The organism is Eubacterium sp. An11, from assembly GCF_002161065.1.
GTDB classification, from domain to species: domain Bacteria; phylum Bacillota; class Clostridia; order Lachnospirales; family Lachnospiraceae; genus Anaerobutyricum; species Anaerobutyricum faecale.
Genome location: NZ_NFLV01000029.1, coordinates 1 through 40,490, shown reverse-complemented (window position 1 = coordinate 40,490; position 40,490 = coordinate 1). Strand labels below are relative to the sequence as shown.

Sequence of the window (40,490 nt, the reverse complement as noted above, 5' to 3'; positions counted from 1 at the left end):
TTCTTCCCGTCAATGGGGCATTTTCTTTTCTCGAGAGGATTTCCTGCCTCAAATACTGCCACTTTCAGCTCCGGCGCCTTCTGCATCAGCTCATACGCCGCAAATATCCCGCCAGGTCCCGCTCCGATTATGATCACATCAAATCTATCCATACTGACTCTTTCCTTCCTTATACTTTAGCAAATGTAACAGACTCTGAAAAAGAATTGAATCTGCCTCTTTTGTTGAAAATGAGTGATTCAACTTCTTATTATATACAGGTACTTCTACCCTTAACCATAATATAGCATACCTGTAAATCTTTTTCGACGTTTCTTGCAACCCAGATCACATATTTGGTTCTCGCAATTGGTATCTTTTTTTATTGCATCAATTTTACTTTTTCTGGACATAAAATACCCCCAAGTAGGTTTTCTGTTTTTGTATCCTACTTGAGGGTATCATATCAAAACGGGGAATTCAAACTGTAGACACCTATGTATACAGATGTCTTAGCATATATAAATACTTGTATCATGTTTTTCGATATTGGGTAATATCTTTCCAATTTTCTGGAAATCCCATAAATTTCAATACTTCCTTTTCTGTGAAGCAGGAGGTCTTTTTTATGTAATGTTCGATTACCTTTATCAGTTCTTTTTTAAACATCAAAAACCAGTCATTCGGCAGCAAATATCTCATAGAAATCACCACGATTAACTGCTGTTCATAATTCAGAAAAATCTTTTTCACAAAACGCAACACCCTTTTATATAGTAAAATGGGGAGACCCTCGAAGGTTTCTCCCCAGGTTGCAGGCCCCGCAAGCATCTGCAACGCGATCACTGATACCAGCATAACCGACACCTTCAAAAATGTCAATCTGTTTTCAGTGACAATTTCATTTTATTCCGGACGTTTCTTATCTATACTAAGTATCCTGAAAGATAATCAAACCCTATAACTATCCTCCACTGCAAAGAGACAGGCACCAATACATTTACGCATCTGTAGATTCCGATTTAAGATCCGTGCATTTTGAGTTGCTCAGAAGGCACACACTCTCCACATGACAGCTGTGCCCGAACTGGTCCACCACTGCTACCCGTTCTATCTCATATCCTTCCTCGCAGAGGATGCGGCAGTCTCTGGCCAGGGTACCGGGATCGCAGCTCACGTAAACGATGCGCGACGGCGCCATGGTAGTCATAGTGTGGAGCAGGGTCTCGTCGCAGCCTTTCCGCGGCGGGTCCACGACGATGACGTCCGGGCGGATGCCGGTGCGCTGATACTCAGCCGGTACGATTTCTTCGGCCTTACCCACGTAGAAAGTGACGTTGTCCATCTGGTTGAGGGCGGCGTTGCGGCGGGCGTCATCGATGGCTTCTTTGACGATTTCCACGCCGTAAACCTGCTTGGCTTTCTGCGCCAGGAAGAGGGAGATCGTTCCAATGCCGCAGTAAAGATCCCAGACGATTTCCTCTCCTTTCAGGCCGGCGTACTCGAGAGCCTTGGAATAGAGAACTTTCGTCTGCACCGGGTTCACCTGGAAGAAGGAGAGCGGTCCGATCTGATAACGGACGTCTCCGATGTAGTCTTCGATATAATCTCTGCCCCAGAGGGTTTCACAGGACGCGCCGAGGATGCGGTTGGTCTTTTCTTTGTTGGTGTTGACCATGATGCTGGTCATGCCCGGAATCTGTCTCAGCTGTTCCACCAGAGCGGCGCTGTTTTTCAGCTGTTCCTTTTTGCCGTTTAAGACGAGACAGACCATGATCTCGCCGGTGACAAATCCCACCCGGGTGAGCACGTGACGGACCAGACCGGTGTGGCTCTTCTCGTCATAAGGGCGGATGTGGTTTTTGCGCAGATAACGCAGGATGATCTCCAGGATGTCTTTGTTGACCTCCGCCTGGATGAGGCAGTCGGTATTCGGCACGATGGTGTGGGTGCGCCCGGCGTAAAATCCGGCGATAATGCTGCCGTCCTTATCCAGCCCGATGGGATACTGAGCCTTGTTGCGGTAACGCCACGGATGTTCCATGCCGTAGATGGGCTCCATTTTTGCCTCGATGCCGTCAAAGCCTCCGATGCGTTTCAGGCAGTTTGCCACCTGATTCCACTTAAATTCTTTCTGCTTCTCGTAGGAAAGCTGCTGGATCTTGCAGCCGCCGCACTGCCTTGCCACAGGGCAGGGCGGAGTCACCCGGTCAGGTGATGGTTCCAGGATTTCCACCAGGCGGGCGTAGCCGTAATTTTTCTTTAGTTTCGTGACGGAGACCTTCGCTTTATCGCCAATGACCGTATCTTTAACGAACAAAGGAAAGCCCTGATATTTACCAAGGCCTTCCCCTTCTCTCGTGAAGTCTTCGATTGTCAGCAGAATCTCCTGATTCTTCTTTAACTCCATACTATGCTCCTTTATTTCACCATAGGGCCGCTGGTACTGCGGATGTTGCTTTCAAATAATTTATTATAGCCGCGCCACTCGCCGCTCTGGCGGTTTTCCTCAGCCAGGGCCTCAATGAAGGACTCCATCTTGGCGTCGGTATTGTCGGCAAAGTTCAGAGCCAGGGCTTCGATAAGCGCCGGTTTCTTCGGTGAACCGTACTCCAGCTCTCCGTGATGGGCGAGGATGCAGTGCTTAAGCTCATTGGCCAGCTTCACCGGAAATCCCTGAATACCCCGGATCTTCTCATCGACCATCAGGGTTCCCATGACGATGTGCCCGATGAGCTGCCCCTCGTCGGTGTAGTCATTTTCCGGGAAATCAGACAGCTCATTGACCTTTCCGATATCATGGCAGAGGGCTGCGGTGATCAGCAGATCCCGGTTCAGGATCGGATACTGGCTGCAGTAATAATCACAGAGCTTTGTCACATTCAAAGTGTGCTCCAGCAGGCCGCCCAGGAATCCGTGATGTACCCGCTTCGCCGCAGAATGTTCTTTGAACTTTTTGGCGAATTCCTTATCACCGAAAAATGCCACCAGCAGCTGGCGAAGGTATATGTTCTGGATGTGATTCACATAGCCCACCAGCTCTTTGTACATTTCATTCACATCCCTGGCGGAACACGGAATGTAATCCTGCGGCATATATTCGCCTTCTTTGACCCTGCGGAGACGGCGGACATTGAGCTGCAGGCTGCCCTGGAAGCTGGTGACTGTTCCCTCGACGCGGACATAGTCCATCTGCTCAAAAGTATCGATTCCATTGTTGAGTTCCCAGATCTTTGTGTCAATGACACCGGTTTTATCCTGAAGAATCAGGGAATAATACGTCTTCCCTGCCTTTGTTTTTGATATATTTTTTGACTTGCAAAGATAAACATCAGAGACGGTATCGCCTTCTCTGAATTCGTTAATATAACGCATACATAATTCCTTTCTATTATTTTCCACAAATGTACCGAACCATTCCATCCGCAGATGAAGACACAACATCCCGGACGAAAGTACAAACATTATACTCTACTTTCCTGATAATAACAACTGAAAATTCCTTTCCGGGCGCATTTTAGAGCCATATTTACTCATTTTTTACTTTTATCTCCTTTGCCACCGCTTCCGCCATCTGCCGGTGTCCCTGCTCATCCAGATGCAGCCCGTCCGCCCGGGAAGGTCCGGCGCAGTCAGCGCCGTTTAAGTAAATACAGCCTTCCTCCTGTGCAATCTGCTCATAGACCGGCGGAAGCTGCCGGGACAGGTTTACCGCCGCCATACCGCCGAATTCATCAGCATAATCCACGCCGATGATACGCTCGGAGATCAAGATCGGAGAGATGAGTAAAATCCTGCAGGGCTGCCCCGACGGATTTTTCTCGGCACTGATGCGCTTTATTTCCCGGATCAGCTGCCGGACATGCGCTCCGATGGATTCCGCCGTCTGACAGAATACTGTCTTCATGTCGTTGGAACCAAGCATCAGCACAAATAAGTCCACCGGAATGTGACTTCTGAGGCAGGGTTCCAGATAATAGACGCCGCTGCGCCAGGTTTCTCCCTCCGGCTCCAGAGCAGTGGTCCGGTTATTCAGTCCTTCCTCAATGACCTCATACTCCTCTCCCAAAAGCTTCGCCAAAACGCCCGGCCAGCGGACATCCTTCGGATACCTTCCCTGGGTGTATGGGTCATATCCATATGTATTGGAATCTCCGTAGCATAAAATACGTTTCAAAATCTATTTCCTCCCGTAAAAGATATTTTCCTGAAATGTGAAATCCTACATTTCTTATTGTATCTGCTTCCGTTTGACAAAACAATCATTTCATGTCACAATTATCAAAGTCATTTACAGGCAGTACATTTTCGGAGAGGGTGATTATTATGATTCGAAAACATGTCATCGTCCGCGGCCGGGTACAAGGAGTGGGATTCCGCTACATCACTTCTTCCATCGCCTCCAAATATCATGTGACGGGATGGGTGAGAAATGAGTACGACGGCAGCGTTGAAATAGAAGTGCAGGGGCCGGAACACCGGGTGGAAATGTTCTTAAGCGAACTGGGGCAGGGCTACCGGTTTGCCCGGATCGACTCCATGGATGTGACAGATATTCCTACGGTCAACGCGCTCAAAGAACAGCAGTTCCGGATCCGGCATTAGAACGTAACACTTGTCAATACTAACAATACTATCAGGAGATTTGTATGAACGATAAAGCACTGAAAACACTGGAGTATGACAAGATCATCTCCAGACTGGAGACCTATGCATCTTCTTCCATGGGTAAGAAGCGCTGCGCCTCTCTGCTTCCTTCTTCCGATTATGAAGAGATTTTGCAGGCACAGGAAGAGACCAGAGACGCTTTGAGCCGGCTTTATAAGACTGGTTTTTTATCTTTTCAGGGTCTGTCCGACATCCGTCCGCACCTTAAGCTGCTGGAGATCGACTCCACGCTGACAGCCAAAGAGCTTCTGGACATCGCCAGACTTCTTTCTATCACCGCCCAGGTGAAAGAATACGGTATGACCGAGGACGAAACCATGTCCTTTGACAGCCTGAATACTTATTTTGATATGCTGGAACCGCTGGAGTTTCTGCATCAGCGCATTACCAGCTGCATTTTGTCGGCGGATGAGATCAGCGATGACGCCTCCGCCGCTCTGCGGGACATCCGCAAGGAGATCAAACAGACCAACATCGCCATTCATAATAAACTGGCGTCCATCATCAATTCCCAGAGTAATAAGACTATTTTACAGGACGCCCTTATCACCATGCGAAACGGCCGTTACTGCGTACCGGTCAAGGCGGAATATAAGAATTCCTTCCAGGGAATGATCCACGACCAGTCTTCTTCCGGTTCCACACTGTTTATCGAGCCTATGGCGGTGGTACAGCTCAACAACAAGCTCAAAGAGCTTGATATGCAGGAGCAGGCGGAGATTGAGAAGATTCTCCAGGGACTGAGCGCCCAGGCCGCCAGCTGTACCAGAGACCTGGAAGAGGATCAGAAGATTCTCACCACACTGGACTTTATTTTTGCCAAGGCGAAGTACGCCAAAGATTATCAGGGTTCGGAACCGATTTTCAACGAGGACGGTGTCATTGATATCAAGCAGGCCCGCCATCCACTGCTGGACCCGAAAAAAGTGGTGCCTGTCCATATTTACATTGGGGAAGACTTCACCATGCTGCTGCTGACCGGTCCGAATACCGGCGGTAAGACCGTCTCCTTAAAGACAGTGGGACTGTTCCAGCTCATGGGCCAGGCAGGTCTTCACATTCCGGCCTTCGAGGGCTCCCGTCTGGCAGTTTTTTCCGATATTTTTGCCGATATCGGAGATGAACAGAGCATTGAGATGAATTTGAGTACATTTTCTTCTCACATGACAAATATCATCCAGATCTTAAAGGACGCCCAGCCGGATTCACTGGTTCTCCTGGATGAACTCTGCGGCGGAACGGACCCGACTGAGGGTGCGGCTCTCGCCATCTCCATCCTGGATGATCTGCACACAGCGGGCATCCGCACCATCGCCACCACGCACTATGCAGAACTGAAAATGTACGCCATGGACACGAAAGGCGTGGAGAACGGCTGCTGTGAATTCGATCTGGAGACATTGTCTCCGACCTACCGGCTGCTCATCGGCCTTCCGGGCAAGAGTAACGCCTTTGCCATCTCCAAACGGCTGGGACTGCCGGATTACATCATCGAGCAGGCGAAATCTCAGCTGGATGTTTCCGCCATTGACTACGAAAATATGCTGGCGGAGCTGGAGAAAAATAAGGCGGAAATCGAAAAAGAACAGGCGGAACTTTACAGCACCCGCCAGGAAATCGACCGCCTGAAAAATGAATTAAAAGAAAAACAGGATGACATCAAGGAGAAACGGGCAGAACTGCTTCGGCAAGCCCGGGAGGAAGCCCACAATATTCTCTCCGAGGCCAAGGAAGTGGCCGATGAATCCATACGGAAATACAATGCCTGGGCTCAGCACCCGGGGCAGAATAACACCAAAAAGATGGAAGCCCAGCGAAGTAATCTCCGGGGCCGCATGTCCAAGCTGGAAAAACAGCTGGCCTACAAGGGCAAGAAGGCCAAACATATCCTTCGGCCGGAAGACTTCAAGGTGGGCGACCCGGTATTTGTCACCACTCTTTCTTTAAAGGGTACGGTCAAATCACCGGCCAACAAAAACGGCGATCTGACGGTACAGATGGGATTCCTGAGTTCCACCGTCAACTACAAAGATCTGGAACTGCTGGACGCCAAAAAAGAAGCGCCGCAGGAGAAACCGAAGGATCACTACAGCATCAACAAGGCAGCCACCATCTCGCCGGAGATCAACCTGCTGGGCTGTACTGTGGATGAGGGGATCCAGCGTCTGGAAAAATATCTGGATGATGCCATGATCGCCGGACTTTCTTCCGTGCGTGTGGTACACGGCAAAGGCACCGGCGCTTTACGAAAGGGCATCCATGAGTATCTGCGCCGCCAGAAGTTTGTGAAATCCTATCATCTGGCAGAATTCGGCGAAGGCGACGCCGGCGTGACCATCGTAGAATTCCGGTAATAAAAAACTGCGGCAGAACTTTTTGTTCGCCGCAGTTTTTTAAATTTCCATATGAAGGCTGAAATACTCCAGCGTCGCCTTCGCCACCAGTTTTCCTTCCTCTGTCCGGATATAGACATCATAAGTCAGCAGATTCTTTCCGGCTTTCAGCTCCACCGCCTCCGCGATGAGTTTTTCCGGATTCATAGCCGCATTTAGGTAAGAAATCGTACCGTTGGCGGTGGTCACCCGGCTCCCCCTTGAGGAAGCGGCGGTGCCTCCCACCGAGTCAGCCAGGAAAAAAATCACGCCTCCGTGGACGGAACCAATGGGATTCACGTGATACTCCCGGTAAGATAACTCTCCTTTCGCCCAGCCCGGGCCCACATCGGTGATCTCAATACCCATGTATTCCGAAGCTGTTCCTTCCAGACGGCGGTACCGGAGCACTTTATCAAAAAACTCCTTTGACGTATAATAATTCTCTTTTGTATTACCACTCATAATGATGTAACTGTCCTTCCCTCTGAAGCTCCTTAAATCCCTGCTGGCGAAGCGCCTCATACAAGATAATGGAGACTGAATTTCCAAGGTTCAGTGAGCGGATCGAATCCAGCATAGGAATCCGTACCGCCGTTTCTTTATAATCCAGAAGGATCTCTTCCGGAATTCCCGCGCTCTCCTTGCCAAACATGATGTAGCAGCCGTCCTCATATTCCACTTCCGTGTAAGTCTGCTTTGATTTGGTGGTAGCCATATAGATCTTTGCGCCGGGATTTTTCTCCAGAAAATCTTCAAAATTCACATATCGGCGCACATCCAGCTTGTCCCAGTAGTCAAGACCTGCTCTCTTTAACATCTTGTCGTTAATTTTAAAGCCCAGAGGCTCGATCAGATGAAGGACGCTGCCCGTGGCCACGCAGGTTCTGCCGATATTTCCCGTGTTGGCCGGCATTTCCGGCTCATGCAATACAATATTTACCATAATTACCCCTCATTCTTTTGTGCAATTGCCTGACAGACGGCACGGGAATCCATGTCCCCGTTCTTATGCCGCAGCATCATCTCTCCCGCAGCCGGTTCACAAAACGTTCCAGTCTGCCGAGAGCTTCTTTCAGCTCTTCGATGGAATACGCGTAGGAAATTCGCAGGAATCCCTCCCCGCAGTCTCCGAAGGCAGTTCCCGGAACTACCGCCACCTTTTCTTCTTTTAAGAAACGGCTGGCAAATTCATCGGAACTCATGCCGAACTCCTTAATGCAAGGAAATGTATAAAAGGCGCCTTCCGGCTCAAAACAGGAAAGCCCCATATCTTTAAACTTCTGCAGTACAAAACGCCGCCGCTGATTGTAAGATTTCCTCATGAGATTCACATCGTCATCGCCGTTATTCATGGCTTCCACCGCCGCATACTGGCTGGTGGTCGGCGCCGCCATGATGGCAAACTGGTGAATCTTTGTCATCTGCTCCACGATCAGCTGCGGGCCGGCTACATATCCGAGCCGCCATCCCGTCATGGCAAAGGCCTTGCTGAAACCGTTGATGACAATGGTCCTCTCCCGCATCCCCGGGAAGGAGGCGATGGAGCAGTGTTCTGCCTGATAGGTCAGCTCCGAATAGATCTCATCGGAGATCACAAACAGATCTTTCTCCTTCACGATGTCCACGATCGGCGCCAGGTCTTCCTTTGTCATAATGGCACCCGTCGGGTTATTCGGGAAGGTGAGAATCAGAATCTTTGTCCTGTCGGTGATGGCAGCCCGCAGTTCCTCCGGCGTCAGCTTAAACGCGTTCTCCTCTTTCAGCTCGATGGTCACCGGCACACCGTCGGCCAGCTCGATGCATGGAAGATAGGACACATAGCACGGTTCCGGAAGAATCACCTCATCTCCGGCATTTAGCATGGCCCGCAGCGCCAGATCAATCCCCTCGCTGCCTCCCACGGTGACTAAAATCTCATGGACGGGATCATAGTGAAGCTTCAGCTTCCGCTCCAGATAGCCGGCGATGGCCTTCCGCAGTTCCATAAGCCCGGCGTTGGACGTATAGAAGGTCCTTCCCTTTTCCAGAGAAAAAATACCTTCCTCCCGGATATGCCACGGAGTATCAAAGTCCGGCTCCCCCACTCCCAGAGAGATGGCGTCCGGCATCTCCTGAACCAGGTCAAAAAACTTCCGGATTCCGGATGGTTTGATCTTGATAACTTTATCGGAAAGCGGATTTCTCATGGCGTCACCTTCATTCTGTTGCTCTCATCCTTTTCCATCAGAATCATACCGTGATCTTTATACTTCTTCAGTACGAAATGTGTCGCCGTACCCGATACTGCCTCCAGGGTGGAGAGCTTGGTTGACACAAACATGGACACCTCTTTTAAGGTCTTGCCTTCCAGAAAGACTACAAAGTCAAAAGCGCCGGACATCAGATAAATGGACTTCACTTCCGGATAATTACAGATGCGTTCCGCCAGCTTTTCAAAGCCCTGTCCCCGCTGAGGAACCACGCTGACCTCAATGAGAGCCGTTACCTTTTCTGTATCTGTCTTATCCCAGTTGATAAGGGTAGGATATCCGCAGATAACCCCCTCTTTTTCCATTTTTTCAATCTCTTCCAGCACAACGGAATCATCCGTTCCCAGCATGATCGCCAGATCATGCAAATCTATTCTGCTGTTGTTTTCCAGCATTCTCAAAATCTCATTACGCATAGTCTCCTCCATTGATACATTTATAATATTGTAACAGTTCATCTTCCTTCGGCGGTTCCAGATACCGGATCTCATCGTCATAGCGGATAATCTTATCATTATTATCCGTGGTCCGCCCGATGACCGCCGCCCGGATTCCTGCCTGGAGAAGAGCCGCCACCGCTCTCTCTCCCTTTTCACAGACTGCCAGCAGTGTGCCCCCGGAGCGGAGCATATACGGATTCAGACGGAAAAACTCGCAGACCTCAATGGTATGCTGCCGGATCGGTATGCGTTTAAGCTCTATATCCAGTCCTGTGCCTCCCGCGGCAGACAGTTCCCACAGGCCGGCAAAAACGCCGCCTTCTCTCACATCATGGATGGCCGCGGCTCCGTTTTCCCTCAGAAGTTCCGCCGCCTCCTTCATGGAACCATCATCAAACAGCTGTTCTGCCTCTTCCACAAAAAACGCCGGATATCTGGAAAGCAGCTTCTCCGCCTGCTCGCAGGCCAGCATGGCAGCTCCTTCCCGGCCGACGGTTCCCGCCGCCACAATATCCATGCCCGGGCGGACAGATTTCCACTGGTCCGGGACAGGAAAGCCGGATGGCACTCCGTCCTTCTTCCCGAGAGCCGTCACAGAAATCACCAGATCACTGACAAACGGTGACACAGCCGTATGTCCCGCCAGACAGCAAATGTCCTCCTGGCTGCACAGAGTGTCCAGCTCTCTCATCAGACCTTTCAACTGCGGCTCCTCCGTTTCTCCCGGCATTAAAATTACCGGCGCGATTCCCACCGGAACAGCTCCCGCCGCCGCCAGGCTGTTCACCGCGCCATAAACCGCCCGGCGGGCTGCCAGCGTCCACCCTTCCACAGGATTGACGCTGACAGCGATAAACCGGGACGCCAGATCATCCTCTTCCTCCGGACAGACACCGCCTGCCGGGAAAAGGCCGGCATCCTCCCCATATCTGGGAGAGCCGGTCTGACTCTTTGTATGTAATTGTCTTAAAACAGAACGTTTTAATATACTCTCTTTTACCTTTCCCGGGCGCATGTTCTCCCCCTCTTCCGGTTTCCCGGTTATTTTTTATTTTTAGACTTTTTATTATTTTTACTGCTGCTCTTCTTCGTATCTTTTTTATTCTTATCGCCGGATTTCTTCTCAGTACTGCTGGAAGCCGGCTTTTTGGTTCCCACCCGGACCACCTTCGGCACAGACATATACGAACTGCTGTTAACCTGCACCCGCTCTTTTTCCTTGCCATTTTTATAAATGACCTTCCAGAGCTTCGCCGTATAACCAGTTCTTCCTGAACTTTCCACCACGGTCTTTCCCTGTTCCAGACTGCTGTCTTTCACAGTCTTTTCTGATGGCGGATTGGTGGATGTGGTTTCAGATACAAACTCAATGGAACGGTTCTTATTCCGGTATTCTTTTCCATAAATGGTAAAGGTAATATTGCTTCCATCGGTTTTTCCTTCTATGTAAACCGGGTTGTCCAGATTATTTTTAAACTTCAAATCCTTATCTGTACCCGCGATGGCAGCATCCTCAGAAAGTTCCACATAATGCACGGTCATAGAGTGATTCTGGCGTTCCGTGACCTCAAGCTCTGCCCGTAGCACCGCATTATAGAGGGTCGTCGACACCTGACAGATGCCGCCCCCGTAAGTCTGCACTGTGGTTCCATTCTCATAGGAGCCCGCCAGACGATATCCATTCTCCGCGTCAAATGGTGATACTTTATCATAAACAGACATGGAATCTCCCGGATACAACAATGTTCCATTGATCAGCCTCGCTCCATTCTCCACATTGACACACCGACCCTCCGAAGAATCAGCGTAAGATGTAGTAAATGTACCAAGCTTATCCTGAACAACACTGAGTTCATCAGCCGTATGCTCCGCCGGATCTGTCTCATAATCCATCGCCAGCGTCACATCCTGCTGATTCCAGTCGGCGCTCTCCACCATCTCTATTAACTTCCGGGCATTTGCCTTAAAATCAATGGAAATGCCATCTACCTCATCTTTAATGACAAACTTCCCATCTTTCCTGGACAGCTGCGCGTCCTTTTTCTTTGTTTCAAAGCTCTTACCCTTTTTCTTGACAATCTTTTCCGTTTCTTCCTGGTCCACGGAAAATTCCAGAGGAATATTTCTGCCCCGTGCGGCCAGCGCCTGCACTTCCAGCACCCTCTTTACAATATTTCCCTCTCTTCCAAACTGTTCGGCCTGTTCCACGGCGTCTGCATTCGTGCATGTAAGCCCCATTTTCCTGAGCGGGAAACTTTTTTCTTTATCTCCCACCTGCAGAGTGACAGTCTTATCCGAAAGTTCTTCCAGATAATGATCAAGCTTTTCCTCCGCTTCCTCCCGGCTCAGTCCTCCGACATCCATTCCCTGTATGGTCACTCCGGGATAAATGGTATCAATATTTACATACCGGCTGTAATAATTCCAGCTATAGGCGCCGAACCCTGCCAGGCCGGCTATGACGATAAACAACAGCAAAAGACCAATTTTTTTCTTCATATTGACTCCCTACTCCTTTGTTTATCTGCAATATGTTCCGCCGCCGATCAAATCATCATCGGTACGATAGATGTGACAACCAGAGCTGCGATTACAATAACAATGATAATTGCAGATATTCTTTGTCTTTTCTTCGGATCCATAACAGCCTCTCTTTCCTTATATATAAAATCTGACAAAAGGTACTTCACTATTCTAAAGCATTTCCCTTTGACATTCAAGTGCCTATTTGATGGCAAGAGTCACAATCCGCGCATTTTTATTCAGCGGATTTCTCCAGCTGTAATCAAACAGGCAGAAGCAGGCTTTTTCTTCCAGAATCCCTTCCTCCACCAACCGCACGGCATCAAAATGAAATTTCTCCATATGACTTCTGTTAGCCGCCTTTTTGGAATCATACAAACCTTTCTCCCACTCCTCCGGAAACAGCTCCGCTCCGCGGTTTCTGTACATTTCCTTCCACTGCTGCCGGAAAAGAGACACATCCTGCGCCCACTCCGGACGGGACTTCATATTTTCTCTCAGGTACATATCCAAAAGTAACACTTCATCCTGAAATGGAAGAGCGATTCCCTGTTCCTGCAGAAATTCTTTCAGAATCTGATATCTGCCCATGCGGTTATAATTCATTTTATGACAACCTTTCCGTCGATATGACAAAGAAAATTGTTCAAAAAAATCAAAGGGACTTTGAAATTGCGGAACCACATACTGAAGCGTGCAGGTAAACTGTCCGCTGTTATAATAAAGCTCCACCAGCTCTTCAATACCCTTGAGGCGGATCACCTCATCATAGCTGAGCCACCGGGTAGACAACACCTCATACGGAGGCTGGCTGCGGTAACGGATACCATGCTCCTTCACCTCCGCCTCCATGCAGGTCCCTTTCAGCACCTTTAAGAATCCCAGCTGCAGCTGATCCGGATGATGCGCATACAGATCATTGAACGACACCCGGAACTGCTCATAGCTTTCAAAAGGCAGCCCGGCGATCAGATCCAGATGCTGATGGATATTGCCCAGCGCATGTACCTTATCCACATTTTCAAAGAGTTTATCCAGATCCATCTTCCGGTGAATGGCCGCAACGGTCTGCGGATTGGTGGACTGCACGCCGATTTCCAGCTGAATCAGTCCCGGACGCATCTTAGCAAAAAGCGCCAGCTCTTCCTCATCCAGCAGATCCGACGAAATCTCAAAATGAAAATTGGTCACTCCGTTATCATGCTCGTAAATATAACGCCAGATGGCCATGGCATGCTGCTTGCTGCAGTTAAATGTCCGGTCCACAAACTTCACCTGAGGCACCCCGGCGTCAAGAAATCTCTGCAGTTCCGGCAGCACCTTTGAAAGAGACCGAAAACGCACCGTCTTATCCACCGAGGACAGGCAGTAACTGCAGGAAAACGGGCAGCCCCGGCTGCTCTCATAATAGATGATCTTATGCTCAAACAGATGAAAATCTTCATATACAAATGGAATGGCATCCATGTCCATGACCGGTGCGAAACCGGTGTTATGGATGGCAGATGCCTCAGATGAAGTCCCGCTGGCAGCCCGCCGTCCGGCAGCTTCATCCCTCCAGGCCACTCCCGGCGGCATATCTTCCTGCAGCAGCCCGGCCGCATCCACCGCCTGCTCCTCCGCCCGGGTCACCAGCGCCGTAAAAGTTTCCTCTCCCTCTCCCTGCATCACCAGATCCACCGCCGGGTTCTCCTGCAGGAAGCGCTCCGCATGATAAGATACCTCCGGCCCGCCGGCCCAGATACGTACCTGCGGACTTACTTTTTTTAACTCCTCCGCCAGCTCCCGCACATAGGCAATATTCCAGATATAGCAGGAAAAGACCACCACATCCGCCTTCTCCTCATAGATATCCTGCAAAATATTCTCCACATAATGATTGATGGTATACTCTTTGATCACATACTCCGCGCTGGCCGGTCCGTTTTTCTCCCCATAAGCTTTCAGGCAGAAAATGGCCAGATTGGAATGAATATATTTGGCATTGATGCCGCACAATAAATAACGCATATTGACAGTTACCTCCCGGAAAATAATACTGTATGATAGAATAGCAGCCCGCAGCCGCGCACTATGCACGGCCCGGGTTAGAACAGTAACAATATAATACCTTATTTTTCGAATAATAAAAAGGGGACTTGCAAACAACAAGTCCCCGATGTATAATCAAAACAGAAAAGGTATTCAGATACAAAATCTGATGCCCTCCGCAAAATTAATTGATAACTATTAAGAAATAGCATCCGTTGAAGACTTTAGCAGAGGAATTTCAATTGGATGCTATTTCTTATGTCCGTCTATGTATGTCAACGCCGCAAATATAACTAACAATAAAGTTAAAACTTCCATAATAGTCATGGGCATCCCCTCCTTAGTAAGACTGGAGGGCTTTTAAGAAATCGCATCCGCTTTTCTGAAATAATTATACACAAACAGTATATCACCTTTTACAGAAAACACAAGATTTCACAAATAATTTACCCGAAAAAATACTTGCATTTTACTTTTTCATATGATATTATAAATTTCGTCGCTAAGATGCGCGGGTGTAGTTCAATGGTAGAACACTAGCCTTCCAAGCTAGATACGTGGGTTCGATTCCCATCACCCGCTTTCAGAATGGTTTCCATTTTTTGAAAGAATATAGCTGACCAGTCTCATGACTTTGACTGATAACAGCTTATTAAAAACTTTTCGAATAATTGAAATTGTTCTTGACAATATGAATATTTGTGTTATAATCTTTCTTAGATGAGAGATAACACATTTCAAACATGCACGAGTGGCTCAGTGGTGGAGTATCGCCTTGCCAAGGCGAGGGTCGCGGGTTCGAATCCCGTCTCGTGCTTTTTTTGTTGCCATTTTTTATTGTATCACTGATACATTTTTATTATCGATACAGAAAAGCCCCTGTACAGTATGGGTAACCGTTTTCCCCGTCAGCTTCTGTTCTGACCCGGAATCCTTTCATACCTTTACCTGTCCAGGGGCTTTTCTCATTTATATTTAATTTCTCTCTCTGCAATACTACAATATGTCTAAATTTCCCTTTACAACATCTTCCGGTACTCTTCTTCCACAAACAGGACCGTGTCGATCAGATCATCCACGCTCAGATACTGATATCTCTGGAACATGAGCTGCCAGTCGATCATGAGAGAAAGGGTCTGCGCATGTTTTTTATCTTCGAGATTCTCAATGACTTCAAAATCCGGATATTCTATCTCACCAGTGCAGCGGAACCAATTCACAATGGAAGCGTAACCCGGAGCATCCCGCATCACCTCATCGAGAATACTGCGGCACAGACCGCCGGCTCCCTGATATCGTTCTTTGGCGTCTTTATTCCAGCAGGCTGTGAAAGTCTTAAAATATGTCTCAAAAAGGTTCTTGATGGTCGCCAGCAGATATGCCTTGAACTCCCTTCGCTCCGCTTCCGACGGAAACGGCTTAAAACAGGCGGCACAATACTGAGAAAGAATATTCCCTGTGAGATAACCCAGGTCATAGCCAAACGGCCCCATGAAGGAAAACTCCATGTCGATGACCTTCATGGCATCTTCCGATGCAAAAATATTGGAAGTATGAAGATCCGCGTGGATCAGACCGTCAGCATGGCTCATAAAACTTCTCCGGAGCTTAAACCGCTCCGTCTCAAATCGATGGTCATACATGATGCCTTTGGCAAAGTTATTATAGTCTTCACCAAGTCCCCGTTCCACCTCTGTATTAAAAATGTCCATGAATGCGCCGTCCTCCATGACCCTGCGCATCTCCGTGTTGGCAAACTTAGCCTGCAGCTGCCGGTATTCTTCCCGGCTGAGAAAATATTCCGATGTGTAAAACTCCGTCTTTGCCATACATTCGCCGCACTGCCGGCCCAGCTCCGGAAACATCCGGTTCTTATTAAACTGAAAACGTACAATCCGCAGATCAGAAACATCCTCCATGACAAAGAGATTATTCTCCTTATCCTGGAATTTAAGAAACGGCGTATACTCCGGCACGATGGCATACCGAATCCGCATGCTGTCATACTCCAGCCCGTTCCGGTACATAGCCATAGGATCCAGCCCCGTCCGGGCCAGTTCCTGTCCCTGCTTTAATACATAATTCCCTTTATCTGTATGAATTCTGAAAATATAATTGACATATCCGTCGCCGTCCTCTTCCGGGCTGCCGTCCCCCACCTGGGAAATGGTCACTGAACCGTCATCCTCAAAATCCGGCATATGTTCTTTCAGGTATGGAATTATATTTTCTTTCGTTATATTCAGCATATTCTTCCCCCAAAAACATATACATACATAAACACAATAATCCATATTCATTATAAAAAAAATCTACAAATACCGGAAGAGAAATCTTTGTTCATGAAAGCGACTTATTGGCTTTCACCGCAAAGAAATGCAAAAATAAAAGGAGGATTTTCCTATGTTAGCAGCCTTCATCAGCTTGATCGCCGCCTTCGGAGGCGGCGTACTGGGTGCGTCCATCGGCGCCCTGCCGGCCTTTATCATGACAGGAGTGGTTGCCGCCGCCGGAGGCATCCTTTCCTGCGCCGGGATTCCCGAAATCAGTGAACTGCTGGTCAATAACATCGCTTTTGGCCCGTTCCTGGGGCCTCATGTCTGTTTTGCAGGCGGTGTCGCCGCTGCCGCTTACGCGAAACAAATCGGAAAAACAGAAAACGGAGCAGATATCGCCCTGGCTTTAAACGGACTTGGCGACAGTCTTGTTCTCGTGGTGGGCGGTCTCTTCGGCATGCTCGGATACATCATTGCCGGCATTGTCAACGGCCTCTTCGCCCTGACACCTTTTTACACTGACAATCCCGGATGCACTGTCTTTATCTCCGCCGTCATCGTCCGGCTTCTGTTCGGCACCCGAGGAATGTACAGTGCTCCGGGATCCCGCCGGTTCTTAAGCAAAGGCTCCCGTCTCTCCAACACTTTACTTCTGTCCTTTGCCTACTCACTGGCTGTATCCGGCGTCTACGTTGCGCTGGCTCTCCAGGGCTACGCTTCCCAGCTCGGCTCCTATCATATTGTCATTTTCGGGCTGGCCGCCATCGGACTTCTCTTCGCTGAATTCGGGCAGGCGTATTTCGGATGGCATCACATCGGCATTATCTCCGCCGAAGCAGTCATGTGCGGCTGGACCTGCGGTCTCGGCGCCGGCGCGCTCATCCTCGGCATTATCTTCGGAGTGCTGGCCGGTATCATCGGAGACATCGAAGGAAATCTGCTGAACACCGATGTGGATTCCCACATCGACCCGCCGGCAACCGCTATTTTTATCTGTACCATTCTCATTTCCATCGTTTATGTGATTCTGGGCTGAAAAAACTTTCTCACGTTAAAATTCTGACACTAAAATAAGAAGCCTGCTGCCAGACAGCCCCGGAAACTATCCTTTAAAAACAGTTTCCAGGGCTGCTGTCTGACAATTCCTTCGGTTCTCACTGATTTTCTTCACATTTCTTCCATAATTTCCTCAAAAAGTCTTCAACATTTCCTCACAGATCGTTCACAAAAAATCATTAGAATAAAGACATCAAATAACAAAACAGTTATTTGTTTCATAGATTTTTTCATACTTTTCTCTCCTCTTAAGCCGGCCAGCCGCCGGCTTATTTTTTGTCAAATATTATCGTATTAACTTTCCAAAATCGTATATTTGTGTTAAAAGAGTACATACGAAGAGTTTATGGTTATCATTGCTGCTGCAGGTTTAATCGTATCCATCCTGAATATGAAAAATAAAAAGCAGCCGTCCCGCTCTCGGTAAAGATTGGACAACTACTTCTTTAAAGTAAAAATCTGAAATTTCCCGGAGCAGATGGGATGCAGCCATCTTTTCCAGTCGTCTTGTTAAGCATATTATACGTCTGATATACTTTGTTGTCAATAAAAATAATGCCCAGAACCGGAATCGAACCAGTGACACGAGGATTTTCAGTCCTCTGCTCTACCAACTGAGCTATCTGGGCATCTGCTGCGTGACTCGCAACGATGATATTTTACTATATATAAAAGCGGATTGTCAAGATATTCTTACGATAAAATACATTTATTAAAATATATTCGTTACAGCAGCCGGCGGAGTCCCGGCACTTTTTTGAGCACCAATGTCAGTACGTATCCCGCCGCAAACACTGATGCGCAGACCAGCAGAGCCGACAACATATGGTTCACGTGCCAGTCTTCCCGAAATACATTCCACAGGCCGGAAAAATATTCTTTGATCAGCATATGGAGCAGATAGATCCCGAAGGTGCAGCCGCCCAGGGAAGTGATGATTTTCTTCGCTGTGCCCGGCACACGCTGTCCCGTTTTTCCGGACCAGAAATATTTCAGGGCCACATAAATCGCTATACACGGAAAGACGATGAAGGAAGAATGAAAGGTCTGTGAAGTCTCTTTGGTACACTCTCCGGTCACTCCATACATGTAATTGATCATATAGCAGGCTGCCATGATACCGGCGACACCCGCCAGAGCCCAGAGACCGACAGTTTTTCCAGTGCATTTCTTCCAGTCATATACATTTTCCAGATAATACCCCAGGAGGGGCCAGAACACGATATCCGCCAGAATCCAGGCAGGACTCAGCTGTTGGTACAGATGTACTCTGCCCTGCGACAGCCGGTATTCCAGGCAGGGGATCACCGATACAAAAACAATATATAAGACAATCAGATATCTATAGTAATTCTCTGATATATTTTTTACCATGGCTCGGAGGAAGGGCAGCGTCATCAAAAGAGCAATGTAAGCGTAAATATACCAGTAGGCATACGTCACTCTTTTAGCATAGAGTTTATAAAAGAAGTCTCCCACTGACAGAGTCCCGCCCGGCGAATACAGTCCGGTGCCAATATAAGTAATGACAGAAAAAATGAACAGCGCCAGCGCCATTCTCATAATCTTCTCCGACCATATTTTCTTAAAAGACATATCTTTTCGCAAAAGCAGGGCGCCCGCGATCATAAAAAACAGCGGCACCGATATTTTGCACAGCACCGACAAAAACATATACGCCCAGTATGTCAGGCTTCCCTTATCGTAAAAAGCAAATAGAAAGAAACCGTCATTGCCCGTATGATTAAAAATCACAAAAAACGCCGCAAAAATGCGGATAAACTCAATGTGAATCAGATTACGTTCTTTTTTCATGTTCTCACCAATTCTTATGCGGCAGGACGTCCGGGGAAGTTCCGTTCGGAAGTCCCCTGACATCAGGAAACGGCATGACAGAGTCCTCCTCTCTCATGCCGTCATGGTTACAGATACTGGCGAAGCCACTCCGCCATTTCTTCGTATGCTTTTTTCTGCAAGGAATAATATGTCCATTTCCCGTTTTTTCTCGCCTGCACCACGCCGGCGCTCAGCAAAATCCGCATATGATGGGAAAGGGTGGATTGTCCGAAATCCATTTCGTTTAACAGTTCGGTGGCGTTATACTCTCTTTCATGCAGCAGTTCGAGAATCTTGAGACGATTCTCGTCCGACATTGCTTTAAATACTCTGGCCTGGACAATGTATTTTTTATTCATACTCACATACTCCTTTGCAAACAAACGTTATTAAATCTCCCAAAGTCCTTCTTTGTTCTCCATGCCCTGCAGTTCCACTTTGACATTGGAATCTTTGATCTGCAGTTCCGGATTCTTTACGATTACTTTGGTAAAAGGAGGCACGGATTTGGTTACAAATGCGCCGCCGGATACGATGACGCCCTCCCCGATCACCGTTTCACCGCCAAGGATGGAAGCACCGGAATATACGGTTACATGATTTTCAATTGTAGGATGCCGCTTTTTGCCTGCCAGCTTCTGACCGCTTCTGGTGGACAGGGCGCCCAGGGTCACGCCCTGGTACAGCTTAACGTAATCACCGATCTCTGTGGTCTCACCGATTACCACGCCTGTGCCGTGGTCAATAAAGAAGTACTCACCGATCTTCGCGCCGGAGTTGATGTCAATTCCGGTCCGGCTGTGGGCATACTCCGTCATGATCCTCGGCAGAAACGGTACGTCCTGCACATAAAACTCATGAGCAATCCGGTATACAAAGATTGCAAAAAGTCCAGGATAGGAGAACACTACTTCTTCCCTGCTCTTTGCAGCCGGGTCGCCGTCAAAGCCTGCCTGCACATCCTTCATCAGCATCTGCTGAATGTCCGGCAGACGACGGAAGAACTGTGCGCAGATATTCTCCGCCATCTCTTCAATGTCCTCCTCGCTGTATTTATCATAATCTCTGTAAAACAAAGATGCCGCCACTTCTTTCTTCAAAGCGGTATACACATGGGTGAGGCAGTCTCCGATAAAATAGTCCGGGGAAATCACGGTAATATTCTCATCGCCGAAAAATCCCGGGAACATCACCCGGCGCAGATCTTTCAAAATGCCGATAACGCTTCTCCGGTCCGGAAGATGTCTGTTGCCTTTGGAAACAATAAAATCCATGCTGTGGCAGTTCTCTGTCATTCTGGCAGATGCATTTAAAATTAAGTCTTTCATTGATTCATTCATAGCCTGATCTCCATCTGTCTGAAATATGCATTTACACCGGCTCCCGCCTCCGGCCCTTTCTTTCTGTATACAAAAGAACCGAAGACCGGCCGTCTACTGGCTAAATTATAACAAACCGCCGGAAAAAAAACAATGAAATCCTTTTAAAAGCCGCCGCCGGAAACATCCATTTTCTCGTCGCCGCCGGCTGCGGTTCCGCTGGCGCCGCACCAGTTGCAGACCACCTTGTCAGAGCCGTCATAACAGCTGACTTTTCCGCAGCTTCCGCAGACAAAACATTTCTTCGCACCGCAGTAAGGGCAGCCCGGATATTCTTCATCGGTATAAAAACTTCCGGTGAAGTTCGCTTTGTCAAAACCTTCCTTTTCCGCCATCTCTTCTTTTATCTTAAAAGCCCAGGTGCGTACCCAGTCATTATCTCGTTTTTCAATCCGGATTCCGTACAATTTATCATTGGCGCATTTGGCCAGAATCACGCTTGCTTCTTTCTTCATGGAATTCCTCCTTCTATGATTGATAGGTATTTCCCTCGTTTCTCTGCTCTCCGCCGGTCCTGTAAACAAAAGCAATGGAAATGTCATCCCCGCTGCCTTCTCTGGTTCGTTTCTCAAAATTGCGCCGCAGACTTTTTTCCATGCGTTCCTCATCTCCGAACATCTGAGCCAGGAGTCCGTGATATTTCAGAAAATCCTCCTCGCTGGCAAAGGACTTAAACAGTCCGTCAGTGGACACAAAGAGCGCCCGCACCGGTTCCTCAGTGTACCAGTGTTCAAAGAAATGTATCGCGTCAGTATTACACAGAGAAGACGTATAGTTGGCGTGAGAATTTTTATCCTCCACGGGAATAAACAGCCGGTCGGCACTGTCCAGAACCACAAAGCCGCCGTCTCCCAGCACCAGACCGAAAGCGAAACCATCGGCGATCACTGCAGCCAGCACGGTGCTGCCGTAAATCACTGCCGTGCGGATATTTCCGCCCGCCGCCTTCTGTTTCTCCTCTTCTTCCTCCGTAAGCGGGTTTTCCAGATGATACTCTTCCACGGCCTCCCGCCATTTCATGAGGATCTGTTTCTCCATCTGACTTAAGATAAACTCCGGATGGGCCCAGAACTGCTCCCGGAAATCCGCCCGGCTCATGTAATTCTTCAACAGTTCGATGGTAATCTTCACCGCAATCCGGGAACCGGCATCGCTGCGGAAATGTTTCGCACTGCCATGGCCGTCCGCCGCCACCGCGATGGCGAAAGAATCGGCCACATACACGCCCGCACTGTCCTGGCAAACGATGCCTTTCCGGATATGGCTGTCTCCGGTTACCGTGGTATGCAGTCCCCGGAACATTTTACCAGCCCTCATCAAACTCGATATCCAGGTCGTCCAGATCCTCCAGATCTTCCACGCCCAGCACATCCTGTTTGATCTCCTGCACCGCTTCCACCATCTGTTCCTTCTTGGCACCTGCCACATCTTCCATGGAACGCTCTCCTCTGGCGTCAGTGAGCGTCATGCTGGTGCTTCCGATCTTTGAAGAGGTTACCGCAATCTCCCGCACCAGCTTCCGGAGCATTTCCGCGCCGCAGGCCTGCAGCACAAGCTCTTCATCGTCAGTAAACTCGTGCAGTACATCCATATCCACGTTGGAACCGATGGCCAGAGCGATCTTCAGGCCATACTGGAACCAACGGTTCTTTTTCAGCATCTCAAAACCTTTTTTGTAATTATCCGTCGGATATCCGTCCGTCAGCAGGAAAATCACCGGCGCATAAGATAATGACGGAGAGCGGAGGAAACCGTTTCTGGACAACTTAAGACTCAGTTCCTCACAGGCTTCACCCAGGTCAGTGACTCCGTCAGCTTTCAGATTTTCCCATCTCTGGTATTCTTCGATCAGTACCGGTTCCGGTGTGATCCACTCACATCCGGAGGAGAAGGACATCACCGCAATCTTCACATCGGTGCCGGCCTCTCCCACGCCGATCAGCTCCGGCAGGATCTCTCCCATAACTTTATTTAACGAATCCAGCTTCGTTCCCTCCATACTCTTGGAGGTATCCACCAGAAAGAAAATAACCATGCTCTTTTTTGCCGGAGGCATCGTCTCCAGCGGGTCGATGGCGTCTATGCTCTGTTCTCTGTATCTGCTGCTCATTTTCCAGCCTCCTTTATCTTGATTCTATATCCTGTCGTTCCTCTTCCGGCGCTGCCTTCTGCATCAGCCGAAGACTCCACTCCTCCCCGGTCTCAAAACGCACCTGCATGCCATTCCAGATAGGAATCCCCTGCCCTTCTTTAATCTCTCTGGTGCTTCCGTCAGGGAAAAGTCCGCGCCAAACGCCTCTGCTCACATTTTTGATACCGTACAGTCCCTTTTTCTGCCGGTTCTCTGCCACCACCGCGGTCACTGTATCCTTATCAAAGGCATCTCTTCCGGTCTGGCAGGCATATAGTTTTACGCCTTCCGCCAGAAGGATCCGGTTCATGCCGTCCGAGAGGACGTAATAGGTCTTGCCGCAGACCGGACAGAGCAGGGTTCCGTTTTCTTTCGGACGCAGCCGGTTGGAAAATCCCTGAAACCCGCAGCCGCAGACCTGATAATCCATCATCAGACGAACCAGCGTCTGTTTCCAGTCCACCTCCGTGGGACGGAGCTCACAGAGGGTGCCTCCGTCCATAAACGCTCTCTGGAACATTTTCTTTAAAATATCCGGGTATTCCTCCCAGTAATGGATCAGTTTATCCTGAATTCCCTTTACCGGGGTATTCTCATTTTCTCCGAGATCCATACAGAACTGTCCCTGCTCCGCCCGGAACACCTCTTTCTCCAGGGGGGAAAGGAAACAGCGGTTCACCATCTTTTTGCCCTCAAAAGGCGAACCCGTATGGAAAAAATATTCAAACAGAAAAACTGCCATAAAATACCGGTCTGTTTCCACCGTAAAAGGCAGCTCCTCCGCCGTCGTTCCTTCTTTTATGCATTCCACCAGTTCCGGCGCCAGAAATTCATTGATCTCCACCGGACCGGCCGCCAAAAGGACATCTACCGCCGCAGTTTCATCTTCTGTCCGGCCCATTTCCTTTTCTTTTTTTGCCGGCTCCCGTTTCTGCATCTCACCTGTGGCCAGGGAAAACCGGAACATATCCGCTGAATCACTACGGAACACCTCTCCCTCCCGGTGAAGCTTTTCAAAATACTCCACGAGATGAAATGCTCCTTCCAGCAGAGCCTTCATGGTGGAAAAACAGGCGGTCTTTTTTACCTTTCTGCCTGTCTCATCCGCCACCGTCCTGGTCTCATCGCAGATTTCCCGGAGCGACGCCCAAACTGTTTCTTTTTTCTCACTCATTGTCTTTTTGTTTCACCGCCATTATCCGGCGCATACGCCGTTATTCTGTCCATTTCACAGGGAACCGCTCCTGCTGATTCCATTTTCCTGTGAAATCTTCTCTCCGATTCCTTTTTCCTGTGAAATATTCTCCCTGATCTCCTTTTCCTGTGAAATCTTCTCTCTGATCTCCTTTCACAGAAGAATCTTTCCATGGATTCCATCGCCGAAATCAATCTCCAATCCCTTCCAGATCGGGACACCTTTCCCCGGTCCCACTTCCCGGAGGGAATGATCCGGATACAATGCCTGCCAGGTCTGACGAGACATGTTTTTGACGCCGAAAAGGCCTTTTTTCAGGCGATTCTCAATAACCGCTCCGGTCACAGTCTCAAAATCGTCGTTGCCTTTTTCTGTGACGCAGCGATAGAGCTTCGCCCCCGGATACAGAGGCATCTCAAAATCCCGGACACTCATAGTGTAAATCGGACTGCCGCAGTTCTGGCAGACCAGAGAATGTTCTCCCGTCTTCTCGAAAGAAGACAAGAAGGCGGTCCGCCCGCAGCTACAGTGTATAATGTCCATTTTCAGCTGCATCAGCATCTGGATCCAGTTCTTTTCAATGATACGGGCGTTCGGCTCCTGGATCCCGTAAGTAAAGGACAAAGTAAACGCCTGTCTTATATAATCCGGGTAAATCTGCCACAGCTTGATGACATTATCATGGACGCCTTTTACCGGCCGGTTGGAAGCGTCGTTGGGATCATAGACAAACACCGGATCTCTTCCATAATGAATGAGATCGTTCTCCTCGGTCATGACCACACACTGGAGCACCTTGCTGCCCTCCAGCGGATCTCCCCGGAAAAACAGCTTGAAAAGCACTACCGCCAGGGAATATCTGTCCGTGAGAACGCCCGGTTTGGCAATGCCCCGGACCACCTCCGGCGCCATAAATCCCGGCATACCGCCGATACCGAAGTTATCGCCGTCCGGCGCCACGTTATCACAGTCGCACACCAGCACGTCGCCGGTCCTTGTATCAATAAAGAAACCACCGTCATTCAGATCCTGATAACTCTTTCCTGCCAGATGCAGGGCACGGAAGGCCTTTACAATATTGAGAGCCGCCGCGATCATCACATCCAGAGAAGCGAACTTCACCTTTCTCTTGATGGCCGGCCGGCCTTTCGCCAGCGGTTTCTCCCATTTGTATCCGTTATAAATATCTGTAAATGAGTCGTAGCCTGACGGCGCAAGCCGCATCAGATAGCCAAAGGCTCCATTCTTTTTCTGCTCCGTCAGAAACAGCGGCCAGATAAACTGTTTGCCGCCTTCCGGCGCTCCGTCCTCGATGTTTCTTCTCAAGTTATTGCGAAACGCTTCCGGATTCTTGATACGGCTGATAAAATACCATTTCAGCGCATATTCTCTGCCGTTATAGCGCACCAGATAGACGATGCCCTGACCGCCCCGGCCCAGTTCCCGGGACACCACCGCCTCGCCGCCGGCCTCCACCGGAATACGTTCTCCTATCTTTAATTCTCTCATTTTATCTTACCATCCTTCATTGGTCGTCAACTTTCCCGGCGGGAAACCCGTCTCTCCCGGCTCCGCCTCCGGTTTACCATCCTTCATCAAAATCCACCGCATCCAGATCCACGGCCTCTCCCAGAATATCTTTCGTACCGGAGCGAATCTCTTCCACCAGTACCTGCTGCTTGGCCATGGCGACCACCTCTTCGCCCGGCTGCTGTCTGCTGCTGTTATCCACCAGTGCCAGACTGCGGCTGCCAATCTGCGAGGATGTCACCGCCAGCAGTTTGATCAGTTCCCGGAGCTGCTCCGCATTCTTCGCCTGCACTGCCAGCTCATCATTGCCGGTAAAAGCCCGGAGCACATCCATATTGACTTTGGAGCCGATACCCAGAGCGATTTTCAGTCCATGCTGGAACCATTTATTCTGTTTGAGAGTCTCAAGCCCCTTCTTCCAGTCATCGTTGGGTGAACCGTCCGACAAAAGGAAGATCACCGGCGCGAAAGAGATGGAGGGCGAATTGAGAAAACTGCTTCTGGAAAGCTTTCTGGAAAGCTCCAGGAAAGCGTCTCCCATGAAGGTCAGCCCCTCTGCTTCCAGACGGTTCCAGTACTGATATTCCTCAATTCGCACTGGTTCCGGTGTCACCCATTCCACATCGGTGGAGAACTTCATAATGGCGATCTTCACATCGGTGGACGCCTCTCCCACCCCGATGAGAGATGGCAGCAGCTCTTCCATGGTGCTGTTCAGGGAGCCGATCTTCGTTCCCTTCATACTTCCTGATACATCGATCAGGAAAAAAATGGTCATACTCTTTTTGGCCGGCTCCATGGCATCCAGAAAATCATCCTCATAGGCGTCCGCCTTCACCGACGGAATCTCATCGCTCACCAGACTCCGGTTCATGCGGTTCCGTTTTAACAGAATATCATCGTCATCTACTTCATTTAAATCTATCCATTTTGGCATGTTCATTCCTCCCAAAAATATTTACGGCATTTCCGTCTTCATCCGCAGGACGCGCCATAATCTCCTCACAGCGGAGCAGGCCGACAAAATCGGCCTGGATTATACTATGTACTCCCATTATACCATCATATTGCACAATTATAAAATCATTTTTCCCATCAGATAGCGATACATTTCCTGACTGCCTCTGTCATAAAATCACATTTTTCAAAAAATCTCCTGTAATATTTTGCACTGCACCGCAGATACTATTTCTGCGAAATCATACTCTTATATTTCGCAGGAGGAGGCAGAACAATGCAGAAACAGGATACCTGCCAGCTGTTAAAGGAATGTAACAGCGGCATCAAAATGGCCGTGGACGCCATCCGGGAAGTTCTTCCCAATGTAAAAAATGAAGAACTCAGAAAAAAACTGACTGCATGTGAGAAAGAACACGAAAAACTGGGCGATGAGACCCATTCTCTTCTTCTTAAAAATCACGCCAAAGACGAAGAGCCGGGTATCATGGCTAAAGGCATGTCCTGGATCAAAACCAATCTCACCATGTCCGTCAACCCCGGAGACGATACCATCGCCAATCTCATCAGCACCGGCTGTGACATGGGCGTGCGGACTCTGCAGAAATATTTAAATGACTGCCAGAACGCCAGCGACCAGGCCAAAGCTCTGGTGAAAAAGGTCATCAAACTGGAAGAAGATCTTTCCGTGGATATGCGGGCCTACCTGTAAGAAAAAAGAACCCCGGCATCTGTTTCGCCGGGGTTCTCTTTTTCATTTACAGCGTCAAAAGCCAGTGCCTATTGCCCGACTTGCACGCTCTGTTATTTTACATCGTAAATATTGCAGGATTGATTGGTAAGGGTGTTAGACACGTACATGATCCGCATCTTTCCATTTTCCATCAGTTTCACTCCCTCCGGTTCCCGGAAAGAAAGTCTGGCCGCCCCTTTGATTACCTTGCGGGACATGGCTCCCGTACCATAATCCCAGGTGCGGATGATGGTCGGCTGGTATTTTCTCGTGCGGTCATATCCTTTCAGAAAAGACTTTCTCGGGCTGCCCTCGATGGTACAGATTTTTGTCCCATCAATATCAAATCCCTGGAAATCACCTGTGGTGGCCGGAAGAACGATCTGTTCAATGGGATTTCTCACATTGATTCTCGTTCCGTTCATCAGCTCATAAATCTGAAAATACTGTTTACCCTGATAGGTAAAACGGACGCCCAGCTTTGAACTGTCAGCACTCACCGCCGGATACACATTGGTCACATACTTTCCAGTGGTTCCCTTTGGAATCTTATAATAAACAGAACCGTTTTTCTTGAGGATCCGGTTCTTCTGGAAAGTAAAGCAGCTGACCGCCCTGGATACATCGGAACCTTTTGCCGCATTGCTGCCGGTCCACAGATATGTTTTTCCATTATAAACTGAACAATCCAGGTTGGTGGCGTGCCCAAATCCCCGCAGATCCATCTTCGCAGTGGTATATTTACCCAGTCCTTTATACTTTACCCTGGTGATCCTCAGATTGCCGACACTGGGCTTCGTCATCTGGATAAAATAATAATATCTGGAATCATATGTAAAAGATTGAATCCACCGACGGGAAGCCAGCTTCGTTACCGTCTGTACCACCGTCAGATCGCTGCTCTTTGGCTCCTTCGGCGTCTTATCCTTCTTCACTACCTTTGACTTCGCCTCCACCTGCGTTTCCGGCGCCTCTGTTCCCGGCAGCAGTCCCAGTCCCAAAGCTCCGCCCAGGCACAGCGCCGCAAAAGAAAACGCTATCCACTTACGTTTTTTCATCTTCTCTCCTCTCTATTGAAACACACTTTACTTCTCTTTGTAATACAACATGCAGTGACAGTAGCCTTCAAAGTTCTCGTCGGCAATCTGCTCACGGAACTCTTTGCACATACATTTATTCTCCGGCGTCCGCTCAAGCCTGCACGGACAATAACCTCCCTTCTTTGCCAGTCCCTCTTTCACCATAGCAACAACTTTCTCATCGGGATTCAATTTGATCTTCATATTTTGCCTCCTGATCTTTCCTGTACTCTCCTTCCATCATATGCACTTTCCCTGATTAATACACAATTTGTACATTTCTTAACCATTCCCATGTATTTTCTTAACAGAATCTTAACATATAAATATGAATAAAATAAGCCGGAAAAAACATTCGTTCTCATATCCGAACATTTTCCGGCTTGATTTCTATATTCAGCGTCCTACTCCGCAGGTCTCGCGATCTCCGCAATACGGCTCTGACGGGAAGCGTAATCCCGCTTCAGAATCGACGGATAATTTCCCGTGATGGAAGACATGGTATATCCGACCAGTTTGCCGTCCTCCCATCCGTACTCTACGAAAATCTCCACATGATAGATGTTTTTATAACGTCCGTTATAACCTTTCTGATAAAAAACCAAATCTCCCGGCAGCAGTTCCAGAGAGGAAACAGATACCGCATCGTTAGCCACCACCTTGTCATTGCTGGTCGCCCACTGAGCCATGCCGGCCGCAGTGTTGCACCAGGAAGTGGTTCCGCCCAAAGTCATACCCACCGTCAGATAACACCTTCCGCAGAAAGAACTGCAATCCGCAGAACGTTTACCCATGCGGTTTCCCTGGCTGTAACTCATATTTTTGGCCTTATAAAACTGCTGGGCCTTGGCTACCGCCTTATATGCCTTTTTGCTTGTGACAGACACTACACATTTATAGGACTTCTTGCCGACCCTGGCGGTAATAACCGCATTTCCCTTTTTCACAAAAGACACTCTGCCGTCCGCCGCCACCGTCGCCACATTTGGCTTGCTGGACTTCCAGGTCACAGCCTTTCCAGCCTTTAAATTCTTCACTTTTAATTTCACCGGAGACATTCCCACATAGGCCGTCACCTGAGTTTTGTTCAGTTTCATCTTTCTGCTTTTCTTCTTCGCCTCCACATTGACCGACGAAGTAAAAGCTGCAAAAAGCAGCACAACCATCAGTAACTTTAATACATTCTCTTTCTTAAAAATTCCCGCGTACATTTTTATAACCCTTTCTCTTTTTACATATCAGGTAACATGATACCACAGAATATTAAAAAATGCACCCGAAAATTTAATATTTATGTAACAAATCTGCGAATTTTGGCGATATGACAGCCCTGAGTCACCCGCTCTCACACAGTTTTCCTTACATTTCACCCCATGAAAAATAAGATTATGCTATAATATATACAAATTTGCCAATACACTTCAGGAGGAAATCACATGAAATTTCACAGAGTTCTATTATTCACTACCATACAGATGGACATCACCCCGGTGGGAGACGATATCCATATTCTGCTGACCGGCGGCGACAACCACCGCATCGGCTGCACCGCTTTCAGCGTTCCAAGAACAGCCGACCCGTCCGAGGCGCTGGCCGATTCACTGGATGAAGAACTGGATCAGGCAGCAGTGGACGCCGACAGCATCCAATGCGACACCACCGTCATCAAGAGCGACGACAACGCCGACGCTTCTTTCTGTGCCTACGTGGCAGAAAACATCGCCAGGCAGACCGGCCAGCGGACCCTTTGCACCGGCGGCGTGTACGTGGATGATCCCGACGAACACCAGCTGGACAAGCTTTACGAAAATATCGACGAAATGATCCAGGATTGGGCAAACTTTTTGACCGACTAAGACCCGACAAATCCTGTTTCTTCTATATATAATAAAGGATGCCGCGCTGTACTGCACGGCATCCTTTCACTTTCTATCATATATATTTTTTAATCTCATCCGTTCCGTCGTCTTCTTCTGACAACGACCACACCGCCTGCAATCACTGCTGCTGCCAGAAGACCTGCGTACAACAGAATCTGGTTGTTATCACCGGTCTTCGCGGAACGGGAGCTTCGGCTGCTGCTTCCGGAGCCGGAGCTTCCACTGCTGCTGTTGCTATTGTTTCCATTGCCACTGCCCGGATTGGCTGCCGCCGGCTCCTGAGTGGATGGTTCTTCCTGGTAATAACCCTCACTGTTACCCAGAGTGTTCACAATGTTCACTTCACCGGTGGTCTGGTCCATGGACAGTGTCACATTGCCCTCACCGGTTACCGTGTACGGGAAAGTCGCCTTGTCAATGAGCTTACCATTCTCATCGGTCTCCATGACCGCATAGGTAATCTGCTCCGTACCACTGGTACCGCCCAGAGGGACTTCTACGGTCACAGTGCCATTGTTGTTTAACTTCACCACATCGGTCGGATTGTCCGCCACATTTCCCTGGGCATCTACGGTAAAGATACCGGCGTAGAAAGTGTCGTCGGAGGTGATCATGTTACCGGAATCCATGACACTTTTGGTGAGGGTGATACGGCCGGTGACATAGTAACCTTCCGGAAGATCCCCGTACACATTGCTGATGGTAGCGCTGGCATTGGCATTTGTGTCCAGAATAATCTCCGGCGCTTCTCCGGCATTGGATGCCTGCGCATCTTCCCCTGCCATGACCGTAAACATATTCCCTGCCTCTGTATTGGTGAGATCCGCACTGTAAGGAATCGCCTCACCGTTTTCATCCAGCTCGAAAACATAATACGGTTTGCTGGTGACCGGCAGATTATCAAAGGTCACAGTATTACTGCTGGTACCACGAATGGTCACCGTCTGCCGCCAGTTATCGCCGCTGTACCGGTATTGTCCCTGGGAATCCATGAATAATCCGATATCAAAGGAAGCGTCCTCTGCAGTGGTTTCTAAAAGCGTACCATTATTATTGTATTTCAAAGCTTTGGTCACCTGAATACTTCCCAAACTGTCAAACTGAATCCCCTTCGGCTGTGCTGTCACATCATAAATCCAATGGCTGCCATCGGTCATGTATGGGATAGCCACCAGAAGCGGGCTGATAATGCCATAAGCATTGGCATTGGTCTGCAGTACCAGATACATCCCCTGGTCAAGACCGATATCTTCCTTTCCCTGGAAAACTGCCACACCGTCCACACCGTTCACAGTCTCCGTATACACTGTCTCTTCCGCCGTAAGTCCTGTCTCCAGGACAGCGTCCTCCAGCTTCTGCGCAGCTTCCCGGTTGGCTTCTCCGGTGGTGATGTCGTTGATATCTGTCCCGGTCAGACTCTCCAGATCTTTCAGTTCATCCACCAGTGCAAATTCGATATAATTATGATCGGTACGGATATCTGCCACTTTATATAAGGTCAGCTCCACACCATTTTTATTGGTCGTTTCCTGTGACTGGATATCCTGGAGTTCCACAGTAATACTTCCTTTTGCCTTTTCGTCATAAGCATTGGACACTTCTGATGTATTACTGTCATCTGCATATACATTTACACGGGCAAATGCACCGAACACCATGGAAAGCACCAGCAGAAACGCCAGGAAAACTCCGTATTTTCTTGTTGTTAAAGATCTCTGCTTCATTGGTTCGCCTCCTCCTTCTTTTTACGGCTGTTATTTCTTATTCTCCTGATCAAACGGATGATTCCGTAAATAAGCGCTATCAGTACGATTCCCACAGAAAGCAGGAATGTCTTCTGAGACAGGAGCCACTGCCATAAAGTCTCATTCATGGTCTTCGTCTGATCACCCTGCGTCTCATCATAATCAGTCCTCTCCGCATGGATCAATAAACGGTGGGAATTGATCCCATATGGGGTACAGGTGACCAATGTCACCAGATCTCTCCCCTGCTCGATCCCCAGGCTGTCCACCTGCTCCGGCAGGACCGTCTCAATGGCATACACTTGATATGCCAGCGTCTCTTTTAAGATGTGTATATAGAAAACATCGCCTTCCTTCACCTGATCCAGGTTGGTGAAGAGCTCTGCCGTCGGCAGTCCCCGGTGCCCGGTCAGCACACTGTGGGTACTCTCTCCTCCCACCGGAAAGGATGTCCCTTTCAAATGTCCCACACCGATGTTCAGCACATCGGCCGAGGTCCCGTGGTAGATGGGGAGGTATACATTGATGCCGGGGATCTCAATGGCTCCCATGACACCGCTCTCCTCCATATCCAGGATCCCGTCATACTCCGGGTCTGCATCGGCATCCCCTTGGGTAAACGCATCCCGAAGGACCGCGCCGCTCCCGGCCAGTCTCTCATTATATTCCACGGCCTCCTGCTTATACGCGTCAAGTTCTTCCTGCTCCATCTTTGCCAGGTTCTCATCATACTCCGCCATGACCGTCCCCTGATGGAGCTGGTTATACAGCGTACTGATCGTCGGATAGTTAAAGATCAGGAGACCGGCCGCCAGCAGGAGCACCGCAAATGCACCGATGATCTTATTCCTCATGCTGTCTGCCCGCTTTCTTCTTTCTGTGCCGGATGCCCGCCAGGACCAGAAGGATCACCGCGACTGCTGCCGCTGCCAGATAGGCGTTCCACATCGGGTCCCATCCGCTCTCCTGCCCCGGCGCCTTTGCCTGCGCCTCCTCGTAAGGGATCCTCGTCCCCCGCACCAAAAGCCGGTGGCTGTTGATGCCGTAAGGCGTGCAGGTCACCAGTGTGACATAGTCTTCATTTTTATCAATCAACAGATCCGAGATGTCCTCCGGGAGGACAACCTTGATCTGATCCACTTCGTAAGCCAGCGTCTGATTCAGGACATGGATGTAAAACACATCCCCTTCTTCCACCTCAGACAGATTATTGAACATCTCTGCTGTCGGCAGCGCCGTATGCCCGGAGATCACTGCGTGGGTCCCTTTCCCGCCCACCGGCAGGGAACTGTTCTGCAGATGTCCCGCGCCTTTCTCCAAAGACTCACTGCCTGTGCCATGATAGATCGGAAGATAGATATCCTGGCCAGGAATCTCGATGCTCCCCATGACGCCATCCCCTCCGATATTCAGCAGATCTTCATACTCCGTATTCTGTTCCTCCAGCGCCTCCGCATTGAACGGGTCTGTGAGGACCACATTTCCCAGAAGGCTCTCGTTATACTTCCTGGCCTTCTCCAGTTCTTCTTCAATCTGTTCCTGTGACATCTTTGCCGCTTCCTCATCATAGTCCGCCACAACCTGACCCTGATGATGGCCCATGTACCAGCTGCTTACCACCGGGTACAGCACCAAACCGGCTCCTCCGAGAAAAAGCAAAACGATTATTATAATAGGAAGAAATCTTTTCACTGCGCTTCTTCTCCTTTACTATTTCCGCAGGAGCCGGGCTGCCCGGCCCCCGCGGTCTGCATTTTTTGTCTCACTTTAAAATGTCTTTCTGACCGCAGCCCATGTGAAAACACATGGCTGCGGATTCAGGATATGTTAGTTTTTCTTTATTATCTGTCATCCCATGATATACCATGGGATTGAGATATTATTGTTGATACATTTATGTATCTTTTTAGACTGTTGTCTTTATGAACTGTAGTCTTTATTCCCGACTAGGCTCTTTTCTTCATAGCGATGAGAGCAAATGCTGCGCCTGCCATGATGACGATACCGCCGATAGTGAAAAGGTAGGTACCCATGCCACCGGTAGATGGGAGGGAGAAGCCACTATGGTTTACAACATCTATGGAAACAATTCCATTATCTCCAATGTCAATACCTGTTGCATCATTATTTACTTTATACTCAAATTCATAAGTATCTTCGTCTCTATTCGCATCATAAATCTCTACTTTAATTGGAGAAGTTAATAATGTATATCCATTTGGTGCCTTTAACTCTTTTAAGTAATATGTTCCTGCTTTTATTGTTTTTCCAAACTCAATAATACCATTTGAATCAGATGTTCCCTGAGCTACCCGGTCTGTACATGCTTCATCCCTATATAAATCAAATATAGCTCCTTCTAACGGTTTACTACTTTGATTCTTTTTATTGACTTGGATTTTAAAAGAATATACTTTTTTATTATCTTGACTAGTTATACTAGAACCAGGTTTATTTGTATATTCTAAAACAACAGTATTATCATTACCAACGCTACCTACAACGGCTTTTTCATTAATCTTGGCCGTGTATGTTACGACAATCTGCTTTCCTGCTTGTGCAGTCACCTGCGCACCTGTCAAAGAAATTGTTAATTTCTGATTTGCAAAACTATAAGTATAATCTGTATTTTCCTTTAAAGTAGTCTTTCCATCTTCTGTAACAGACTCAACTCTAATATTAGAAATACCTTCACTTGTTTCTTTTTCAAAAGTCAGGCCCTCTGACATTGTATCAGTAATAATATATTTTAAAGTGCTTTTATCATAGGAATCATCATATATAGGAACACTCGGACCAGTAAGAGTATACGTAATATCATCTCCTACTCCTGCTGTATCTGTATCTGCTGTTTTATCAATAGGAGGTACTTTTTCATTTTTTGGTTCCACTATAAACTTATATTCCCAGTATGACCCATTTTTATTTGTTCTTGGTACAGAAATAAAAAATGGTTTACTTGCAACATAACCTGAAGGCACTCCTGTTTCTACAACCAGATAATATCCAAGATTAATATCTGGAATTGTTACATATCCAAAAATCTCATTGTTTTCACTTTTCTCTGCTGTTGTTCCCGTGTATGCTGCTGTAATCTTATTTTTTGTAATTATATCTTGAATATCTTTAACTTTATTCTCTAAAGCTGTGGTATCCACATTTCCCAAAGTATCTGGATCTAATCCTTTAATATCTGCATAGCTATCCTCTAATTCCCATTTTGAATATGTTCCATTTTCTCCTGGAGTAAAAGATGCAATTTTATATAAACTAAAAGTTACACCTCCTACTTGTCCGTCTACTTCCCCATTTTTTCCATAATCTTTCTTAATAGTTACTGTACCCTTCTTACTTCCATCAACGGTCGTAGGTATTGATTCCGCCTTTGCTCCTACTGCCGGCAGTAAGGTTACGATCATAACCAGCGCCGCAGCCATTGCTATGAGTTTTTTCATTAATTTCTTCATAGTTTTTGTCTCCTTTTCTTTTTATATTTTTTGTTATGGCCTTTTTGACCTTTTATGATATTTGGGGCTGCTACACATTGCTGTTTCCACAGCCCGCAATATCATTTTTACTACGTTTTATATTAAGCGGGGCGAGCTCTTACCCCGCAAAATATTAAATTGATTGTTTACAAGTTACCTGTTGTTATGTAATGTTATCTTTTTGTTTTGTTATGTACGCCGCGTCTTCTGCGGTAGTAGATGGTGCTTCCAGCTGCCAGCGCAATCATGGCGGTTCCGGCGAGAGTCAGCATGAAGATGTTGCGACCACCGGCTTCTGGCATGGTGAAGAGTTGATTATTTTTAATATTAAAGGTATTTACATCATAATAATATGTCGTCTCTTCACCCACTGTTTCTGTATAGTAATAGTCTCCATCCGCTCCATCTGTATTTGTAATCGGCAGAATTACTTCAACCGGGTTTGCTAAAAGACTATGACCACTAACTGTTTTTGTTTCAATCAGGTAGTATGTTCCTGCTGGCAATCCAGTGATTGTAAGGTTTGGATTGTATTCACCCTCATCATTTTTTCCTGTGTTATCAATTGTAACAAGGGTATCAATTTCTCCACTTACACTATAAACATATTGACCACTACTTCCAGTAAATTTAAGTGGATTTTCACCATTTTTATCACGGCACAACTGGAACTCCACACCTGCTAACAACTGGTCATCACTGCCTGTCTTCACAACATTTACGTTGAATGTCTTTAAAATGTTAGTGATAACATATGGATCTTCTTGTGTGCCAGTTCCTGCTACCGTCTCATTGACTTCATAATATGGATTGAAGGAATCATTATCGGTCTCTTCATCTGCAGAATCTATAACCTGATAATAGTTTGTGTCTCCATCTACAGTTAATCCGTACACGTCAGGTTCATTTTTTTCACTATTAGAAACTTTCCGTACTTCTTTAACGTAATAAGTAATATCCTGGTTGTTTGCATCCTTCACCGGCACATTTTTAAATGTGCATTTCCAAGCCGGAGCATCTACATCTTTTACCTGAATCAAAGATAATACTGTTTTATCTTGATTATTTTTTTCTTCTTTGAAAAGACCAAACTTTACTGCTTCGCGTTTTCTGGTATCAGAAGCATCACTTCCCCATGCTTTTTCAGCGTAAATGTCTTTTATCTTTTTACTATTAGTGACTGTGACTTGGGCATTTTGGCTTAATAAAATGCTACCTTTTCCAACTGGCTGACCGTTATCATCTGTAACATCAGAATTGCCAGCCGTCTCTTTCACTACATTTATAGTAGGCGCATCATACGTGGCTCCATCCAGTCCTGTTTCTTCCACATCAAAACTGGTTCCAGACATAATATCAGTTATAGAAACCGTATATCCAACACGGATTGGAATTTTGCCATCCTCCGTTTTTCCTGCAGGTTCACCCCCCTCTATCTGATTAAAGTTACTATTATAATATTTTGTGTCATTTCCTTCACCTTGGGTTATGTAATACTCTCCTTCATACGGCACCAGATTTCCATCTGTATCCTCCAACTTTACAAGCAATGTAAATGTATCGTTAGCCTGATACTCCTGACCTTCCGCCATATATTTGGTTATCTGAAGTTCATTCATATTACTTTCTGCACAGTTATTTTTAAATTTGATAACCGCATTTTCACTGACTACTTTTGGTTTAGACTGAGCAATATAATTCTGATTTGGTTTAACTTTATCAGGATCACCCACATCTGTATCTACCGTCTCTTCTTTATCATTAATATACTCTACCTCCCAGCCATCAATTTCTACTTTATCAAACTCATCGGAGTCTACGGCAACTTCCTGAACATAATATTTCAGGTTTGGGTTTATATCTTCAAATACTGCTGTTTCGCCAGATTTTAATTTAAAGATGTTTCCATCGCCCACTTCTCTGGTTTCTCCTGTCAGCTCACCATTTTTCTTGACTTTATATAGTGTTCCTTTTGGAATTACCTCATATACTTCATCTTCAAATTCTTCGTCCTGAAGATACGCTTTAAAAGAAAACTCAATATTGGCATATTTCTTTTTATCCGTATTAGTAATTTCTTTTGTTATCTCGATGGTATCGCTTTTTTTTGGAGGCATATTAAATTTCAGAGAGCAATTTGATGCCCCTGCACCTCTTTCTAAATAGAAAAATTCCAAACGGTGTGTTGAATTATTCGTAAAAGTCTCTCCACTTAAATCAAATATCTCGCTTAAAGAAGCTTGCCTCTCACCATTAACGTAAACCTCTCCTGTAGCAAAGTTAATTGATCCAGACGCCGCATTATGGATACCACCAATATCAAGCACCAGTTTTCCACCAATGAATACCCATACATCATCGTCTCCGCTAAACTCAAATGTCATATCCTGTCCATTTACTTGTCCATTTTCTGGTTGAGTAAAATCAAATCCGATATGCATTCCAAAGGTATACTCTTTATCCCACGTACTATCGTTCCACTCTGAAAACGGCATAAACGCGCCATTAATTGTCTCATTGCTACTTCCCTTTACTTTTGCTTGATTATAAACAATAAAATTCCTTTCTGTATTATTTTCACTGATATCATAATATGCGTAATTAGAATCACTATCGTAACTGTAATAACCAGTATCTGGATTATAAATAAACAAATGATTTAGTCCATAATTTTTACTATCTGTGTTCCAACTTCCATCAAATAAACTTTCCAAACTATCCGTTCCTAAATTATACACAACATGTTGATCTTCTGTTTTATCTATGGATGGATCATTCACAAAATCTATCTTTTTTCCACTCAATACCGGATATCCGTTTTCTGACAAATCAGCTGCAACCAAACCTTGCGTCACCGTTTTATCGCCTGTCCACTGACCAACATCGCCTCCAAACTTCAATCCACCGAAATTATCTGCATCGTCATAATTAAATAAATCAATATCAATCAGTCCTCTGGTATCAGCTGTTTTAATCTGACCCGGCTCCGCATCATAACCATATCCACCATTCGAGCTATAGATAAACTTCACCGGCTCACTGTTCACATCTGACCAGTTCATACCATCCAGACTGTATTGAAGATAACCGTTTGTGTATCTCAGGTAATCTACCTCAATGGCATTATCTCCTTCTCCAACAACAGTGTAACTATATGTATAGTTACTAATACTTGGAATCACTTCATTATCGTTACGAACATCAAGGTTGTCTCCAATACTCATTAAATTAACATCCTTTTGATTCCGATCACCATATGACAACTGCTCTCCATTCTGTGAATAACACTGCGCACTGGTTGTCAGCGAATCATCCGAATAAACAAAGACAACACATTGATTATTCTCCAGATTTCGATAGGAAGTATCTCCAGTTAACTGATACATCATAACTTTTTGACCAACAGAATTTTTTCTTCCTGTCAATTTTGTGATTTTTTGAGCATCTTCGGCGATATTGTAATATGTTATGGTATTTTTTATCGCTACATACGCCCCGGTAAAACGATATGTTGTATAACTTTCTTGAACGCTATATAACTGATTATTCGTTCCGGAAGAAGATATTGTACTAGTATACAACACAGGATTGGCGTCTTCTGTTTCCAATATCAAATTACCTTCAGATACAGTTGCAGTCATGTCAACATATCTATTTCCATCTTCCTGCTTTACCATATGAATCTGTGATGAAAAATTAAATGTATTATCCTCCCTATCGTCATTTCTTATCCACGTTATAGTAAATACAGAAAATGAATCTGTAACAAATTCTGCTTTTTCAATTTTTTGCGTTTCTGTTGTCTTTACATCTTTCAACTGATCATTTTTTGACATATCGACAACTTCTTTTACCTGACCTTCTTCATTTTCTTCCAGGTGCATCACAGTTACATTTGAATCTGTTGTATCATCTTTTATTTCTACTGGTACAGCAGATTCTTTGTATTCCATTGACACCTGAACTTCTCCGTCAGGTTCTACTTTATTTCCACCTTCATCTACAAAAGTAATATCATATGCTAAAAAACCTGCAATATCATACTCCTCATTCGTAGCTTTTTCTTCCAGCTTCTTCTCTACTTCCTGATATTGCTCTGTTGTTTTATCATCATCTTTTAATACAGGTACTACTTTGAGAGTTGCACCTTCTGGAATTGCATTTTTTTCATTAGCACCAACTGTAATTTTTACATCATCATCTTCATATACAAGATCTGCCGAAACTGTTGTCTCTTCCTCTGATTCTGATGTCTCCTCAGCAGCTTCAGAAGTTTCTTCTTCACTTCCAGTCGTTGCTGTTTCCTCAGCTTCCTCTGTCTCTTTCTTCTCAGATATTTCAGAAGCTTCTTCTGTCTCTTCTTTCTTTTCTGTGGTCGTTGCTGTGGTAGACTCTTCCTTTTTCTCCGTGGTTGCCCCTGTAGTTTCTTCCTTCTTTTTCGTGGCCTTCGTCTCAGGAGCCTCCTCTTTCGTTTCTTCGGTCTCTTCTGAAGACTTCGACGTATCTTTACTATTATCTGAAGATTTCTCTTCCTCCGATGTACCTTCATTCTTTGCCGTTCTGGTCTCTTTTGCCTTTTGTTCTGTGGTGGTCGTCTCTGCTGCCGGAGTGTCCGCCAGTATGGAGACGCTGTTGCAGATGACCAGCACCATACAAAGCAGGAACGCGATCATTTTTTTCTTCATTTTACTTTTCATGGCTGCCTCCTCCTATTTTTTATTCTTCTGAACTAAAGCATTGTCTATCAATTTCAACATTTCCAAGGCGCTTCGAAAATTCTGTTCTTTCTTTCCTTCGGCCCAGAGAATACTGCCCTGCCAGGTGCCGTGCTGATCGTTCAGCACTTTGATGAGAAAAGTCTGTTCTTTATATCCTCCTGCCTTCACATCTCAAAACCCCTTTCCATTTATGATATTTTCAGAATTATTAATGAAATTTTA

36 protein-coding genes and 3 tRNA genes are annotated in these 40,490 nt (G+C 47.1%); 7 read left to right on the top strand and 32 right to left on the bottom strand.

The features are described 5' to 3' along the window. The 5 genes from B5E53_RS15630 to B5E53_RS15610 all read right to left on the bottom strand — a co-directional run. Nucleotides 1-152 (bottom strand): FAD-dependent oxidoreductase (locus B5E53_RS15630; RefSeq protein ID WP_140401516.1); only part of this gene is annotated, 152 nt, incomplete at its 3' end. Nucleotides 153-513: 361 nt separating this feature from the next. After that, nucleotides 514-837 (bottom strand): hypothetical protein, encoded by a 324-nt coding sequence (locus B5E53_RS15625; protein ID WP_087316688.1) that lies wholly within the window; start codon nt 835-837, stop codon nt 514-516. A gap of 142 nt (nt 838-979) precedes the next feature. Continuing rightward, nucleotides 980-2,389, bottom strand: coding sequence for a 23S rRNA (uracil(1939)-C(5))-methyltransferase RlmD (gene rlmD, locus B5E53_RS15620; protein WP_087316686.1), 1,410 nt, complete (start codon nt 2,387-2,389; stop codon nt 980-982). 11 nt (nt 2,390-2,400) lie between these two features. Beyond that, nucleotides 2,401-3,354 carry an HD domain-containing protein gene (locus tag B5E53_RS15615; RefSeq protein ID WP_087316690.1) on the bottom strand — a complete coding sequence of 318 codons (954 nt, stop codon included), beginning with the start codon at nt 3,352-3,354 and terminating at the stop codon, nt 2,401-2,403. 154 nt (nt 3,355-3,508) lie between these two features. Then, nucleotides 3,509-4,156, bottom strand: a complete 648-nt coding sequence (locus B5E53_RS15610) for an SGNH/GDSL hydrolase family protein (RefSeq protein WP_162611942.1) — start codon at nt 4,154-4,156, stop codon at nt 3,509-3,511. Nucleotides 4,157-4,305: 149 nt separating this feature from the next. Between B5E53_RS15610 and B5E53_RS15605 the strand changes: the two genes are divergently transcribed. Together B5E53_RS15605 and B5E53_RS15600 are read left to right on the top strand one after the other, a co-directional pair. Then, complete coding sequence (locus B5E53_RS15605; RefSeq protein WP_087316682.1) at nt 4,306-4,584, top strand: acylphosphatase; 279 nt, start codon at nt 4,306-4,308, stop codon at nt 4,582-4,584. Between the two features lie 44 nt (nt 4,585-4,628). Then, complete coding sequence (locus B5E53_RS15600) at nt 4,629-7,001, top strand: endonuclease MutS2 (RefSeq protein WP_087316680.1); 2,373 nt, start codon at nt 4,629-4,631, stop codon at nt 6,999-7,001. A 39-nt stretch (nt 7,002-7,040) separates the two neighbouring features. Here the strand turns inward: B5E53_RS15600 and B5E53_RS15595 are convergent, their stop codons facing one another. The 7 genes from B5E53_RS15595 to B5E53_RS15565 form a co-directional block, all read right to left on the bottom strand. Beyond that, entirely contained in the window at nt 7,041-7,484 is a 444-nt protein-coding gene (locus tag B5E53_RS15595; protein ID WP_162611941.1) for a PaaI family thioesterase, read from the bottom strand. Beyond that, on the bottom strand, nt 7,474-7,965 hold the full coding sequence (gene trmL / locus B5E53_RS15590) for a tRNA (uridine(34)/cytosine(34)/5-carboxymethylaminomethyluridine(34)-2'-O)-methyltransferase TrmL (protein ID WP_087316676.1): 492 nt from the start codon (nt 7,963-7,965) through the stop codon (nt 7,474-7,476). Before trmL ends, B5E53_RS15595 begins: the two co-directional genes overlap by 11 nt. A gap of 76 nt (nt 7,966-8,041) precedes the next feature. Then, nucleotides 8,042-9,208, bottom strand: coding sequence for an aminotransferase class I/II-fold pyridoxal phosphate-dependent enzyme (locus B5E53_RS15585; RefSeq protein WP_087316674.1), 1,167 nt, complete (start codon nt 9,206-9,208; stop codon nt 8,042-8,044). Beyond that, on the bottom strand, nt 9,205-9,687 hold the full coding sequence (locus tag B5E53_RS15580; protein WP_242963775.1) for an Lrp/AsnC family transcriptional regulator: 483 nt from the start codon (nt 9,685-9,687) through the stop codon (nt 9,205-9,207). The genes B5E53_RS15585 and B5E53_RS15580 overlap by 4 nt, the downstream gene beginning before the upstream one ends. Then, a complete protein-coding gene (locus B5E53_RS15575; RefSeq protein ID WP_087316669.1) occupies nt 9,680-10,726 on the bottom strand; it encodes an AIR synthase-related protein in 1,047 nt (348 codons plus the stop codon). The genes B5E53_RS15580 and B5E53_RS15575 overlap by 8 nt, the downstream gene beginning before the upstream one ends. Before the next feature lie 26 nt (nt 10,727-10,752). Then, entirely contained in the window at nt 10,753-12,210 is a 1,458-nt protein-coding gene (locus B5E53_RS15570) for a VanW family protein (RefSeq protein ID WP_087316667.1), read from the bottom strand. 225 nt (nt 12,211-12,435) lie between these two features. Beyond that, nucleotides 12,436-14,244, bottom strand: a complete 1,809-nt coding sequence (locus tag B5E53_RS15565; RefSeq protein WP_087316665.1) for a B12-binding domain-containing radical SAM protein — start codon at nt 14,242-14,244, stop codon at nt 12,436-12,438. A gap of 532 nt (nt 14,245-14,776) precedes the next feature. Between B5E53_RS15565 and B5E53_RS15560 the strand changes: the two genes are divergently transcribed. Together B5E53_RS15560 and B5E53_RS15555 are read left to right on the top strand one after the other, a co-directional pair. Then, nucleotides 14,777-14,847, top strand: a tRNA-Gly gene (locus tag B5E53_RS15560). A gap of 163 nt (nt 14,848-15,010) precedes the next feature. Beyond that, nucleotides 15,011-15,082, top strand: a tRNA-Gly gene (locus tag B5E53_RS15555). A 202-nt stretch (nt 15,083-15,284) separates the two neighbouring features. Here the strand turns inward: B5E53_RS15555 and B5E53_RS15550 are convergent. Next, nucleotides 15,285-16,514 (bottom strand): phosphotransferase, encoded by a 1,230-nt coding sequence (locus B5E53_RS15550; protein WP_162611940.1) that lies wholly within the window; start codon nt 16,512-16,514, stop codon nt 15,285-15,287. A 154-nt stretch (nt 16,515-16,668) separates the two neighbouring features. On the opposite strand from B5E53_RS15550, the gene B5E53_RS15545 reads away from it, so the two are divergent. Beyond that, nucleotides 16,669-17,577, top strand: a complete 909-nt coding sequence (locus B5E53_RS15545; protein WP_087316660.1) for a hypothetical protein — start codon at nt 16,669-16,671, stop codon at nt 17,575-17,577. A gap of 576 nt (nt 17,578-18,153) precedes the next feature. Here B5E53_RS15545 and B5E53_RS15540 read toward each other — a convergent pair. The 10 genes from B5E53_RS15540 to B5E53_RS15495 form a co-directional block, all read right to left on the bottom strand. Continuing rightward, a tRNA-Phe gene (locus B5E53_RS15540) sits at nt 18,154-18,226 on the bottom strand. A gap of 97 nt (nt 18,227-18,323) precedes the next feature. Continuing rightward, on the bottom strand, nt 18,324-19,412 hold the full coding sequence (locus B5E53_RS15535) for an acyltransferase family protein (protein WP_162611939.1): 1,089 nt from the start codon (nt 19,410-19,412) through the stop codon (nt 18,324-18,326). Between the two features lie 107 nt (nt 19,413-19,519). Continuing rightward, entirely contained in the window at nt 19,520-19,792 is a 273-nt protein-coding gene (locus tag B5E53_RS15530; RefSeq protein WP_087316656.1) for a metalloregulator ArsR/SmtB family transcription factor, read from the bottom strand. Between the two features lie 30 nt (nt 19,793-19,822). Beyond that, a complete protein-coding gene (locus tag B5E53_RS15525) occupies nt 19,823-20,773 on the bottom strand; it encodes a serine O-acetyltransferase (RefSeq protein ID WP_087316654.1) in 951 nt (316 codons plus the stop codon). 143 nt (nt 20,774-20,916) lie between these two features. Further along, nucleotides 20,917-21,267, bottom strand: a complete 351-nt coding sequence (locus tag B5E53_RS15520) for a TerY-C metal binding domain-containing protein (RefSeq protein ID WP_162611938.1) — start codon at nt 21,265-21,267, stop codon at nt 20,917-20,919. Nucleotides 21,268-21,280: 13 nt separating this feature from the next. Beyond that, entirely contained in the window at nt 21,281-22,129 is an 849-nt protein-coding gene (locus B5E53_RS15515; RefSeq protein WP_162611937.1) for a PP2C family serine/threonine-protein phosphatase, read from the bottom strand. Next, nucleotides 22,116-22,922: a VWA domain-containing protein gene (locus B5E53_RS15510; protein WP_087316648.1), complete on the bottom strand. Its 807-nt coding sequence runs from the start codon at nt 22,920-22,922 to the stop codon at nt 22,116-22,118. Before B5E53_RS15510 ends, B5E53_RS15515 begins: the two co-directional genes overlap by 14 nt. Before the next feature lie 13 nt (nt 22,923-22,935). Then, nucleotides 22,936-24,117 (bottom strand): hypothetical protein, encoded by a 1,182-nt coding sequence (locus B5E53_RS15505; RefSeq protein ID WP_087316646.1) that lies wholly within the window; start codon nt 24,115-24,117, stop codon nt 22,936-22,938. 174 nt (nt 24,118-24,291) lie between these two features. Continuing rightward, nucleotides 24,292-25,647, bottom strand: a complete 1,356-nt coding sequence (locus B5E53_RS15500; RefSeq protein ID WP_087316644.1) for a serine/threonine-protein kinase — start codon at nt 25,645-25,647, stop codon at nt 24,292-24,294. Nucleotides 25,648-25,720: 73 nt separating this feature from the next. After that, nucleotides 25,721-26,605, bottom strand: coding sequence for a VWA domain-containing protein (locus B5E53_RS15495; RefSeq protein WP_087316642.1), 885 nt, complete (start codon nt 26,603-26,605; stop codon nt 25,721-25,723). Nucleotides 26,606-26,902: 297 nt separating this feature from the next. On the opposite strand from B5E53_RS15495, the gene B5E53_RS15490 reads away from it, so the two are divergent. Then, nucleotides 26,903-27,337 carry a hypothetical protein gene (locus tag B5E53_RS15490; RefSeq protein WP_087316640.1) on the top strand — a complete coding sequence of 145 codons (435 nt, stop codon included), beginning with the start codon at nt 26,903-26,905 and terminating at the stop codon, nt 27,335-27,337. A 92-nt stretch (nt 27,338-27,429) separates the two neighbouring features. On the opposite strand, the gene B5E53_RS15485 is transcribed toward B5E53_RS15490, so the two are convergent. The 3 genes from B5E53_RS15485 to B5E53_RS15475 form a co-directional block, all read right to left on the bottom strand. Continuing rightward, the gene (locus B5E53_RS15485) at nt 27,430-28,416 is read right to left on the bottom strand and encodes a hypothetical protein (protein ID WP_087316638.1); all 987 of its coding nucleotides are present in this window, start codon (nt 28,414-28,416) and stop codon (nt 27,430-27,432) included. A gap of 27 nt (nt 28,417-28,443) precedes the next feature. Beyond that, nucleotides 28,444-28,641 carry a ferredoxin-thioredoxin reductase catalytic domain-containing protein gene (locus tag B5E53_RS15480; RefSeq protein ID WP_087316636.1) on the bottom strand — a complete coding sequence of 66 codons (198 nt, stop codon included), beginning with the start codon at nt 28,639-28,641 and terminating at the stop codon, nt 28,444-28,446. Between the two features lie 200 nt (nt 28,642-28,841). Further along, on the bottom strand, nt 28,842-29,648 hold the full coding sequence (locus B5E53_RS15475; RefSeq protein WP_087316634.1) for an NlpC/P60 family protein: 807 nt from the start codon (nt 29,646-29,648) through the stop codon (nt 28,842-28,844). Nucleotides 29,649-29,873: 225 nt separating this feature from the next. Here B5E53_RS15475 and B5E53_RS15470 point away from each other — a divergent pair, with 225 nt between their 5' ends. Then, entirely contained in the window at nt 29,874-30,293 is a 420-nt protein-coding gene (locus B5E53_RS15470; RefSeq protein ID WP_087316632.1) for a hypothetical protein, read from the top strand. Nucleotides 30,294-30,388: 95 nt separating this feature from the next. On the opposite strand, the gene B5E53_RS15465 is transcribed toward B5E53_RS15470, so the two are convergent. The 6 genes from B5E53_RS15465 to B5E53_RS19555 form a co-directional block, all read right to left on the bottom strand. Then, nucleotides 30,389-32,041 (bottom strand): pilin N-terminal domain-containing protein, encoded by a 1,653-nt coding sequence (locus B5E53_RS15465; RefSeq protein ID WP_087316630.1) that lies wholly within the window; start codon nt 32,039-32,041, stop codon nt 30,389-30,391. Next, nucleotides 32,038-32,916: a class C sortase gene (locus tag B5E53_RS15460; RefSeq protein WP_087316627.1), complete on the bottom strand. Its 879-nt coding sequence runs from the start codon at nt 32,914-32,916 to the stop codon at nt 32,038-32,040. The genes B5E53_RS15465 and B5E53_RS15460 overlap by 4 nt, the downstream gene beginning before the upstream one ends. Continuing rightward, nucleotides 32,906-33,754 (bottom strand): class C sortase, encoded by an 849-nt coding sequence (locus tag B5E53_RS15455; RefSeq protein WP_087316625.1) that lies wholly within the window; start codon nt 33,752-33,754, stop codon nt 32,906-32,908. The genes B5E53_RS15460 and B5E53_RS15455 overlap by 11 nt, the downstream gene beginning before the upstream one ends. Before the next feature lie 254 nt (nt 33,755-34,008). After that, nucleotides 34,009-35,529: a SpaH/EbpB family LPXTG-anchored major pilin gene (locus B5E53_RS15450; RefSeq protein WP_087316623.1), complete on the bottom strand. Its 1,521-nt coding sequence runs from the start codon at nt 35,527-35,529 to the stop codon at nt 34,009-34,011. Nucleotides 35,530-35,723: 194 nt separating this feature from the next. Continuing rightward, nucleotides 35,724-40,247, bottom strand: coding sequence for a fibro-slime domain-containing protein (locus B5E53_RS15445; RefSeq protein ID WP_087316622.1), 4,524 nt, complete (start codon nt 40,245-40,247; stop codon nt 35,724-35,726). Between the two features lie 12 nt (nt 40,248-40,259). Next, entirely contained in the window at nt 40,260-40,436 is a 177-nt protein-coding gene (locus B5E53_RS19555; protein WP_204245535.1) for a hypothetical protein, read from the bottom strand. Between the last annotated feature and the right edge of the window lie 54 nt (nt 40,437-40,490).

Bases quoted from the DNA above. Each gene is read 5' to 3' on its own strand.
- B5E53_RS15625 (WP_087316688.1), bottom strand. From the start codon at position 837: ATGCTGGTATCAGTGATCGCGTTGCAGATGCTTGCGGGGCCTGCAACC.
- rlmD (WP_087316686.1), bottom strand. From the start codon at position 2,389: ATGGAGTTAAAGAAGAATCAGGAGATTCTGCTGACAATCGAAGACTTC.
- B5E53_RS15615 (WP_087316690.1), bottom strand. From the start codon at position 3,354: ATGCGTTATATTAACGAATTCAGAGAAGGCGATACCGTCTCTGATGTT.
- B5E53_RS15605 (WP_087316682.1), top strand. From the start codon at position 4,306: ATGATTCGAAAACATGTCATCGTCCGCGGCCGGGTACAAGGAGTGGGA.
- B5E53_RS15600 (WP_087316680.1), top strand. From the start codon at position 4,629: ATGAACGATAAAGCACTGAAAACACTGGAGTATGACAAGATCATCTCC.
- B5E53_RS15595 (WP_162611941.1), bottom strand. From the start codon at position 7,484: ATGAGTGGTAATACAAAAGAGAATTATTATACGTCAAAGGAGTTTTTT.
- trmL (WP_087316676.1), bottom strand. From the start codon at position 7,965: ATGGTAAATATTGTATTGCATGAGCCGGAAATGCCGGCCAACACGGGA.
- B5E53_RS15585 (WP_087316674.1), bottom strand. From the start codon at position 9,208: ATGAGAAATCCGCTTTCCGATAAAGTTATCAAGATCAAACCATCCGGA.
- B5E53_RS15580 (WP_242963775.1), bottom strand. From the start codon at position 9,687: ATGCGTAATGAGATTTTGAGAATGCTGGAAAACAACAGCAGAATAGAT.
- B5E53_RS15575 (WP_087316669.1), bottom strand. From the start codon at position 10,726: ATGCGCCCGGGAAAGGTAAAAGAGAGTATATTAAAACGTTCTGTTTTA.
- B5E53_RS15570 (WP_087316667.1), bottom strand. From the start codon at position 12,210: ATGAAGAAAAAAATTGGTCTTTTGCTGTTGTTTATCGTCATAGCCGGC.
- B5E53_RS15565 (WP_087316665.1), bottom strand. From the start codon at position 14,244: ATGCGTTATTTATTGTGCGGCATCAATGCCAAATATATTCATTCCAAT.
- B5E53_RS15550 (WP_162611940.1), bottom strand. From the start codon at position 16,514: ATGCTGAATATAACGAAAGAAAATATAATTCCATACCTGAAAGAACAT.
- B5E53_RS15545 (WP_087316660.1), top strand. From the start codon at position 16,669: ATGTTAGCAGCCTTCATCAGCTTGATCGCCGCCTTCGGAGGCGGCGTA.
- B5E53_RS15535 (WP_162611939.1), bottom strand. From the start codon at position 19,412: ATGAAAAAAGAACGTAATCTGATTCACATTGAGTTTATCCGCATTTTT.
- B5E53_RS15530 (WP_087316656.1), bottom strand. From the start codon at position 19,792: ATGAATAAAAAATACATTGTCCAGGCCAGAGTATTTAAAGCAATGTCG.
- B5E53_RS15525 (WP_087316654.1), bottom strand. From the start codon at position 20,773: ATGAATGAATCAATGAAAGACTTAATTTTAAATGCATCTGCCAGAATG.
- B5E53_RS15520 (WP_162611938.1), bottom strand. From the start codon at position 21,267: ATGAAGAAAGAAGCAAGCGTGATTCTGGCCAAATGCGCCAATGATAAA.
- B5E53_RS15515 (WP_162611937.1), bottom strand. From the start codon at position 22,129: ATGAGGGCTGGTAAAATGTTCCGGGGACTGCATACCACGGTAACCGGA.
- B5E53_RS15510 (WP_087316648.1), bottom strand. From the start codon at position 22,922: ATGAGCAGCAGATACAGAGAACAGAGCATAGACGCCATCGACCCGCTG.
- B5E53_RS15505 (WP_087316646.1), bottom strand. From the start codon at position 24,117: ATGAGTGAGAAAAAAGAAACAGTTTGGGCGTCGCTCCGGGAAATCTGC.
- B5E53_RS15500 (WP_087316644.1), bottom strand. From the start codon at position 25,647: ATGAGAGAATTAAAGATAGGAGAACGTATTCCGGTGGAGGCCGGCGGC.
- B5E53_RS15495 (WP_087316642.1), bottom strand. From the start codon at position 26,605: ATGCCAAAATGGATAGATTTAAATGAAGTAGATGACGATGATATTCTG.
- B5E53_RS15490 (WP_087316640.1), top strand. From the start codon at position 26,903: ATGCAGAAACAGGATACCTGCCAGCTGTTAAAGGAATGTAACAGCGGC.
- B5E53_RS15485 (WP_087316638.1), bottom strand. From the start codon at position 28,416: ATGAAAAAACGTAAGTGGATAGCGTTTTCTTTTGCGGCGCTGTGCCTG.
- B5E53_RS15480 (WP_087316636.1), bottom strand. From the start codon at position 28,641: ATGAAGATCAAATTGAATCCCGATGAGAAAGTTGTTGCTATGGTGAAA.
- B5E53_RS15475 (WP_087316634.1), bottom strand. From the start codon at position 29,648: ATGTACGCGGGAATTTTTAAGAAAGAGAATGTATTAAAGTTACTGATG.
- B5E53_RS15470 (WP_087316632.1), top strand. From the start codon at position 29,874: ATGAAATTTCACAGAGTTCTATTATTCACTACCATACAGATGGACATC.
- B5E53_RS15465 (WP_087316630.1), bottom strand. From the start codon at position 32,041: ATGAAGCAGAGATCTTTAACAACAAGAAAATACGGAGTTTTCCTGGCG.
- B5E53_RS15460 (WP_087316627.1), bottom strand. From the start codon at position 32,916: ATGAGGAATAAGATCATCGGTGCATTTGCGGTGCTCCTGCTGGCGGCC.
- B5E53_RS15450 (WP_087316623.1), bottom strand. From the start codon at position 35,529: ATGAAGAAATTAATGAAAAAACTCATAGCAATGGCTGCGGCGCTGGTT.
- B5E53_RS15445 (WP_087316622.1), bottom strand. From the start codon at position 40,247: ATGAAAAGTAAAATGAAGAAAAAAATGATCGCGTTCCTGCTTTGTATG.